This window comes from Donghicola eburneus, from assembly GCF_900115865.1.
Classification (GTDB): domain Bacteria; phylum Pseudomonadota; class Alphaproteobacteria; order Rhodobacterales; family Rhodobacteraceae; genus Donghicola; species Donghicola eburneus.
Genome location: NZ_FOXY01000006.1, coordinates 1 through 57,671 on the forward strand (window position 1 = coordinate 1; position 57,671 = coordinate 57,671).

Genomic DNA, 57,671 nt, shown 5'->3' on the forward strand with positions numbered 1-57,671 from the left:
CTGCATTAGCCTTTGTTGCGTTTCGTCTGGTTCAGGCTGTTGGAGCATCGGCCATGCTGGTGGCCACCTTCGCGACCGTGCGCGACGTATATGCCAATCGTCCCGAAGGTGCCGTCATCTACGGCCTTTTCAGTTCGATGCTGGCGTTCGTGCCTGCGCTCGGCCCTATAGCCGGTGCGCTGATCGGCGAGTTTTGGGGATGGCAGGCGATCTTCATCACACTGGCTGCACTGGCTTCGCTCGCACTCTTAAACGCCAGTTTCAGGTGGCATGAAACCCGACCGTTGGATCAGGCCAGAACGCAACGATCTGTTTTGCCGATCTTCGCGAGTCCGGCCTTTTGGGTTTACACGGTCGGATTTAGTGCCGGCATGGGCACATTCTTCGTTTTCTTCTCGACAGCCCCCCGTGTTCTCATAGGCCAAGCCGGCTATTCCGAGATCGGATTTAGCTTGGCCTTCGCGACTGTCGCGCTGGTCATGGTCACGACAACCCGCTTCGCAAAGTCCTTCGTTGCCAAATGGGGTATCGCGGGTATACACTTGAGCGCGAGAACGGAGATTACAAGATTGTTGCTGAGGTAAATATGTAATCGCACGATGCAAAAAAATACCGCAGACGGAGCTTATCACATATTAAGTTGTCTTTCCTGAGCATTGTCGACTTTGGCTTGTCAAAAATGCTGCGTACGGCATCGAAACCCGGTCTGGTGAAGCTGCACCGCGGCGACGAGCCGCCGAGCAATTGGCAGCTCAGAGCCGGAAATTGCAGCCGCCTGACTGCGACAAACAGCTTTTCCAAGACGGAAGAATGTGAAAGCCTCAGCTGAATGATTGGAGAGCGAGCTATTTGGCGGACAGCCGGTCACTCATAACGTACAATGGAGAAGAAGCATGGCGTTTGATACAAAAACAATCGTACTGCACCAAAACGAGTTAGACTTTTTAGGAGGCAACGAGTTTGGTTGGTCTTTCGCGGATGTTGAAGCAGTTGTGAAAAAAGCGTTCGATCAAACGGCTGTTGGCGAACAAACAAATTTCAGAGCTTTTGGCGTGTCTGAAATTGTCGCTGGCAACTCTTATTCTAAGGTTGGATTCGTGGAGACGGATTCTGGCTACTTCACAATCTCTGCGAGCATGCTGGAGCATATCATCGTGACGTTCGCTCGATGGGACTGACCATCTGCTAACCTGCACAGAACGCTCTCATGACGGAAGCTTGGGGACACTATATTCGTCGCCTTCTCGGGCTTGCAATTGAGCGCAGATGGGGCAGTTGCACTGACTGTGTTTGCTATATTGATGACCAACATCATCATAGGGAGCGGCGCAGTCCCCGCCCTTCTCCTGAGGATGACCCGGAAATGTGCCCGGATATCGCGCTTGTAACGAATGTCAGGTCTGACGGTATGCACTGCAGCATCCGACGCCACGAATAGATGTCTCCTTTGGGCCGAGAGTGACATCTGCCGACTGTGAGCACAAGCTTCTGGTGCTGCGCCGCCGCAAGTCCGCTCTCAGCCACAAACGGACTCCTCCCGCTCCACTCATACGACCGCCCCGGTGCTCGCCCGCTTAGTCGAGTCGTCGCCCGTGCGCTTCATCGAGGGCATTCGTCCAGCGCGGTCGGATCAGGACCGTCAGGCCTTTCTCAGCAAGCGCGGGAATTCGAAGGTCGAGACGGGCGGATTGTGTAGACGGTGCAGACCAAGCAAGGCCGCCTGTCAGAGAGCGTCTGTGACTTCGTGCCGCGCATCACGGCAGATGCTCGGTCGAAGCCGCAGCAGGATGCGCGGCTGGTAATAGTGAGGAAGGCAAAGGCGTTGCTGGCGTGTTATTAGCCTTGATCACATCACCTCGATCATGTCTCTGCGCCCGTTTGGAGCCAGTTTGCGTTGGCGACCACGGTGCCACGGCCGCCAACTTAGTTTGCTCACCTTCCCAACACGGCGCTGAATTAGGTCTGAAGACCTCACCTTTTACCTTGATCGTCGGGACCCAAGGAGAAGGTTCTCGGCAGTTCGATGAGAGGGCCCGAAAAACGACGATTCTTGAAGTCGAAATCGCGGCTCCCGGGATTTCAGCATCCCGCTAAGGCGCTCAATATCGAAACTATCAACATCGCTAGCGACAGGATCAGCATTGTCCATTCATACGGGGTCATAATCGTTAGCCTTCAACCTTGTTTCACTGTAGGTTAAATCTCGCTATTGAGGCGTCCGGCATCGAGGCTCTGAGCGTCTGGATTGCTTAATAACGGTCCGGATGTGCGAAGGCAGCGTCCGAAGTTCATGCGCGAGGGCTATGAGACAATGACTGGAAATCAGAAGCTTGTATCTGTAAACCCTATCCGCGCGGCCGAAGCATTCGATAAATGGAAACAGCGTCATAGGCAGATCGAGAACGACGCCGCGAAGGCGTTCTATGATCAAATTGTGTCTCGTGCTTTTGGTTCAAAAAGATCAGGCTTGGGTTTGCCGAGATCTCGCAAGACTTGGAGTGACTGGCGAACTGGGAAGATAAAGACAACAAAAAGTCTTAGCATTGAAGTTTGTTCAGCAATTCATGAAATGACAGGCTGTGATCCTACGGAAGATGGCTTATTCAAGGATCAGACCAGGAATACAACTCAAGCTATTCATTTTCGATCCCTAGCATTAAAAATACTTTCCAACGCCCCATTCGACGGAATGGAGCGCTACGAGGTTTCAGCAACAAGTATCCATTTTAGACTGAGCGAAACCATCGAAGTAGATACAGAGATGACTGGTCGCCGAGGAACTGAGAAGTTTACTCTTGGCAGAGCAAAAGTTGGATTTCGAGAAGCACGTATTACTCTGCAAACAGACGGACAAGTTGTCCAGTCTCTCACCAATTTAGTGCCAAGCAGTCCTCCTGAAAACGGCTCGGTTGATGGTGTTTTTCTTCAGGAACTGCCAGGTGAGCAGAGGCAATGGGTGGTGCAGCCGTTGGATGCGGGATACTTGATTGGATTGATCGCCAATGCGAAACTTGCAATGATTGACTGTAGAAAAGGTGCGAACATAAGAATTTCGATCGGAGCATTTCAGGACGACATGGATGTGAGTTTCCACCCAAATTTTAATAATGAATTGGATCCGATACAGCAATCCCGCGCCAGGAAGCGCATAATCGCTAAAATGGTTCACGATCGGTTAAAGGGCGGCGATGACTTCATCGAGCTAAGCATTGGTGAGGCAATCGCATGAGGAGAAAGGTAAGCTTTGACAAAGAAGGCTCCAATGCCGCCATTGAGATTGTCAACGGAGACATGACGGACCCAGTTGCTGCAGTAGAACGAGTTGGATTAAATCCGCAGGAATTCTTCGAGGGATTTGATTGGTCCGATATGGATTTTCGAAAAAGCGATTTGTCAAATGTTTCCTTTCTTGGTGCCATTCTTGACGGTGTATATCTTTATGAAGATCAACTTCAGACTGTCCTTGATACAAACCCAAAGTCAGTAAAAAATCTGAAGATATTTAGTCGGCCGCCCCCTTTGAGCGCGACGACTGATGGGATTACCGAAGAAAGGTCGTTGAAAGAGAAGCTAGACCCAATTGACAGGGTAATTTTACGTCTTCTGCAAGAAGATGGTCGGCTAACAGCGCAAGAAATGTCTAAATCAATGGGTGTTTCGTCATCTTTCGTGACTCAGAGGGTGAAGCTTCTTGAAGATCACGGCTTGATAAAAGGTTATTGGGCAGATGTAGATGCGGAGAGAGTTGGCATTTCATCGATACTCTTTGCAATGGTGACTTTGAAAGACACATCGGAAAAAGCGCTGTCAGACTTTGAAGCTAGTTCTGCAAGAATTGAGCAAGTGCGTGCCTGCAGCCTGCTTAACGGTGAGATCGATTTTTTGCTGAAATGTATGGTCTTCGACGAGGAGGATGGTCAAAATATAATTGATAGGATTTCAAGAATTGACAACGTCATCAATGTTAAGACTCACTTGGCAATTGGAATGGGAATTAAAAAGCCGGGAATACCACTAGACGTATTGGAAGAGGCACTCGGCCAGCGCAAAACATCAGCGTAGAAAAAAGCCGAGCATGGATAACAGCAAGACACCGCGTCGAAAATGAATGTAAGCGAACTCTTAGCATTTTTACATTCAAAGCACTTTGACCGCCAAAGCAAGATGTGCAACGCGTTTTCCGTTGCGGGGTTGGAAATCGAGAGAGAGGTTCCCAGCTGGCCTGACGCCGAGATATCCTGATGACCAAGCAATAAAATTCACCCTCAGCGCCTCGCGTGACATTTCCTTCGACAAGCTGATTTTGAGCCAGTCGCACGTGTTCCAAGTCAAGGCGGGCGTGTCAATCGAAGTACTGGCGGATGACATCGCTCGGCCGACGCTGCTCAGCTTCACTACCGTGCGGCCCGTACTTGACTAGAGCAACGCCGAGACTGGTATGTACACGATCTCTGCCGATGGGCGGCGGTTCCCGACGCTCGAGCTACTTTTGAAAACAAAGCGCATCAACAAGACCGTGATGGCATCCTGCATTGTGCGTACCCATGGGCTCGCCGAGTAGGACAGCCTGACGAAGGATGTCCAGCGCGCGCTGGTGTATCCGCTCGACCAGTTCTGGTCTAAACAATGCGCTGTGCGACTTTGTTCGGGCACCGCGCAGACACGTGACAATCGTCGACTTCCTGCGCATTGCAGACTTAGGCCTGTAAAAAGTGCTGCGGGATGCCTCGAAAGTCCGGTTTGGTGAAGTTGCACTGCGTCGTTGTGCGATCAGCACAATGTCGGTTTAGGGCCGAAATCACCTTGGCAACCTTCTTCCGATATATTTGACGCAGCTCAGACGCGGGCGCTTGCCCAAGCCTTGGTTCGGCTCGCAAGGGCTTGGAGATGGTCCTCCAAGCTTTTGCCCGTGACGCGCTTACGAGGCTTGAGGTCGTGATCTCCATCTTCGAGCCAGTGCAGTGTGACCGCATCTGACAGGGCGTAGGTCTCGACGACTTCCCGCGTGCCGAAGGGATCTCGGGTTCCTTGGCAGATGAGGGTGGGACAGGTGATGTCCGATAGGTTTTCGCCGCGGCGATTGTCGGGCTTCTTCGGTAGATGGAAAGGAAAGCCGAGGCACAGCAGGCCGTTGATCCGCCCCGCGTCGTAGAGGTCTTCGGCGATCAGGCTTGCTACGCGGCCGCCCATGCTTTTGCCGCCAATGATCAAGGGGCCGTCGCAGGAGAGCGCGTCTATGGCAGACAGGAATTCAGGGGCATAGGTGTCGGCTTTTGCGGGCGGACGCTTGGAGCCGCCCGTGCGACGAGCCGCCATGTAGCTGAATTCGAAACGGGCGACTCGGAAGCCTTGGTCGGCCAGCCCCTCGGCAATCATGCTCATCCAAGGGGTGTCCATCGGGGCGCCGGAGCCGTGGGCGAGGAGGATTGTCGTCCTCCCCTCCTCATCCCCGTTCAGCAGGAACTCCATGGCGCCCTCCAGGCAGGTTAGGCAGCGCTGGTGGCGCGCTCGGCTTCTTTGACAGCCAGTTCCGCCATCTTCAGGGCCGCCTCGCGGCTGCTGGCGACAGCGATGAACAGGCCGTTGTGGCAGAACTTGGCGCCTTTGACGCCGCTGGCTTCTTCGAGCGCTTCGTCGGTCAGGCCGGCCCACGCCGCAGGTAGATCCGCGCGCTGCTCAAAGCTGTCGCCGCTGATGCGGATGCCGCCGATGGACCAATCGTTATCACGGGGATTGATCACGAACAGCAAGTGGTCGGCGCCCGCTGCGTCGATGGCCGAGCGGAATGGCATGCCCATGGGCAGCTCCAGAATGCGCGAGGCGCCTGCGTCTGCGATCGCTTTGGCAACAATGGCCTCTGCGCGGCGCTTGGCGGCTTTCTTGGCGATCGAGGCTTCGACGAAGGCCCCTGCGATCGGCAGCGCCTTGGCAAAGGCCTGATCGTCCGCATCGGGGCTGCGGTTGTCGAACACCGGCTTCAGGCTTTCGAGCAGAACAGAAATCGTCAGCGAGGTCAGAGGGCCCGCCACCGACGGGTTCATGGCGCCGTTGTCCATCAGGTCGATGGGCAGCACAAAGCTCTTCTCGAAGCTGGCGTGGATGTCTTCCAGATGCGCCTCGGGGATGTCGAGCGCACGGAGATAGTCGAGCCCGTAATGCTTCCAGATCAGACCGAAGGAGCTGTAGGGCTGCTCATCTTCGCGGGTGGGCACGGGGCGCTGGTGGTGGTCGAAGATGCGCGCCTCCGCGTCGTAGTCACGGCCCACGTCATAGATGATCTTGCCCTCGCCCGGGGTGATCCATGCGGTGTCGCGGGTGCGGACCAGTTCGGCCTCGGGGAAGAGGCGGGTCAGGATGACCGAGGACAGCAGTTCGTCCGCGTGAAAGCCGCCACTGTGGGTTACGAGGTGGGTAATGGTCATCTGGGTCACTCTGACAGGTCAGGAAATGCAAGGGGCGACCGGTGGGGTCGCCCTGAGGAAGTCATGTTCTGGGGTGTTTCAACGGCGTCAAAACTAAAATCAAGATATTGTGGCCGGCGGGCGGTTTCGCCTAAATCTGGGGATTCCACTCAGTTCAAACGATACTTCGCGAGATCTTTGCCCCGATTTCGCGACAACTTTACCCCGATTTACAAAGTTAGTGGGTCCACGCACCGCGGCGGTTGGTGGCGAAGTTTTCTCCATAGCCGCCCTTGCGGATGTTTGCTTTGCGGGGCTTGGGCTCGATCACTTGGGCGTCGATGCCATGCTCTTCGGCGTATTCCATCGCGGCTTCTTTGGTCGAGAAGCGCAGCTTGACCTGGCTCTGGGTGTCTGCCGAAGAGGTCCAGCCCATCAAAGGGTCGACTTCGCGAGCGCTGGCCTGAACGAATTCCAGAATCCATTCTTTGCTTTTCGCGGTGCCCGAGGACATGGCCGTTTTGGCCGGACGATAGATGCGTGCGCGCATGGGATGCCTCCTTAGAGTTCGGTTTCTTATCCAGAAATCGGGCGCCTTGCGCAAGTCCTGAACGGCGATTCAGCGCGCGCATTGACCGTCTTCTTGGCTTTTCTGTACCGGTGCCTCTGAAAACCGACCGGAGCCGTTGCAAGAGAGGGCAGAAATCGCGATCAATTCGGCCTCTGCCCTTGAAAGGGAACAAAAAGAGGACAAGATATGCCCTGACCAAACGGAGACCTCCATGCACAACAATCGCCCCGATACTTTCTCGATGCAGAATGCTGCTCCACAGCGCCGCGAGAAGCTGGAAGGGGGTAAGCGTTTCGAGATGCATACGGAATTTGCGCCAGCAGGGGACCAGCCCACAGCGATCAAGGAGTTGGCGGGCGGCGTGCTGGATGGCGAACGGGATCAGGTTCTGCTGGGGGCCACTGGTACGGGTAAGACCTTTACCATGGCTAAGGTGATCGAGGAGACCCAGCGCCCTGCCATTATCTTGGCTCCGAACAAAACACTGGCCGCGCAGCTCTATGGCGAGTTCAAAGGATTTTTTCCCGAGAACGCAGTCGAGTATTTCGTGTCCTACTACGACTATTACCAGCCCGAGGCCTATGTGCCGCGCTCGGACACCTATATCGAAAAAGAGAGCCAGATTAACGAGCAGATCGACCGGATGCGCCACTCGGCCACGCGGGCTCTGCTAGAGCGGGACGATGTGATCATCGTGGCCTCGGTCTCTTGTATTTACGGTATCGGTTCGGTCGAAACCTATAACGCGATGACGCAAGACATGCATGTTGGTCAAGAATATGATCAAAGGCAGGTGATTTCCGATCTGGTGGCGCAGCAGTACCGCCGGAATGACCACGGGTTCCAACGCGGAAGCTTTCGCGTGCGTGGCGACGTACTGGAAGTTTGGCCAGCACACCTTGAGGACCGCGCATGGCGCATGAGCTTTTTTGGTGAAGAGCTTGAAGCTTTGACGGAATTTGACCCGCTGACTGGTGAAAAGACGGACACGTTCGAGCGTATCAGGATTTACGCGAACTCTCACTATGTGACCCCGCGTCCGACGATGAAGCAGGCGATCATCGGGATTAAGGACGAGCTGCGCAAACGGCTCGATCAATTGGTTGGTGACGGCAAGCTGCTTGAGGCACAGCGTCTGGAGCAACGCACCAATTTTGATTTGGAGATGCTGGAAGCCACTGGGGTCTGCAACGGGATCGAAAACTATTCTCGCTATCTCACCGGCCGTGCACCAGGCGAGCCGCCGCCGACCCTGTTCGAATTCATCCCCGACAACGCAATTGTTTTCGCGGACGAAAGTCACGTCTCTGTGCCCCAGATCGGCGCGATGTACAAAGGTGACTTTAGGCGCAAAATGACGCTCGCGGAACACGGGTTCCGCTTGCCCTCCTGCATGGATAACCGCCCACTGAAGTTCGAGGAATGGGACGCCATGCGTCCGCAGTCCGTGTTCGTCAGCGCGACCCCCGCCGCGTGGGAGATGGAGCAATCCGGCGGCGTCTTTGCTGAGCAGGTGATCCGTCCGACGGGCCTGCTGGACCCGCTGGTCGAAATCCGTCCTGTCGACACGCAAGTTGATGATTTGCTGGATGAAATTCGGAGAGTCTCGCAGGAGGGGTATCGGACGCTCGCGACCGTTCTAACCAAGCGCATGGCCGAAGACTTGACCGAGTATCTTCACGAGCAGGGCATTCGTGTACGCTATATGCACAGCGATATCGACACGATCGAGCGGATCGAAATTCTGCGAGATCTGCGTCTTGGGGCGTTTGATGTGCTGGTCGGGATCAACCTGTTGCGAGAGGGTCTCGATATCCCAGAATGTGGATTGGTCGCGATCTTGGATGCCGACAAAGAGGGCTTCTTGCGATCCGAAACCTCATTGATCCAGACCATCGGTCGTGCCGCGCGAAACGCCGAAGGCAAGGTGATCATGTACGCTGACCGGATGACCGGCAGCATGGAGCGTGCACTCGCGGAAACCAACCGACGCCGTGAAAAGCAAATTGCTTATAACGAAGAGCATGGGATTACACCCGAGACGGTCAAGAAGAACGTCGATGACGTGCTTGCTGGCCTATACCAAGGCGACACCGATATGTCGCGCGTGACGGCGACCATCGACAAAAAGCAGCAGGGCAGCAACATGCAGGCTGTCATGGAAGGCTTGCGGAACGACATGCGCAAGGCAGCCGAAAATCTCGAATTCGAAGAAGCTGCCCGTCTGCGCGATGAGCTGAAGCGATTGGAAGCTGTCGATCTGGTAATTGCGGACGATCCGATGGCGCGCCAATCTGCGATCGACGCTGCGCAAGACGAAGCAGTAAAAGCCCGCGGGCGCAGCACCGCAGGCCGACCGGGTCAACGAGGTGGCAACGTGAAGCGCCGCAAAAGATAGGGACTTTGGTTCCTACCTCAGATCAGCGGGACAAATGGGACGCCGCACCCCGCCAAGGCCAAAAGTCCCGCGATCAAAATTAGTTTTTGCATGATGCCTGCCTTTTCTTGTGAGTTTGCCGCACACTGGCAGCAGAAAAGTCGCGGTTCAATGTGATCTTGTGATAGCGTGCCCCCGCCATTAGGCGTCTGTTAACCAAGAGCGCGCACCCTGCCCTTATGTGGCGGTGTGCGGTTTTCTTATTTGCTCTTTGGACAGGCCCGTGTCTCGCGGGCCCTTGGCCGCGCGAGGCCGGCACATTCTTCCTGTCGACTGGACTGAACTCTGAGCCTGCTGCATCGCTGTATCTGGAATACGGTTTGGGCAACGACTGGACGGTCGGTGTCGACGCCTATGGCACCTGGAGCTACACGGGCCATGCTGCGGCCTTTGCCAGCCGCTCCTTTGCCCTGCCGCGCGGCCTGCAATTTGCCACCGAAGCCGCTGTGGTTATGCGCTCTGACGGGATGGTTCCTTTGGATCCATGGGGGCAAAACTATGGTTTGGATGTTTCAGGTCCCGATTTACGGATTGGCGCGTCATTGGGGCGCGGGATTGATATCATGTCGGGCGGATGGGCGACGGCGGCGTCCTCGATGACCTTTGGGGATGTCCAGAGCCAGAAGTTTGAGCTAACCCTCGGCGTCTCGCCGTCGAAGTGGTCCAAAGTCTACGGACAACTGCAGGGCACCCAAAACACTTGGGGGCAGATTTGGCGCGCGGAGACCGTCGCAGGGTTAAAAATCTCGGATTCTCACGAATTTTTACTTAGCTTTAACGCCCCGTTCGGAGAGGGCGAGACTAGGATCGGTTTGCAACTATGGCAAACCTTTTGAATGTTAGCGGCACAGCGACGGTAAGCTGCTTTGACCTAATGCCGTTTTGCAATAGAGTAGAAGCAAAAGCAGAACGGGCACCGCATGCGCAAACAACCTACGGTTTTGATCGGTCTGGGGGCCACCAAGTCGGGCACGACGTGGCTCTACCATTATCTTGCTGATCATCCTCAATGCCATGTGCGGTCGCGAAAAGAGTTGCATTACTTTGACAATCTTGACCCCGAAGGCTTGGAGAAAGAGCGCCAAAAGGTCGCCCGCAAAGCCGAAGAGCTTGGGCGCCGTGCGGAGACAGCCAAAGGCGGGATGCGAGCGCGGGTCCGCGAGCGTTTCGATGATGCGTTGGATTGGTTGCTGGTTCTAAACGAAGACGACGAAGATCGCGACTACGCCTATCTGTGTTTTCTCAAGGCTGGCCGTCAGGGTAAGCCGGTTGTGGCTGACATCACCCCGTCCTACGGAATTCAGTCCGAAGAAGTGTATCGCCGGATGATCGGCCTGACTGACGATGTCCGCTTTCTCTACCTAATGCGGGATCCGGTGGCGCGGCTATGGAGTCACGTGCGAATGAACGCCGAAAAGGCAAAGAAAAAGAAGCCGTTTGATGTGCACTGCGCAGAGATGCTGCAGTCGGCTTTGGCTGGAGATTTGCCCGAAATGCGAGCGCGGGGTGACTATGCCACGGCCCTAGAGCGCGCGAGCACCTTGCCCGAGGGTAAATTTCTGGCGGTGTTCTATGAGGACATTTTTGAGAAGGAGGGGCTGGAGCGGATTTGTGCGTTCGCTGGTCTGGACTTTGTGCCAGCTGATCTGTCGGTCAAGCACCATGAAGGCAAGTCTCTGAGAATGACAGCGGAACAGGAACGCGCTGCGTTTGAAATCCTGCGCCCGCAATACGAGGCCGTCCGCGAGAAAATGGGCACCCTGCCCCGCAAGTGGCAGGACAGGGTTAAGCAATTTTCGAGTTGATTAGATCGGCGCATCGACGCGCGTGGTCAATGTCACGCGCCCTTTCAGCGCTGTGGGCCAGACCAGCTTGATCTTGTCTCCGTCGGCACCTTGCTCGGTTTGGCTGTAGGGCGTGGCCCACGACACCGTACCTTCCGAAGTCTTTAGGGGTCCCTCAGCGATCACTCCTTCGACAGAACGCGCACGCCCTTTGAACGGCAGGTTCTCCCCGCAGTCGACGGTCCACGTTTCTGCAGCCGTATTTTGATCGGCCTTGATAACGAGTGGGTTGCGGATCTGCGCGGTCACAGCGTTGAAGGCGTTTCCTTGGACCATCACGTTGTAGGTGCGGTCGAGTTCAAGCGTGGAAAAGGTCGTGTCAATTTCCTCGACCCGGTCAATGTTGCCATTCAGCGCGCGAAAGACGTTGTTGCCCATGGTCAGACCATTCAGGAAATGCCCGATCCCATGTGGCCGCAGGATCAGAAAACGGAACGCAGAGGACACGTCATTGACGGTAAAGATGTTGCCGTTGATGGTCAGGCCACCAAAGGAAAACTCGTCGCTTTGTTCAGGCGCTTGATCGTGCTCGTTGGCCCATAGGATGTAGTTGTTGTCGATATAGTTGCCTGTGATCGTGGTTTTGCAGTTGGTCTTACTCAGGATCAGTCCGGCAGAGCGGATGCCGTTCGACGCGCTGTCCCCTTGGAACCAGTGATTACCAGAGATCATGTTGCCAGCGCCCGCCAATACAATGCTGTGCTTGAAATGCACGAAGCGATTGTCGCGAACCTTCACATCGTTGCCAGTTGCGTTCATCGCGATGCTGATGCGTTCAGGCACGGTCAGAGGGCTTTCGTCCGACAGAAATTGGCAACGGTCCACCATCATGCCCTGACATCCCTCGCCGGGCGAGGTTAACGCGCGGTTCTTCGGACGGGTAAACACACAATCCCTTATGTGCAATCCAATGCCCGCAGGCGCGATCATCAATCCGCTCGCACGCCCGTTACAGCGAAACTCAATATCCGACAGGCTGAACTTTGCCAGATTGCCAAAACCGCTGAAGTCGAGCAGGTATTTATACCGCCGGAATGTGAAATTCTGTGTGCCCTCAGCATCGTAGAGCGGGCAGTTGAGCCGAACGGTGTTTGTCGCCACATCAACCGAGCGGACATAGACCTCGCGTCCGACACCGACACCTTCGACCAACGCCCCGACGGGAATATTCGCAACATTCTCAACGCTTTCTAGAAAATATGCGTTATCAGGATCATAGGTGGCGATTGAGGTCAGAACCTCATCGTCCCAATCCGGGGAATTGGCGGCTTCAATCTGTCCGTTCTTGATAACTCGGCGCGTCGCATAGCTGTCGCGATTGGGCACGGCTGCTTGCATATCGAGCGGCTCTGTCAATTGAACGCTTCGGCCGCCAAGGTCCAAGCTGTCGTGAGAGCCACTGTTCAGAAGTGCTTGAAAAGCTTTGGCAAAGCCCTGTGCTTCGGAACCAAAAGCGTCAGCGTAGGTCGGAAGGTCCAGATCGCGCTGTAGGATCAGAATTGCGTCGGTGGGCATAGCGATCTGGCCCGCAATGCGGACAGGGCTTTTGATCGTCACGCTATCGCCGAGCCAATATGTACCCGGTGAAACGTAAACCGCTCGGCCCTCGGCTGCATCATCAGCCGCCAGAAACGCGGGGCTATCGTCTGTCGTGCCATCGCCGACAGCACCAAAATCACGGACATCAACTGCGCCGACAAGCTGTGGGAGGAACAGAGCCGTCGCGTCTTCTATGATAACGTCGTCAATCCGTACAACACCACCGTTCCCGCCAGTTAGGTCGAAGCCAAAGTGACCTTTGACAGCCCCCATGCCCCAAACCATGTCGACTCCAGCGCGGCTGCCCGTTCCGACAATCCCACTGATCTCTGTGATTTGGCCGTACTCGCTCAGTGCTTTCGAAGGGCCGATAGCGGTGAGCCCTGCAATGGCGGTGCCAGCGCTGTCCACAGGAGTGCCCGCTACACGCACTTCGGGCAAGGTGCCAGAAATCGCTTTGACCCGGATGCGGATGCGCAGATACCGGCCAGCGGCCATGTCGGTAGGAACCAGACAACGAACACGCTGCGTGCTTGAAGTCTTCACAATTTCGAGACAGCTGCCGAAGTCCCCATCACCGGGCACAAGTGCGATGCCTCCGACGCTTTCGAGCGTATCATTGCTGCTTAGGCCATCACCAGAAGACCAGTTGAAAAGACCGTCCGAAAAAGCAACGGGCTTCAACTCGTCGGGCGTCATGTAAGCAATCGTCATGTATTTTCCCTTTTTCCGCAGGGCGCGCAACTCGCGCGCTTTGGTCAAAGGGAAGTATCAACAGCGCTTTAACCGGAACTTGCGGCAGCGTACGCTTAGCGGTTCAGGCGATCGCGCCGTCAGAGTCCAGCAGGCGAACGCCGTCGATTTGCCATTCGTTTTCAATCTGGATCATCTTGTATTCCAGCACGTGCACCTTACCAGACTTGTCTTCGATCATGACGGGTTGGAAAATGCGGCCGTCCCGCTCTTCGATATCCAGGAAAACAACGGCTCCGGGGCGCCAAACCATGGGATAGCCATGCTGCACCATGTGCCCGAACATCTCGGGATTGCGGAACACATTCTTGATGGTGGGGCTGGCATAATCATACGCCGTCGCAAAATCGTCAGACTTGAACGCGTCCAACTGGCTGCGGATGGTTTGACGGATGTCGTCTGATTGCGCGACCGCACCCATGGCCAGTCCTAGCCAGAGTGCTGCCGCAAGCGTGAGTGTTTTCATGGCACGCCTCCTCTCCTCTAATAGACGAGGTAGCGCGCCATTTGGTTTCAGCCAGTACTAGCCGAGGTTGCCCGCGAGGCCCTGTTCGATCAAAGAAGCGGTCTCGTTCAGGCCATACAGAGCGATAAAGCCGCCGAAACGGGGGCCTTGGCTTTGACCCAGCAGCACTTCGTAGATCGCTTTGAACCAGTCGCGCAGGTTCTCGAAGTTGTGGTCTTTGCCAACCGCGAACACAAGGCTTTGCAGCTCTTCAGCGTCGTTCGCACCTTCATAGGACTTCAGACGACCCAGCAGATCCTCAAGCGCTGCACGTTCCTGATCGTCGGGCGCGCGGAAGGTCTTCGTGGGCTTCACGAAATCATTGTAGTAGCGCACGGCAAAACCGGCAGCGGCGTCCAGATCAGGGTGGGTTTTCGCAGTCGCTTCAGGCGCATAGCGGCGGATAAAGCCCCACATGGTCTCTTTGTCTTGGGCACCAGCTGCCGACGCGAGATTCAACAGCATCGAGAACGGAACGACCATTTTGGACTCGGGAACATTTCCGCCGTGAATATGGAAAACAGGGTTGTTCACTCGCTTGTCTGCGTCCTGATCGACATAGGCGCGCAGCTGCTGGTGATACTCGTCCATCGCCTTGGGGATCACGTCGAAGTGCATACGCTTCGCGGTTTTGGGCTTCTGGTACATGAAGTACGACAGGCTCTCGGTCGAGGCATAGGTCAGCCATTCGTCGATCGACAGACCGTTGCCTTTGGACTTCGAAATTTTTTCGCCGTTCTGGTCAAGAAACAGTTCGTAGGTGAAGTGCTCGGGCGGACGCACGCCAAGGGTCCGGCAGATGCCGTCATAGATCGGCGTATTGGTGCTGTGGTCCTTGCCGTACATCTCGAAGTCAACGGATAGAGCCGCCCAACGGGCGCCGAAGTCGGGCTTCCACTGCAGCTTCACGTTGCCGCCAGTCACTGGCAGGGTCCACTCTTTCCCATCTTCGTCATCGAACGTCACGGTGCCATTTGCGGCGTCAACGTTCTTCATCGGCACGTACAGCACGCGGCCGGTTTCAGGGTGGATCGGCAAGAAGATCGAGTATGTCGCCGCACGCTCTTCGCGCAGAGACTTCAGCATGATCTTCATCAGGTCATCGTACTTCTCAGCGGCGCGCAGTAGGATCTCGTCGAACTGGCCAGACCTGTAAAACTCGGTCGCCGAATAGAATTCGTAGTCAAAACCAAACGTGTCGAGGAAACGGCGTAGCATCGCGTTGTTGTGTGCGCCAAAGCTATCGAATTCCTCGAACGGGTCGGGGACGGCAGTTAACGGCTTCTGGATGTTCGCGTGCAGTAGCTCTTGGTTCGGAACGTTCTCTGGCACTTTGCGCATGCCGTCCATGTCGTCAGAGAAACAGATCAGACGGGTCGGGATATCGCTGATGAGCTCAAACGCGCGGCGGATCATCGTGGTACGTGCGACCTCGCCAAAAGTGCCGATGTGCGGCAGACCCGACGGGCCGTAGCCGGTTTCGAATAGAACATAGCCCTTTTCCGGCGGCGCCTTTTCATAGCGTTTCAGCAGCCGGCGCGCTTCTTCAAAGGGCCAGGCTTTCGAACGCATCGCGGCTTCGCGCAGATCAGACATTTTCCATTACTCCATCAATAGCGCGTCATTGTCGCGCGCAATTGTGCCCTCCCTATTGCGAGGTGGATCATGCGTCAATATTCTCTGGTGACAAGGCCGAATTTGAAAGGACAGACCGTGACCGAAGACGTGCAACACATTATCAGCCCTCAGGACGCCCTCGTGGCGACGATGGTTGCGATTTCGGCCTCGGACGAGAATATGCGCACCGCTGAGTTGGTGGAAATTCAAAATGCGGTCAACATGTTACCTGTGTTCGCGGAATACGACACTGATCGCATTCCGCGCATCACTCAGTTGGTATTCGAGCTTTTTGAGCAGGAGGACGGACTGGATGCACTCTTTGGTCTGATCCGCGAGGCGTTGCCGAATAAGTTGAACGAAACAGCTTATGCTCTGGCCTGTGATGTGGCTGCTGCGGACGGCCATCTGTATGAGACGGAACTTCGCCTGCTAGAGGAAATGCGCTACGAGTTGAACATTGACCGCCTTCATGCCGCAGCGATTGAGCGCGGCGCGCGTGCGCGCCACATGACCGAGTAGTCAGCTGTCGTAGACGACGCCCCAGCGGCGGATCAGGCTCTTTTGCAATGCTCGCGCCCGCCGGTTCCAAGCTCTACCACCCGGCGGGTTTTCTTTTTGGTATTCGGCCAGGCTGTTGCGGCGTGGCAGATCGGCGGCAAATATCGCAAAGGTCAGATCGCGTCCGCTGGCCGTTGTTATGTAACCACCAAGACCACTTGCAAAGTTCAGGGTGCCTGTCTTGGCATGGACTTTCAGTAGATGGGTTGGAATTGGTTTTCCGTTCTTGTCCGGGATCGCGACCGGCTTCATCAAATCCGGCAGCAACCCTTGCTGAACGGGCCCCGCATAAGCCTGTGCGAGGCTTGATGCCGTCACTCGCGAAGCGTCGCCGAGCCCGGAGTGATCCACAAACTTGCAGCCCTTCATCCCTAGACGCGCTTCGGCCCAAGCTGACATCAACCGTGCCGATGCGCGCAAACTTCTCACTTGGCCATTGCGCTTTAGGCTAGCCGTCAGACCCACCACCTCTGCGGTGATGTTCGTTGAGTATTTTAGGCAATCCTTCACCACGTCGCGCAGTGGGGCACTGCTGAGCTGCGCCAGAACGCTGCCACTTGGTGCACTACGTGCGATCTTCGGTGCGGGCAGTTTGATCCCCTGACTGCGGGCAAACGTCTGGAAGACTTCGCCTGCGTAGAGTTCTGGCTTGCGCACAGGCAGCCAGCGCGCCCCACCGTTACCTAAGGCACCGCTCGCGACCGTCCAAGCATCCGCGCCGCCCAAATCCGTGTAGCCAAAAACAGGAAGGTCGCGTTGGACGACACTGATTTTCGCCATGCTCACATCAGGGCGATACGCGTTTGACCGGGCATCCATCGTCAACGCGTAGCCACTTTTTCCACGACGCCACTCGAAATGGACGCGGTTATAATTCAGGTTTAGCCCCGATACGGTCGGGTTGTATCCCGCGTGATCCGGTTGATCGTCGTCGATCTGCAACTCGAAGGGGAGCGCGCCTCCGTAAACCAGAAAACGGCCAGTGACCTCTCGGATACCTGCGGCCTTCAGCTGTTGGGCAAGATCCGCCAACCCGTCGGTATCCAATGTTGGATCGCCGCCTCCTGCCAGAACCAGATCGCCTTGGACAACGCCGCCCGATACCGCGCCTACGGCAATGACGCGCGTATGAAAGCGATAACCCGCGCCCAATGTTTCGAGTGCGTAGATCGCGGTCACAGATTTCGCCACGCTAGCAGGGGGTAAACCGCCAGCCACATCGCGCGCTTCTAGGATCTGACCGGTCTTGGCATCCGCGACGGCGTAAATCACCTGCCCCGAAACACCAGACTCTGTCAGCAGAGCGTCGGCTGCGGGCATCGCCACTTTGGTTCCGCCGGCCGGACGCATTTGCGGGCGCAAAGACTGGACCAGCCCTGCGGCATTTGCCGTTCCGGTCTGAAGCGCGGTAGCCCCAAGGGCACCAACAAAGAAGCGACGGGAAATTGTCTGTACCATGCGCACACTAAAAACGCAGGGTTTTGCGGCGACAAGCTGAAAGTGACACTTGCCGGCCAGTTTTGCGGACACCGACGAAAAAGTGAAGCGGCCTAGTGCGGCCACCTGCCGGATTTGCGTAGCTCGGTCGAGGATTCGCCGCGCATCGGGATGTTCACAAAACACCAACGCGGCGCGGGCCCCTGCCCCAGTAGACGGCTGTCGCTCATGTCGAGCCTTGCCTTTTCGAACACCCGTGCCGTTTTGCTGAAACGGGCGGACATACGATCGCCGGGACGGGCCAGAACGCCGACAGGAACCATCTTCACGATGTCTTGCCAGCGATCCCAACGATGGAAGCCCGCCAGATTATCTGCACCCATGAGCCAGACAAACCGCGCTTGGGGCAGCAGCATTTGCAGGCGCTTCAAAGTTTCGGCGGTATAACGGGTGCCGATCTGCGCCTCGAAGTCCGATATCTGGACCCGTGGGTGGTCCATTAGGCTCCGGGCCGCTGCAACGCGGTCCGCTATGGGCGCAGGCCCTTTTGCTTTCAACGGGTTGCCTGGACTCACCAGCCACCAGACCTGATCCAGCCCGAAGCGTTTCAGGGCCTCTCTGGTGATTTGTGCATGCCCCTGATGCGGGGGGTCAAAGGACCCGCCAAGCAATCCGATCACCTGACCGGGTGCAACATAAGGCAATTTGTAAGGCATGCAGGCTTCCGTAAAAAACCGGGTCATAAACCCGAGCATAGCTCCGAGTGTCAAGCCAAGCTGGGCCACCGTGTTCAACCATCACAGATTGGCGCTGTAGAAATGCTGTTGAATAGCTTTCTTTGATTGCCCCTGCGCGGCCCCTTGGATATGACTCCGCCCCAAACCCAGATTACCTGCAAGGAGCGGAAGCCCATGGCATCCTATCAATACGTCTACCACATGGACGGCGTGTCCAAGTCCTATCCCGGTGGCAAGAAGTGCTTTGAAAACATCCGCCTCTCGTTCCTGCCCGGCGTGAAAATCGGTGTTGTCGGCGTCAACGGTGCCGGTAAATCGACGCTGCTGCGCATTATGGCTGGCATCGACAAGGATTTCTCCGGCGAGGCATGGGCGGCCGAAGGCGCGCGCGTTGGCTACCTGCCGCAGGAGCCACAGCTAGACGAGTCGCTGACGGTTCGCGAGAACGTTATGCTCGCCGTCGCTGAGAAGAAGGGCAAGATCGACCGCTTCAACGAAATCGCCATGCAGATCGCCGAGGATTACACCGACGAGCTGATGGAAGAGATGACCGTCTTGCAGGACCAGATCGACGCAGAAAACCTGTGGGAACTGGACAGCCAGATTGACGTCGCGATGGAAGCGCTGCGCTGCCCGCCTGATGATGCGGACGTGTCGAAACTGTCCGGCGGTGAAAAGCGCCGCGTTGCCCTGTGCAAACTGCTGCTCGAAGCGCCCGACATGCTGCTGCTCGACGAACCGACCAACCACCTTGATGCGGAAACCATCGCGTGGCTGCAGCAGCACTTGATCGACTACAAAGGCACCATCCTCTGCGTCACTCACGACCGTTACTTCCTAGATGACATCACAGGCTGGATTCTGGAACTAGACCGTGGTCGTGGCATCCCCTACGAGGGCAACTACTCGGCATGGCTGGAGCAGAAAGCCAAGCGTCTCGAGCACGAAGCGCGCGAAGACAAAGCCAAGCAGAAAACCCTTGAGCGCGAACTTGAGTGGATGCGTCAGGGCCAAAAAGCCCGTCAGGCGAAGTCCAAAGCGCGTATCGCGGCCTATAACGAAATGGCCAGCCAGTCCGAGCGTGAAAAGGTCGGCAAAGCACAGATCGTTATCCCGAACGGTCCTCGTCTGGGTTCCAAGGTTATCGAGGTCGAGAACATCCAGAAGGCCTACGGCGATAAGCTGCTGGTCGAAGGTCTGAACTTCTCGCTGCCGCCGGGCGGTATCGTCGGCGTGATTGGTCCCAACGGCGCCGGTAAATCGACCCTGTTCAAGATGCTGACCGGTCAGGAACAGCCCGACAGCGGTTCGGTGAGCTATGGTGACACGGTCAAACTGTCCTACGTAGACCAGTCGCGCGACGATCTGAACGCCGATGACACCGTGTGGGAAGCTATCTCGGGTGGCGCAGAGCTGATCGAACTGGGGGATGCCTCGGTGAACAGCCGCGCGTACTGCTCCTCCTTCAACTTCAAGGGCGGTGATCAGCAGAAGAAAGTTGGCCTGCTGTCGGGTGGTGAACGCAACCGTGTCCACATGGCTCGCCTGTTGAAAGAAGGCGGCAACGTGCTGTTGCTTGACGAACCTACCAACGACTTGGACGTGGAAACCCTGCGTGCTCTGGAAGACGCTCTGGTGGATTTCGCGGGCTGCGCGGTTGTCATCTCGCACGACCGTTTCTTCCTCGACCGTATTTGTACCCACATCCTCGCATTCGAGGGTGAGGCGCACGTTGAATGGTTCGAAGGCAACTTCGAAGATTACGAAGAGGACAAGAAGCGCCGTCTCGGTCCCGACGCGCTGGAGCCCAAGCGCATCAAGCACAAGAAGTTCTCGCGCTAATCCGCGACAATTTCGGCGAAATCATGCGAACCGGAGGTGCTGCGAAGTATCTCCGGTTTTGCATGGGTTGAACAGAGCGCCCGTCTGAAGCAATCTGTTTCTGTATTGTTATCAGTTTTCCGGAGTTTGCGATGCTTGCGTCGTCCAGATTTGTTCAGCAAATCACGATGATTCCTGGCGCGTTCCAGGCCATCTCTGCCCAAGATGAGTTATTTAACCACTGCGACACCAATGAATATATGTGGAGCGGTGAAGGCGCCCGTCAGGTGCGTTGGGATTTTACGTTTGATCAGCCCTTCGCCGCGCCACCGGTTGTGTCGGCGGGCCTGTCTGGGATGGACAGTTCCCAGTCAGAAAACCTGCGATTTAATATCCGCTGCACCGAGATTACCGCCGAAGGCTTCACCCTTCTGTTTGACACATGGGACAACACGCGGATCGCGCGTGCTGGCGTATCGTGGTCAGCGCACGGCATTGCGGTGGGCAAAGCGCGGGGTCCAATCGCCGCTAAAGCCAAGGATTAATTAACGGGATTTGTTCGCTAATTCAACCACATAGGGACCAAGATCGGCGACGATCTTGGCCACGCCTTCGGCATTGGGGTGGATGCCGTCTGGCTGCATATAGGTGCGGATGTTTTCTTCGGTGATGCCATCTTCGGTCAGCGCGTCGAAAAAACTATGATAATAGAGGGTGTCGTGCGCTTCGGCCAGCTCTGGGTACATGGACTCGAAAGCCTCTTTGTAGGCAGTGCCGTAATTAGAAGTGGCTGTCATGCCGACCAGCAGGACGTCCACGCCCCTTTCCTCGGCGGCCAATAGAATTCCCTCTAGGTTTGCGCGACTGACCGCAGGGTCGATCCCGCGCAGCAGATCGTTGCCGCCCAATGCCACGATCATTGCGTCGACGTTATCGGTCAGCGTCCAGTCCACGCGCGAGAGCCCTCCTGCAGTGGTGTCGCCCGACACTCCAGCGTTCAAAACCTCGACGTCCTCGCCGCGCGCGGTCAGCCAGTCCTGCAATTGTGGGACAAAGCCCTCGCCCTGCGGCAGACCATAGCCTTGGGTTAGGCTGTCACCCAGAGCGGCAATAGTGACTTCGGCGGCAAGCGCGGACGTGGTTGTGCAGACGCAAACAGCTAAAGCTGCGACCAAACTCTTGCTGCCGTTGCGAAAGGCCCCATATCCAACCGATATGCCTGAAAGGATTTGCGCTGACATGAGTACCTCCGTTCTTTCCCTCAAAGATGTGAGTTTGACGCTGGATGGCAATGCTGGTCCGGTCACAATCCTGCAAGACATCTCTCTTGAGGTCGAAAAAGGTGAGTCTCTAGCGTTGGTCGGACCATCGGGCTCGGGCAAGTCGTCGTTGCTGATGCTTCTTGGTGGTCTGGAGCGGGCAACGGAGGGCAAGATAACCTGTTTGGGCGAAGATCTGACCGCTGTGAATGAAGATCGCCTTGCACGGTTTCGGCGCGATCACATGGGCGTTGTGTTCCAATCCTTTCACCTCATCCCAACCATGACAGCGCTAGAGAATGTTGCGACCCCGCTAGAGTTGGCTGGGGTTGCTGACGCAATGGCTCGCGCCGCTGCAGAACTCGAGGCCGTCGGACTTGGCCACCGCTCTGGCCACTATCCTGGTCAAATGTCAGGCGGAGAGCAGCAGCGTGTCGCGCTTGCCCGCGCTGTCGCAACCCGCCCGAAAATTCTATTGGCCGATGAGCCAACAGGCAATCTGGATGGCGCCAACGGTGATGCCGTGATCAAACTGCTCTTCGACTTGCGCGATCGTCATGGCGCGACCCTGATCCTTGTGACCCATGCGCCGGAATTGGCAGGGCGGTGTGACCGTCAGCTTCGCCTCACCGATGGCAAAATTGTTCGTACGGAGCAGGCTGCATGAGCCTCCCCTTACCTCTTCGTTTCGCGTTTCGAGAACTGCGCGGCGGCTTGCGCGGTTTTTACATTTTTCTAGCATGTTTGGCGCTTGGGGTCGCAGCAATCTCTGCGGTTGGCACCGTTCGCAGTGCCATCGACCAAGGGATTTCCTCCGAAGGCGCGGCACTTTTGGGCGGTGACGCTGAGATTGAACTGACCTACCGCTCTGCCAGTGCAGATGAACTGGCGTGGATGGAGAGTGTGTCTGAAGCCCTATCCGCGATCGTCGATTTCAGATCGATGGCTGTTGCGGGCGAAGAACGCGGCCTGACGCAGGTGAAGGCCGTCGACAGCGCTTATCCGCTGGTTGGTGCGGTCCAGCTCTCACCCTCCATGCCGCTTGAAGTTGCCTTGGCTGGCAATGGCTCTCTACCAGGCGGAATCATGGCGCCTGCTCTGGTTGATCGACTTGGCCTGCAGGTCGGAGACAATTTTTTATTGGGCGATCAAGAATTTGTCTTGATGGCAGAATTGGTCAGAGAGCCTGATGACGCGGGGGCTGGCTTTGGCCTTGGCCCGCGCACCATCGTCAGGACACAGGATTTGGCTGCGTCGGGGCTACTGACCCCCGGTTCGATTTACGAAACCGACTACCGGCTGCTGCTCCCAGAGGGCACCGATTTGGACGCCACACGCGAAATGGCCGAAGATACATTTTCTGGCGCAGGCATTCGTTGGCGAGACTCCCGCGATGGTGCGCCCGGCGTCTCGCGATTTGTAGACCGACTCAGTTCATTTTTGGTAATCGTCGGCCTGTCGGGGCTCGCGGTTGGTGGGGTCGGTGTCTCGGCTGCGGTCAGGGCCTACTTGGCGGGGAAAACCGGTGTCATAGCCACGCTCAGGACTCTCGGGGCGAGCCGCCGGACGATCTTCCTAACCTACTTTCTGCAAATTGCGATCCTGAGCGCAGTTGGCATTACGCTTGGCCTAATTCTAGGGGCGGGCTTGCCACTTTTGCTCGCGCCGCTGATTGCAGAGAGCCTTCCTATTCCGGCCGTTTTCTCAATCTATTGGCTACCTTTGATTGAGGCTGCTCTTTACGGCACCCTCGCTGCGCTTCTGTTTACGCTCTGGCCCCTCGCCCGAACCGAAGAGGTCCGACCCGCAACCCTTTTCCGTGACGCGATGGCGAGTGCGAAATTATTGCCGCGCCTCCCATATGTCATTGCTGCTGCACTTCTTCTGGCCGCATTGGTTGGCGCAGCGGTCGCCTTTTCTGCAGCGGCGGCACTTACTTTGTGGACCGCTGCCGGTATCGCGGGCGCTCTGTTTGTGCTGGCTTTGGCTGCGGCTGGAACGCGAAAATTAGCACGTGGGGCCAGCCACCGCCGACGTCAAACTGGTCCATTACGCTGGGCTCTCGCTGCGGTTGGTGGCCCACAGCAAGAGACCGGAGCTGTCATTCTGTCTTTGGGTTTGGGATTGTCAGTGCTGGCTGCCGTTGGGCAAATCGACGGAAACCTGCGTAACGCGATTTCACGAGATCTACCGGATGTGGCCCCGAGCTACTTTTTCGTCGATATCCAGCCCGATCAGCTTGATGGGTTCATGGAGCGCGTCACGAATGATCCGGCTGTAAGCCGTGTGGATACTGCGCCGATGCTGCGCGGCGTGATTACGCAAATCAATGGCATCCCTGCCCGCGAAGTCGCCCCTGACCACTGGGTGGTGCGTGGGGATCGCGGGATCACATATGCAGCGAAGCCGGACAGCCGCACGACAGTCACCCAAGGCAGCTTTTGGCCCGAAGATTACACCGGCGATCCACAAATTTCGTTCGCAGCCGAAGAGGCCGAGGAATTGGGGCTATCCCTTGGCGATACCCTGACTGTGAACGTTCTTGGTCGTGACATCGCAGGCACGATCACCAGTTTTCGCGACGTCGACTTTTCGACGGCGGGAATCGGCTTTGTCCTAACGATGAACCCGGCAGCGCTTTCAGGCGCGCCGCATACCCACATTGCGACGGTCTATGCGACCCAAGAAGCCGAGGGCGCGATTCTGCGCGATGTTTCGACCGCCTATCCGAATGTGACTGCCATCGGCGTCAGGGACGCGATCAACCGGGTTGCAGAGGTCATGTCTGGCATTGCTGCGGCCACGTCGTACGGCGCCGGCATGACCCTGCTCACGGGTTTCTTGGTGCTCATTGGCGCGTCCGCAGCGGGTGAGCGGGGTCGAACCTATGAGGCGGCAATCCTGAAAACGATTGGCGCGACCCGTGGGCAAATTCTTAATAGCTTTGCCTTGCGCGCCATGCTGATGGGCGCTGCCGCGGGCGTGGTCGGCCTGATTGCTGGGATCGCAGCTGGTTGGAGCGTTAGCCATTTCGTAATGGAAACCGATTTCTCGGTAATTTGGTCCTCTGCCGTAATTATTATCGCTGGTGGGATCGGTGCGAACCTTATTGCGGGGCTTGCCTTTGCGTGGCGGCCATTGGCCGCGCGCCCCGCAGGCGTTCTGAGGGCGCGCGACTAAAGTCAGCGCGCCTTGACCGAGGTGAGGCCGCTTGCGAATTGAACAATGCCGGCCATTTGAAGGGCGCCGACATGTCGCCCCACCTCGCGTCCGTTTCGAAATCCGATCATCGCGGGAATGCCGCGGATGTTGTAGCGTCCGTTGACGGTCTGATGCTGCTCCGTATTCAGCTTGGCCAAGCGCACCGATCCCTTGAGGCGTTCTGCCGCCATGCTAAATTGGGGCGCCATCGCGCGGCAGGGACCGCACCACGGTGCCCAAAAGTCGACGACCAAGGGTAGCGCAGTGTCCTGAGCCGCTTTTTGCAAGGTAGACGGGGAGATTTCGGCGACCTTGCCGGTAATCAGCCAGCCGCCGCACTTTCCGCATTTCGGGTTGTCACCCAATTTTTCTGGCGGGACGCGGTTGGGCGTTCCGCAATCCAGGCAGGTCAGTCTATCGTTCTGTGCCATGCCATCCTCCGATATATACATTCATGTAATGATATGTATTTCGCACTGATTAGCTTCAACCCCTCTTGCGTGAGAACGGCCGCCATCGCAACCAAGGCCGCATCGGGAGTTGACGTTTCTGTGCCAAAGCCCCACTTCTCGGGCCATGGCAGATCCATTCTTTTTCGGCTACGGCAGCCTAGTGAACCGAACCACCCACGTCTACGAGGACGCCCACCGCGCCAAAGCCTCTGGCTGGCGTCGGACTTGGCGGCACACGGCATTGCATCCGGCCCCATTTCTAACCGCGATCCCCTGCGAGAAAACGGAAATTGATGGACTTATTGCTCATGTGCCTGGGGGCGATTGGGCGGCTCTGGATGCGCGCGAAACTGGCTATGACCGTTTGCCTGCGACCCATCAGGTCACCCACCCCGTTGAGCGCAACATTGAAGTGGCAATCTATTCGGTTCCTGAGAAACTCGAGATACCTGACCTGCGGCATCCCATTCTGCTGAGCTATCTGGATGTGGTTATTCAGGGCTACCTACGCGAGTTCGGCGAGGCTGGTGCACTTCGGTTTTTCGAGACCACCGATGGTTGGGATGCCCCGATCAAGGATGATCGCGACACGCCCGAGTATCCGCGACATAGAGTTCTAAGCCCCCAAGAGACCGATTTCGTTGATGCGCAACTTCGCGCTCTTGGCGTTGCTCCGATTTAAAAATAGGCGGAACCAAATCACGTCCAGAGCGTTCTCTAAACATCAGTTATTTAAGGAGTTTGAGAGATGAACTGGGATATTGTCGAAGGTAAATGGGACCAATTCAAAGGTAGCGCCAAAGAGAAGTGGGGCGACATGACCGATGATGACGTCACCGAGATGGAAGGCAAGCGCGACAAAGTCGTGGGCAAGCTTCAGGAGAAGTACGGCTGGACCAAAGAGAAGGCCGAGCAGGAAGCGGATGCTTTCCTGAGCGAGAACGCCTAAGCCTCAGATCAATGTAATTCGCAAAGGGCGGGCCAGATGATTGGCCCGCCCTTTGTGCGCGAGCAGCCCCTTGACGGGGCCTGTGCAACGCGAAACAACGAGAGAAGTCTTTTCCAAGGCTATCGATTCAGCGGGCCCCGCCCCCACCCTATGCAAGGCACAAAGTGCGCCGGTAGGAGACTTCCATGAAATTCCGTTTTCCCATTGTTATCATTGACGAAGATTTCCGGTCAGAGAATTCGTCCGGATCTGCGATCCGCGCCTTAGCCAATGCGATAGAGGAAGAGGGTTTCGAAGTTCTTGGGGCTACCAGCTATGGCGACCTGTCGCAGTTCGCGCAGCAACAGTCCCGTGCGAGCGCTTTTGTTCTGTCAATCGATGACGAGGAATTCACGCCCGGCCCCGATCTGGATCCAGCCGTTCTGAATATCCGAACCTTCATTGAAGAGGTGCGTTGGAAAAACGCGGACGTGCCGATCTATATCTATGGCGAGACAAAGACGTCGCGCCATCTGCCGAACGACATCCTGCGCGAATTGCATGGCTTCATCCACATGTACGAAGACACGCCTGAATTCGTGGCGCGCCACATCATCCGAGAGGCCAAAAGCTACCTCGAAGGGATCCAACCACCATTCTTCCGCGAATTGCTCGACTATGCAGAAGACGGATCGTACTCTTGGCATTGTCCGGGACACTCTGGCGGTGTGGCCTTCCTCAAGTCACCGATCGGTCAAATGTATCATCAGTTCTACGGCGAAAATATGCTGCGGGCTGATGTCTGCAACGCGGTCGAAGAACTTGGGCAGCTTTTGGATCACAACGGCGCTATTGGCGCATCAGAGCGCAATGCTGCGCGGATTTTCAATGCGGATCACTGCTTTTTTGTGACAAACGGGACCTCGACGAGCAACAAAATGGTCTGGCACCACACCGTCGCGCCAGGCGATGTTGTCGTAGTAGACCGCAACTGCCACAAGTCTATCCTGCATTCGATTATCATGACTGGCGCTATCCCGGTCTTCATGAAGCCGACACGGAACCATTGGGGTATTATTGGACCCATCCAGAAATCCGAGTTCCATCCGGACACGATCAAAGCCAAAATCCGTGCGAACCCATTGCTTGAGGGGGTAGACCCCGAGAGCGTGAAACCGCGCGTGATGACATTGACCCAGTCGACCTATGACGGCGTCCTATATAACACCGAAACGATCAAAAGCATGCTTGATGGATACGTCGAGAACCTACACTTCGACGAGGCATGGCTGCCCCACGCGGCTTTCCATCCGTTTTATGGGACGTACCATGCGATGGGCCGCAAGCGTGGTCGCACCAAGAAATCGGTGACGTATGCGACCCAGTCGGTTCACAAGCTGCTGGCTGGTATCAGTCAAGCAAGCCACGTGCTTGTTCAGGATGCCGAAGAAACAAAGCTTGATCGGCATCTCTTTAACGAAGCCTACTTGATGCACACGTCGACCTCGCCCCAGTACTCGATCATCGCAAGTTGCGATGTGGCCGCCGCGATGATGGAGCCTCCGGGTGGAACCGCGCTGGTCGAAGAAAGCATCGACGAAGCGCTCGATTTCCGCCGTGCGATGCGCAAAGTGGACGAGGAATTCGGTGCGGACGAATGGTGGTTCGAGGTTTGGGGCCCCGAGGAACTGGCCGACGAAGGCATGGGCCGCGCTAAGGATTGGGAACTGAAAAAGACCGATGCCGAGGGCGTGAACGCATCTGATGGCGAGGACAGCTGGCATGGCTTTGGGGACATGGCGCCAGGGTTCAACATGCTCGACCCGATCAAAGCGACCATTATTACCCCCGGCCTGAACATTGACGGCCGTTTCGAAGAGACCGGAATTCCCGCATCCATTGTGTCGAAATATCTGGCTGAGCACGGAGTCGTTGTTGAGAAAACAGGGCTTTATAGCTTCTTTATCATGTTCACGATCGGCATAACCAAAGGTCGCTGGAACACGCTGGTTGCGGCGCTGCAGCAGTTCAAGGACGATTTCGACAAGAACCAGCCCATGTGGCGCGTCATGCCTGAATTCTCTGCCAAACAACCGCGGTGGGAGCAGATGGGTCTACGCGATATGTGCCAACACGTACACGCAATGTACTCGAAATACGATGTCGCGAGGCTGTCGACTGAAATGTACCTAAGCGATCTGCAGCCAGCGATGAAGCCGTCGGATGCTTATTCTCATATTGCGCGCCGAACAACCGAGCGCGTGTCGATTGATGATCTCGAAGGGCGCATTACCACTTCACTGGTAACCCCCTACCCGCCGGGCATCCCATTGCTGATCCCGGGGGAAGTCTTCAACCGCAAAATTGTCGAATATTTAAAGTTCAACCGTGAGTTTGCGCGTGAATGTCCAGGGTTTGAAACGGATATCCACGGCCTTGTACAAGAACGGGATGCAGACGGCAAAATGCAATATTTTGCGGATTGCGTTCGTCAGGAATAGCCGACGTTGGGAAAAGCGCTCTCTGGGTCGACTAATGCACCAATTCACGAGCTTGAGAGTCGGAAAAACAATCAAAATTTTAACACCCGCCATCAATGTGGAGGCGGGTTGGCGCCTTTTAGCGCCGATCAGAACTCCAGGTTAGAGATCAGGGCGGTACGTGTGCCGCTTTATAATGAGCGCTGCGTACCTTCGTGTAGCGGAGCCTTTAGGTGAAATTTATCTTTTGCTTCGTTTTCAATCAAGCATCGCTTCGTGGACAGCAATCGCCTCGTCCAGATCGTCAAAGTACCTTGCACGACCATGCTCCAGCACGACGCCAGCGTTACAGAAATTTCTGACGTCTTTCATGTTGTGATTCACCATGATGGCGCTGGATGTTTGCATACGCTCCGCAAAAATACGTTTGCTTTTTTTCTTAAACGCGCGGTCGCCGACAGCGGTGACCTCATCGACGAGGTAGGTATCGAACTTAATGCCCATCGAGCAGCCGAAAGTCAGTCGCGAACGCATTCCGCTTGAATAACTGCGCATGGGCATGTGGTAGGATTTTCCGAGCTCAGCGAAATCTTCAACAAATGCGACAAGATCATCTGTATCCACGCCATAGATACGAGCCACAAAGCGGACGTTCTCAGCGCCGGTCAGGTCTCGGTGGAACGATCCACCGAGTCCAACGGGCCACGAAATGGACCCGTCACTGACAATGCGGCCACTGTCGGGGCGTAAAATCCCAGCAATAATCTCGAGCAGGGTGGATTTACCGGCACCGTTCCGACCCAGAAGTGCCAATGAGCGGTCCGAGGGAATGGTGAGGTTGAGATTGTTGATCACGACCTTCTTCTCGCCCTTTAGTCTGAAGCTCTTGGTTAGATTTTCGAGCCGTATCATGCTCTATACACCTGCTTAGCTTCGGTCTCTGATCGAATAGTAGATGAGGACACCGATCGACCAAATGAACAGCAGGAACAAGGAAGCGAGTCCACCAATCATCACTCTCTGGGGGGCCTCTGCTTCTTGTGCCAAGCTTGGGCTGATGTAAGTGGCAAGATATCGGCTTTGGCGCGAGGCATTGTCGCGCGCCGCATCAAGAGCGGTGAGAGCGGCACGATACGTCTCTTCGGCAAACTGCAGGTCGACGTTAAGCCGTTCGTATTCCGACAAGAGCGCAGGATAATCTTGCGAAGATGCGACATCTTCGCCTGAGGAGGTTAGGTTTGCCCGCTCCAACTGGATCCGCTCTTTGATCACGGCAATGCGCTGTTCGGACTTTTGAACACGGGGATCGTTTGCGCCGACCGAACCGAGCAAGACGTCGTAGTCAATCAGAGCCTGGGCCAGCTGCTGTTGCAGGTTATTCATCACGCCCATGCGCCCCTGAATGTCCGCTGTGGGATCGACGATCTGGGTGCGTGTCCGGAACTGCGTTAGGGCTTCACGTGCGTCCTTAAGTCGTTCCAAAGCTTCGGCCAAATCGGCCTCCGCATAGCCCATTGCATCAGATCGTGCCTGCTCGTTCAGCGTATTGATGCGCGTCTGGCTTGCGCCGAGAATGGCCTGAGTTATTGCCTGCGAGTATTCCGCGTCGTACGCGCTGGCTTGAACTTCGATAAGACCAGAGCCACTGTCGTAAGAAATTTTGACCACGCGGCTCCAGTACCAAACCAGTTGCTCTATCGAAGCATCAGGCCAAATCGCAAAAGCCCAGTCAGTGGGCCAATGCTGGCTATAATGCTCTCGTAAATCGAGTTGCTGATCTACGACGCGCACCATCTCTTGGCTCTGAATAAACTCAAATAGAATGTCGCTATCAGACGCCGTACTGGCGGACGCGAAGCTCGCCAATCCTCCGAGCAAATCACTGGCACCAGAGTTTTCTTGGCTGCGGACCGTAAAGCCGGTGGTAGATACGTACTGGTCCTCGGCAACCGTCCATAGATAGGTATTGACAGCGACAACCGGCACAAGGACGAACAGGAAAAAGCTAAGAATGACCCCCCAATGGCGGCGCTTCATTCGTGCAGGGCGCGCCAGAGGAAATTCCGCCGCGCTTGCGCGTGCGTCATCAAGTTCTTGTTCGAGCGCCGTGATCTTCGCTCGAAGCTTGCCCTTGAGTTTCTTGTTGTTGCCGCCGTTCCCCTTGTTCTTGCCAGAACGATTGGTATTCCCTCGTTGTCCTGAGGCGGTGTTCTTTGCATGCTTTCGGACTTGGTTCCGAGGTTGCGCCGATGTCTCGTTTTCCACGGAAAGTGAAGGGGACTTGGTTTCCGTCATAGGCTTTTGTTGTCCTCAGGGGCAATCATGTTGCAGCCATGTGGCCTGTCTGCTCTCTTCGACAGTTAGACCTATGGCTCTTGAAATGCAACGCGTTCGCGTTTTGTCTTGAACACTTCTTTGTACAGGTTTTGCCCCTTGTGCGACGAACTACGATTTGTAATTGAGTGAAGACTGCAGCGTGCTGCAGTCCGAGTGAAGGACTTGCGAAACGCTCACCAGTCAGTTCCGCATTAGGCGAAGGATGCTCACATTGGTTGACCAAAACGCAGCAGGACTTGTCGCAAAGCGCCGGGCACAGAGCACGAAGCGCTCTTTTGCCTCTATGCGGACTATCTCTGCGCTTGTCCTGCGAGAGATGTCGACCCGATATGGAAGAACGCCGGGCGGCTACATCTGGAGCCTACTTGAGCCGATCGCAGCAATTTTGTTTTTGTCGTTAGGCTTTTCGCTCGTAATCCGGACCCCCCCACTCGGAACGAGCTTCTTGCTGTTTTACACGACAGGCTTTTTGCCGTTCAATATGTACAACAACATCTCGAACACGACGGCTCGGGCGATTAACTATTCAAAAGCGCTTTTAAAATTCCCAGCAGTGACTTGGTTGGATGCGATTTTTGCGCGGTTATTGTTGAACAGTCTTACGAACGTGCTGATTATGGTGCTGCTCATCGGCAGCGTGTATTTTATTGTTGATGCGCGATCAACTGTCGACGTGCCTTTGGCCCTTTTGGCTGTCGCGCTGTCAATTTTCGTTGGTTTCGCGGTTGGGACTGTAAACTGCGTATTGCTCGGCCTGTTCCCACTGTGGGAACTTGCCTGGTCAATCATCACCCGTCCACTTTTCATTGCTTCTGGCGTGTTATTTCTCTATCGCGACCTTCCTGAAGGGGCGCAGCAGATTCTTTGGTTCAATCCAATCATGCAGATTACTGGCATGATGCGGGCTGCTTTCTACTCCACCTACGACGCGTCCTATGCGAGCGTTTCATATATACTAGGTGTATCTCTTGCTCTTCTGACGCTCGGATTGATTTTGATGGGACGGTACCATCAGGACATTCTGAATCGGTGATGGTCAGGATTTTGCGATCCGTAAAACTTGCTGATGGACGCGTTTCCTACGCCCGAAAATCCCATCAAGCATGGCCAAGGACAGTAGTTTGAGGAAATCGAGGCGCTCACCCTCGTGGCTGCGCGTTTTCAAGAGCCATTTGGGTAAAATCACGAGCATCGTGGGCCAGAACATCAGTCCCGCCGCCATCTTGTAGAGGATAAGCAAGTTTCTGTGGTAGTAGTAGGCCTTCCACAAAGGAACGAACCTGCCCCGTTGGGCGCTCGCGTTGTCGCCGGCTGTAAACGTCCCCATGTCATGTTCGAAAAGAACGGTGGGTTCGAAACCAATCTTCTGTCCCGACTTTGTGAGCTCGAGCGTATAAATCCCGTCGTCTCCGTAAATAAAGAGATCTGGGTCGGGGTAACCAATCTTGCGTATGGCGCGAGCGGAAATGAAAAAGCCCACAAAAGACGTGACGTCGATCTGCATGCTCGGACCATCATAATCTGAAGGCTGTACGTGAAAGCCTGAACGCCCCCCTCCAAATAGCGTGCGAACGAATTCTTTGCGGTGCCAGAATGGATTACGAGAGGGCCGGTTCATCTCACAAATTTCGCCGGTCGGAAAATAAACCGCGGCTGCGATGGCGTCCCATTTGTCTTCGGGGATGGCATGAAACCGTGTCAGAGCGCCTTGGGCAGGGCGTCCATCGTCGTCCATTACAACCAGCCAGTCAGGGGTGTGCGCGCCCATCGCGCGGCGCATGCCGGTGGCAAAGCCCCCTGCCCCACCCGTATTCTCGCCGCTGTGGATGATGTCGAGTCGTGTATCCCCGTCCGAGACCAACTCGCTCTCATAATCATCGAGCCAATCTTTGGTGCCATCTGTCGAGGCATTGTTCACCACGACCACCGCTGACAACTCGTCAGTGCTGCTTTCAAGCAGGCGTTCTAGCGTCACCTTTAACTTTTCCAAGCGATTATACGTTACCACGACAGCCACGAGCCGTCTGTTCAAAGCGGGCGTCAAAGCTTCGCCGATAGGGTCGGAAACGGTGCGTGTCAAAGGCTCGGATCTCAATAGCGTCTTATCGGCGAAAACACATAATCCGCCGATGGTGTCAATCAATTCACCTCAGGGGGAAGTCAGCCACAGTGAATATCGGTGCCCCGGCAGTTCAGTTGGTCGGAATCGACACGCGTAGGTGGACCGTTTCCAAGCCCATGTTGCTGTCATAGATTCCCGCGTTTGATCGGTGGTCGTAACCCAAACCAATTCGCATTCCATTGCGGGCTTCATAGCCAAGCTCAACACCCGAACGGAACTCGATGGGGCCACCTAGGTCCACGCCGTCGCCTTGGACGTAGAGACCCGGCATCGCGTGGAATTCCAGATAGCCCGCGCCGAAGGTTGTGTCCCAAGACTGACCAACGCCGATCCAGCCATCGTTATCGTCTGTCAACGACAGGCCATAGATTACTTGAAACGGGCCATAGGCCAGCGAGGTGTCACGGCGCACGTAAAATTCGGTACCGAATGGGTCATCTTGGAAATAGGTCTCGCCCAAGGAAAAAGACATTCGGCTGTCGACTTCGTTCGGGCCAAGACAGCTGCCTGTCGGGCAGTAATTCGAGCCCATATCCAGCAGTCCCAGCGCTAGGGTGAGAACAGCAAAAGTACCGTCAGCCACGAAAATTCTCCTTGGTTGCCTGTCTGCGCTGGTTCATGTGACAGCACATGCCAAGCGTGTCTTCAAAGTCTTTGGAGAACAGGTAAGGCACACGCTCGCGTTTTGCACGAGAAAACAGTGGACCATGTTGGGAAAGTGATTGGTCGCCCCCGAATTGCAACAGGCCCCGCGTGTTGCAGGGCCTGGATAGTTCTATACCTTGATCTACTGGCTTATTTAAATTTCTTGATCTCGCCAGATTTCAAGCGGCTGACGTAGCTGTCGAGCTCGCGTTTCACGATCGGCATCAAGAAATAGAGACCGATGATGTTCACCACAGCCATGGCAAAGATCGACGCATCGGAGAAGTCGATGACCGGACCTAGGCTCGCGGCCGCGCCGACAATGACAAACAGGCAGAAGATCACCTTGAACGTCAGTTCCTTTGCCTTGCCTTCGCCAAACAGGAAGGTCCAAGCCTTCAGCCCGTAATAGCTCCAGCTGAGCATGGTCGAGAAGGCAAAGAGGATGACCGCCAAAGCCAGCACGTAGCGGAACCAGCCAAAGGTCGCGGAGAACGCAGCAGATGTTAGGGCCACGCCCGTGTTTCCGCTGGCGGTTTGGATCGCTCCATTTTCGCCAACCATATACAGTCCGGTTTCGGGATCGACCATCAACTGGCCCGTGATGATGATCACAAGCGCGGTCATTGTGCAGATCACAACAGTGTCGATGAAGGGTTCGAGCAACGATACGTATCCCTCCGTCACCGGTTCTTTGGTTTTCACAGCAGAGTGCGCGATTGCCGCAGAGCCGACGCCCGCTTCGTTCGAGAAAGCTGCGCGTTTGAAGCCTTGGATCAGCGCGCCAGCAAGGCCGCCGGCGACACCTAGGCCGGTAAAGGCCCCTTCGAAAATCTGGCCAAAAGCCCACCCGATCTGATCAAAGTTGATCAACAGGATGATGAGCGCTGTGATGACATAAAGAACGCCCATGAACGGGACGACTTTTTCTGTCACTTTGGCAATGGACTTCAGGCCGCCCGCGATCACCGCGAACACGATAGCCGCGAAAATGATGCCCGTAATGTAGCCGGGGTAGTCCCCGAGAACGTTGGTCAGCTGCGCGTGGGCTTGGTTCGCTTGGAACATGTTGCCACCGCCGAACGCGCCAAAGATACAGAAGATCGCAAACAAGATGGCCAACGGCTTGCCGCCCTTCAGCCCGCGTTCTTCGAAGCCTTTGGTAATGTAGTACATCGGGCCGCCAGAGACGGTGCCGTTCGGAAATTCGTTCCGGTACTTCACACCCAGCGTACATTCAGTGAATTTCGAAGCCATGCCCATCAGACCGGCCAGAATCATCCAGAAGGTTGCGCCGGGGCCGCCAATGCCGACCGCAACAGCCACCCCTGCGATATTCCCCAGACCCACGGTGCCGGATAGCGCGGTTGCCAGTGCTTGGAAGTGGCTAACCTCGCCAGCGTCATCGGGATCAGAGTAGTCGCCCTTGACCAGCTGGATCGCATGTTTGAACCCACGAGCCTGGATCAGCCCGAAGTAAAAAGTAAAGATGGTCGCCGCGATGACCAGCCAAGCCACAATCCAAGGAAAGCTGGTGCCTGGAAAAGGGCTGAAGATGAAGCTCACAAACCAACCTGTCGAGTTGGCAAAGATCGCGTTCACGGTTTCGTCGACTGTGCTCGCTTGTGCGGGGGCTGTCAGCAATGAGGCCGCCGCCGCCCCGAGCAGGGGCGCTTTGAATTGCGTTTTCATGGCAAATCCCTGTTGGGCTTATTGTTAAGGGACGATCGTCACAGCAACTGGCGCAGCCTGCGCCAGCGTACCCGCAACCGAGCCGAAGAGACGTGTCGAAATGGAAGACTGGCCGGTGCGGCCAATCACTAGCTGTTTGGCACCGCTTTCTTTGACGATGGCCAGCAAGGTTTCTGCAGTGTGGCCGTATTTGACCAGAACCTCGACCTCAACGCCGCTGGTTTGCAGCTCTTTGAGCAAAGGGCTGACTATCGCCTTGTCTGCCCGTTCCAGTTCTTCTTTGCGGCGCATGTGCCGTTCTTCGATTTCTGTCTTTGTAAGGAACGAATAGGGCGACCACTCCAGCACGTGGGCCACGATCAATGTGGCGCCTTTGGCTTTGGCGACGTCCAGCGCGAAGTTCACCGCATTGTGGGCGTTTTCGCTTCCATCGTACGCGACGACGATTTTCTCTGTCATCGGTTTCTCCAGATTTTGTTATGTTTGCCATCAATGGATTTGTTGGAAACTATCGACTCTGCGTCGGGAAGTTCTCTTGAAATGGTGGCAGGTCCTGCGCGTTTCGTCCGAATTTTTGGGGAATTTGAGCCGATCTGCGCAGGTTCTTGCGATCACGTTAAAGGCTTGCTCAAGATTCAGGATCATAAATACCAATCTTGGCCCCGATTTCAGTGCTGGCCGATACCTTGACCTTCGTGCGGCGCGATCACACCTTGAGCCTCGCAAGACATCACGGAGGCACTATGACGACTGATCCCATTTCCCCCGAAGCGCTCGATAAACTGGCTGATGTGGCCGTGAAGGTTGGGCTGAACCTGCAAGAGGGGCAGGATCTGGTTATCACCGCCCCGGTTGAGGCTCTGCCACTGGTTCGTCGGATCACCGCTGCCGCTTACCGCGCCGGTGCAGGTGTCGTGACACCGATTCTATCGGACGCTGGCATTACGCTGGCGCGGTTCGAAAATGCACAGGACGCGTCGTTCGATAAGGCGGCGGACTGGCTTTACGCTGGCATGGCCGAAGCGTTCAAAGGCAACGCTGCGCGATTGGCGATCGTTGGCGAAGATCCGATGTTGCTCGCCGAGCAAGACCCCGAAAAGGTCTCGCGCGCTGGAAAGGCAAATTCGATTGCCTACAAGCCTGCGCTTGAGAAAATCGCGAATTTTGACATCAACTGGACGATTGTCAGCTACCCCACCGTGGCATGGGCCTCGCGGGTGTTTCCTGACCTGCCAGAGGCCGAGGCGGTCGAAAAACTGGCGAACGCGCTCTTCTCTTCTTCGCGCGTACTGGATGCAGACTCGGTTGCGAATTGGACCGATCACAATGCTAACTTGCGCAAGCGCACTGCGTGGCTGAATGAACAGCGCTTCGATGCCCTGCATTTCTCTGGCCCGGGTACGGATCTGACGGTCGGGTTGGCCGAAGATCATGAATGGCATGGTGGCGCCTCCACCGCGACGAACGGGATCACCTGCAATCCGAATATTCCCACCGAAGAAGTTTTCACCACCCCTCATTCAGCGCGCGTGGACGGCGTGGCTCGGTCGACAAAGCCCCTTTCGCATCAAGGTAGCCTGATCGATGACATCCAGGTTCGCTTTGAAGCTGGTAAGATTGTCGAGGCAAAAGCATCGAAAGGCGAAGCGGTGCTGCAAAAGCTTTTGGACAGCGATGAAGGCGCGCGGCGCTTGGGCGAGGTTGCGCTGGTGCCGCATTCATCGCCGATTTCGCAGTCCGGCGTCCTATTCTATAATACTTTGTATGATGAAAACGCCGCCTGCCACATCGCCTTGGGCCAGTGCTATTCGAAGTGTTTCATCAATGGCGGCGATCTGAGCTCAGAGGAAATCGCAGCACGCGGAGGCAACAGCAGTATGATCCACGTGGACTGGATGATCGGTAGTGCTGAGATGGATATCGACGGAATCTTGCATGACGGCACCCGGGTCCCCGTCTTCCGCAAGGGGGAATGGGCCTGATTTGAAGCTGTCGCGTACCGTCAAAAGGTCCGCGACTCATAAAATTTCATCGCTTCTGAAACTTTTTCTGTATTTTTTTCGTTCCAAATGTTGTGCTTGATTACAAGTCAGCACCTATAGGCTGTGATAGACGTGTCAGAAAACCCTTTAATTTCAAGGTTCCCGCGCCTGTCGCGAAACGTGCGTTTAGGCGAATTATACATTCCCATACTTACGGGTATGCCCCCTCCCCTAACGAGATCATTCTAAAATTCGGGGTTCGGCTTTAAATTTGTATGTAGGCGGTCGTTCTTAAAAGGGACGCGCCAATTAACATTTAACCCGTGAGACCGAAATGCTGAACAAATCACTCATTCTGCGTTTTCCCGACCTTCAAGGTGCACAGATGGCGGCCCCGTTCATGGTCGAGGGACTCGCGACCCAACTTGATGAGTTGCAGATCATCGATCTCAAAGTCATCATCGGGAAGGCGGGTGAACTCGTGGTATCCGCTGGTTTCGAGGATGCCAAGACCCTCAAAAAAGCGGACTCCTTTTTCGCCGAGATGATCGAGACGATGAAGAAGTCATTCTTGTTCCGTGTCAACGTGTTTGACGCGGTCGCCGTAATGAACCTGAACGCGGACGCGATTGAAGCCAAGACGGCGGCGCGAGCCGCGGCTTAACGCATCTAACAGAGCTCCGAACCTCGTGTTAAACGCCCCGCCATCGTGTGGGGCGTTTTGCTGTTTGCGATTCTGTTTTTGCGGTTACGTGGGTCCTGGACGGGGCCGCAATCACCCAGAGAGACCTTCCAACTTGGTCCCAAAGGGCTAGGAATCCCCATTACTCTGGTGTCATTTACAAAAAGTGCTTGTCAGACTCGGGATGCGTAGGCCATTAATTACGCTAACTAGAGAATATGACGCCTATAACCGTAACAAACGGCGTCACACCGAGGGCAGACTGAACGAATGGCACAACAGGGCCGCATAGATCTATTGGTTGGGCAGCATGCTGCAAGCTTGTCGGAACGCCTGCAAGCCCACCGCACGCAGCTGTTCCCACCAGATGCGAAACGTGCCCTGCGAAAGTTCACGAGCGGCGAAGTCGCAAACCTACTCGGTGTCAAAGACGCGTATCTGCGCAAACTTCATCTGGATGGTCGCGGACCAGAGCCCGAAATTCGCACTGGTGGCCGCCGCTATTACTCGACCGAAGATGTCCAAGCACTGCGCGATATGCTCGAAAAGGGCGCCAAGGTGCCTGGGACCTACCTGCCCGGCCGGACTGAGGGCGACCACCTGCAGGTGATTACGGTCATCAACTTCAAGGGCGGCTCAGGCAAGACGACGACTTCTGCACATCTGGCGCAGAAGCTCGCGCTTGACGGCTATCGCGTTCTAGCGGTGGATTTGGACCCGCAGGCGAGCCTTTCGGCTTTGCACGGGTTTCAGCCGGAGTTCGACTTGTTGGACGGCGGCACGCTGTATGATGCGATCCGCTATGATGATCCTGTTCCGTTAGCGGATGTGATCCAGAGCACCTATTTTACCAATCTCGACATCATTCCGGGTAATCTGGACTTGATGGAGTTCGAACACGACACCCCCAAAGCTCTGGCAGAGCGGTCTGGCGATTTGTTCTTTACCCGCGTTGGCGAGAAACTTGCCGAAGTGGAGGCCAGCTACGACGTTGTTGTGATAGACTGCCCGCCTCAGCTGGGGTTTCTGACCATGTCCGCGCTCTCCGCGGCGACCGCGGTACTGGTGACGGTTCATCCCCAAATGCTTGATGTCATGTCCATGTGTCAGTTCCTACTGATGACCTCCAATCTGCTTGGGGTCGTTGCAGAGGCCGGCGGGGACATGTCTTACGACTGGTTGCGGTACCTTGTGACGCGTTACGAACCTGGTGATGGTCCGCAGAACCAAATGGTCAGCTTTATGCGGTCCATGTTTGGCGAGCATGTGCTGAACCACACCGCGCTGAAGTCTACTGCGATTAGTGATGCCGGCATCACCAAACAGACCCTGTATGAAGTCGAAAAGAACCAGTTTCATCGCGCCACCTATGAACGGGCTATGGAGAGCCTGAACAATGTGAATGGTGAGATTGAGGATCTGATCCAGAAGGCTTGGGGGCGCTGATGGCACGCAAGAACCTTCTCGGAAATCTCTCAAACCCCGCCGGAGAGGATGCGCCTGCTCCGGCTAAACCGCGTCGGACGACTGGTGCGATTGGAGCTGTGAGCCAGCAGATCGCTGACCTGAAAACGCGCGCTCTTGCCGAAATTCCTCCGGAGCTGATTGACGACGCTGGCCTCAAGGACCGGCTTGACGACGATCCAGACGGTTTGGCGGCGCTCGTCTCGTCTATAAAGGAATATGGCCAGCAGGTGCCCGTCTTGTTGAGGCAGTCGCCAACAGATGGCAACCGCTACGAGATCGTCTATGGCCGACGTCGAGTTGCAGCTCTGCGTGAATTGGGCATGCCGGTCCGTGCAATGGTTCGGGTGCTCAACGATCGGGACCTGATTGTCGCCCAAGGCCAAGAGAACGCAGCGCGCAAAGACCTGACGTTTATCGAGAAGGCGAATTTCGCGCGGCAGATGGTCGAGAACGGTTTTGAGCGCAAAGTCATTTGCGACGCGCTGCATATCGACAAGACCGTTATCAGCCGCATGCTCTCTGTGACGGACGCGGTGCCCTATCCCATTATTATGGCGATTGGTGCGGCCCCCAGCGTGGGACGAGACCGCTGGCTCGCGCTCGCTGCGCGGATGCAGGGGCGCCCCCTTGAGCAAATCATTGACATGGCGCAGGGGCAAACCTCGGACGATCGCTTTCAGGCGGTCTTCGACGGGTTGGCGCCAGAGAAACTACCCAAGCGCAACACACGCAAGGAGCTGCGCACGGGTGCCGGAAAACCGTTGGGGGAAGTCAGCCGCAAAGGCGACAAAACTGTCCTGACGTTAAAAGACAAGGATGGGTTTGACGACTGGTTGATCCAGAACCTTGATCGCATTCACTCAGAGTTTCTGAAGAACTCGGGCGAATAAACAAGAGCAGTTTGAAACAGGAAAAGGAGGCACGACCCCGACACCAGAAAAGAAAAGACCCCCCAGGACATACATCCCGAGAGGCCAATTCGTCTTAGCACTTCGAACCTACCCTTGGGAGTTGACAGCTGTCAACCATCGTTGAGTCCGATGGATGGTTTTTTGTGTCGTCGTGACAAATTATGGAACACATCTCAACGACGCCTTTTGGGCGGCGGCCGGTTTCGGCAGGACAATTGGCAGCTCAGCAAATGCTCGAGGCGCCGATCCCTGACACTGTGCCTGACAAGTGGACAATCATCAAAGAGCTCACGGCGGCGCGCCTGGCCTTTGGTGTGACAGATCGTGACCTCGCGGTGCTGCATGCGCTTGTTAGTTTCCATCCCCATGATAGCTTGGCCGATGGCGAGGGGACTATTGTCTTTCCATCCAACGCGGCTTTGTCTGAACGCGCCCACGGTATGGCAGAGAGCACGCTTAGGCGGCATCTCGCAGCTTTGGTCAATGCGCAACTCATCATCCGACACGACAGCCCGAACGGCAAGCGTTATGCAGCGCGAGGTGTTGATGGGGGGATTGATCGGGCATTTGGTTTCGATTTGCGTCCTCTTCTTGTACGGCTGCCAGAAATTGGGCAGGCGGCCAGAGAGGCACGGGCGGCGGCATTACGTCTAAAGCGCTTGCGCGAGGCTGTGGTGCTCCGTTTACGCGACGCCGCGAAGCTGATTGCTTTTGGTAAAGAAGAGGCTGAAGGTAACTGGGATCAGGTTGAGGATCGACTAAAGCTGGTGCAGCGTTCGCTTCGCCGTAAGCTCTATGCAGATGAGCTGAATGAGTTAAATCTGATCGCTGATCAGCTGCTCACCGACGTCAATGTCATTCTTTCTCATAATAAATCTGACAATATGAGCGGCAATGACGATGTAAATGAGCGGCACTTACAATATTCAAACATAAAACATTCAGATTCTGAACCTTCCTTAAAAAAGGAATGGGCGGCCGAGGTTGAGCCCTCCCCTCAGGCGAAGCCGAAGCTTCCACTCTATCTCGTGGTAAAAGCTTGCCCGGATCTGAACGATTACATTCCAACTGGTATCCATTCTTGGCCCGAACTTGTGACAGCTGCCAATTTCATCCGGCCCATGCTTGGGATTTCGGATGATGCGTGGAGACGTGCAGAAGCTGCGATGGGAAGCGAGGCTGCTGCAATCACTGTCGTCGGCATATTGCAAAGGGCGAGTGAAATTCGCAGCCCGGGTGGATATCTGCGCGCGCTGACCTCGAAGGCTGAATCTGGCGCCTTCTCTCCTGGGCCGATGATTATGGCGTTACTTGCGACCGAAAATCAAAGGGCGATGTGATGTGCAGGAAATGGCAGTTGTCAGAGTTGACAGCTGTCAACCTGCTGAGGTTTCGTGGTTTTTTAGTGAGAGGTTCGGTATTAGCGTTTTGCTCCATGTGTCATGAAGGCGCGCTAATACCTTGCCAATTCAAGGCTTTTGGCGAAAAAGCGTCCAGAGCGCATCTAGTCTTATTCGTGATGCTTGTGCGCTCTGAGAGACTATATGTGGGATAAATGTCGCGATCGCTTTCTCGGCAAGACGTTAATTCCACAGGATTTTTGTTTTGCGTTGAATGCTGTTTCGGCGTAAATTGTAGATGAGCAGAAAATAACGTTGTGAGACAGGCTGTGTACACCTACGAGGAACTGAGCCACCTTCAGGCCCAATCTCTGAAATTGCAGAGCTGGATCCGTCAGCAGACATTCAGTCCAGAGAACATCAAGTATCTTCGCCGGTTTTCGAGCTGGGAGGTGGCTGAGTTGATCCTTGGGATTAATCAGTCGACCTTCCGTGGGCGTTTGGCTTCGGACCCGAATTTGCCGAGCGGCGAGGTTGAACCTGATGGCCGTCAGCGTTGGTTCACATTGGACGAGATCAACGAACTGCGCCGCCGGATCAAGGTGAACAAGAAGTCCCTCTTGCCGCCGCGCCCTGAGGGTAAGCGCGCTTTCCGTGCGGCGATTGCCAACTTCAAAGGTGGTGCGGGTAAATCGACGGTTGCGCTACACTTCGCTCATGCGGCTGCGTTGGATGGGTATCGGGTTCTCCTCGTAGATTTCGATCCGCAGGCGACGCTATCCCACTCGATGGGTCTAACTGATGTGGCCGAAGAGTACACTGTTTGGGGCATCATGGCGCGCGACCTGATCCGCGAAACTGATCGGATGAATGCAGCGGTCGTTGGCGCGGCAAGTGGGACCGCCCTGCCCCAGCGGCAAATTCCAGCTTCTATCCGTGAGATGGGTCTTGATGCTCTCCGCCCTGCGGATTTCATCAAGGCGAGCGCATGGAGCACAATTGATGTGGTTCCAAGCTGCGCCAACGCGGCATTTGTCGAATTTGCCAGCGCGCAGTATCGTCATTTGAACCCGGAATGGAGCTTCTTTGCCTGTGTTTCGCGCTATCTCGATAGCATTCCGCACGACGCCTACGATCTAATAATCTTCGATTGCCCGCCCGCCATTGGCTATCAGTCTATGAACGCGGTTTTCGCGGCGGACATGCTCTACATTCCCTCGGGACCCGGATACTGGGAATACGACTCGACCACGAGCTTTATCGGTCAGCTTGCCGAAGCGTTGGAGGACCTGTCTGCTGGCTATCAGGGCAGTGTTCCGGGATGTCATATGACCCTGCCCAAGGCCTTTGCCGATATCAAATTCCTGATGACCCGTTACGAGCCAGGGAATGAGTTACATCGCGCGATGTACGAAGCCTTTCAGAAGGTTTTTGGCGAACACGTCACAACCAATCCGGTCGAGATGACACGCGCAGTCGAGCAATCTGGTCGGTTTCTCGCATCGGTCTACGAAATCGATTACCGCGATATGACCCGCGAAACATGGCGCCGTGCCCGAGCAAGCTTTGACCGTGCTTACGAAGAATTCCGCGGCAACATCATCACCGCTTGGGACAAGATCTGAGGAGAACGACCATGGCAAAGAAACGCCGGATGTTCGACATCAACATGCCCACAGAGATGCCAACGGATGCGCCGGAAGCGGCCGTTCCCACCAGCGCCCCTGCCCCGCGTCGTGGACCTATGGCCACCGCGATCTCTGAGGCGGCGAACAGCACCCGCCAGCGTCAAGAGATCGAGGAAAAAATCCGCGCCGAGAATGACGCGCTGGCCCATGAGCATGTTCGGCTCAAAGGCTTGGGCCTTGTTATGGAATTGGTCCCGCTGAATGCGATTTCGACCAGCAAACTGACCCGTGACCGCGCCAAAGGATTGGATCTGGAGCTCGCAGAGCTAAAAGGATCGATCGCGGAGATCGGGCTTTCGAACCCGATCCGTCTCGAAACACGGACCGATGGGCTGTATGAGCTGGTCCAAGGGTTTCGTCGCCTCTCGGCCTACCGCGAACTTTTTGATGCGACAGGTGATGAGCAGTTCGCTGCCATTCCGGCTGTTGTGACAGAAGCGGGCGACACACTCGAAGACCTCTACCGCCGTATGGTCGATGAGAACTTGGTGCGCAAAGATATCTCGTTCGGTGAGATGGCCAAGCTTGCGCTTGAATACGCAAATGACCCTGAAACCGACGAAACAGAACCTGATAAGGCGGTTGCGACACTATATAAGTCAGCCGGATATCAAAAGCGCAGCTATATCCGGAATTTCATTCGGTTGGTGCGTGAACTAGATGGGCATCTGCTCTATCTGCCGCAAATTCCGCGTGCTTTGGGGTTGTCGTTGGCGTCTCTGATAGAGGCGGACGGCGCTTTTGGCCAAAAAATCGTCAAATCGTTGGATGCCCTGCCCTCCCGAACTGCTGAAGAAGAGCTAGAAATTCTGCGCAGCTTCGCCAAAGAGGCTCAGCCTACCAAGATGGCAGCTGGCAAGTCTGGTGCAAAGCGCCCTGCCCCATCGAAGACTAGTTTCGCTTTGGCGGTTGGCGACCGGTCGGCGAAATGCACCGCAGCTCAGGGTAAATTAGAGATCAAATTAGATCGCGATTTTTCATCCATGGATCAGGAGCGCTTGGAGCAAGCCATCCGTCAGTTCCTTGAGACTTTGGATTAACGGTTCCCCTTAAGGGAAAACTGCCTCACTCGCCCCCCGTTTTCGGGGGGCTTTTTTATGCGATGTGTTGTGCAGAAGCGTTGCGGAGCGGGATCGCACAGCGAAATTCGGTGCCCTTCGTCGAGGCAGGGTCCGTATGAACCGCGATCTTGCCGCCCAAAGCCTCGACCAGTCGCGCTGTGATCGCTAGAGCCATCCCATTTTGTACGGTGTTACTGACCGCGCCACGGAACGGTTGGAAAATCTTGGGAATGGCGCCCTGACGAATGCTGGGGCCGTTGTTGTAGACGCTGATCATAAGATCGTCGCCTTGAGTATTCCAAGTCAGGTGGATTTCTGGCGCGTCTTGATCTGCATAGATGGCCGCGTTCTCGAGAAGGTTCGAGAGGATGGATGCAAGAGCGCTTTCGTCCGTTTGGATCGTGAGCTCATGGCCATGAAGAGTAATGATCTTCTTGGCGTCGTGCGGCATGGCGTCAACGAGGTTCTCAGCTAATAAGTTTAACGCGACGGTCTGACGCTTCGCGACAAAGCGCCCGAGACGCACGTATTCCACAAACGCATCAAGTCGTTCGTACAGAGCTTCGGCGCGATCGCTGATAATATCGGTGCGCTGTTGGAGCTGTTCGTAGTCTTTGGCCTTTAGGTCCTCGCGCAGCCATTCCGAGGTCTGAACAATGCCTCGAGCGGGTGAGCGGAGGTCATGCGCCAAAGCATAGAGCAGGTCTTGGATGACGTTATTTTGCCGAGTAAGCATCGCGTTTCGCTTATCCGCGCTATCGACCATCGAGAAAAAGACGTCGACCGCGCCTGTCAGGAAACGAGCGCCTGTGATCAGGATCGTGATGATGACGAAATCTAGGAGGAGTCCGGCCGTATCTCCTGTTGCTACATGACGAAACATGCCAGCGAAGATGAAGTAGGAAATGGCAGGCAGAGGTAGCGCGATCCCAAGCATGTTCGGATTGCGACTTTGAGGGAGCTTCGCGAACTCAACGAGCGCAATGATCAGCATCAGGGCTGCGAGGGGGAGATTGATGCCTACGACCGGTTGCCAACTGCTTGCTTGGAGCTCGGCGGCCATGCCTGTGAGTGTCGACAAGATGCCGAAGGCTGGGATGATGACATAGAGTGCGTGCCGAGACAGATTCATGAACGCCGGCTCTCTGTCTGATCGAAGGATGGCGCGCGCGCCTATGGCAACTGCCAACGCGATCTCGGGATCTAGAACCCATGCGTTGAAACGCGCAAGGTCCGCAGTTCGGTCAAGATTGATGCCAAACAGAGCCGCTAATGACGCTGTACACAGAAAAATGACGCCGCTGGCCGCTGCCCGCTTTGTCTGGACGCTCATGAACCCGAGATTTGATGCGCACAGAAGCCCTGAAAGAGTGACAACAGCGACCGCGTCTATCGGTCTGGCAGCGATAGGAATTAAGTGCGACATGTCTGGGAGCGCGACAGACAGAACACTTGCTAGTAAGACGATTGCTGAGGCGAAGAGCGTTGTGGGCTGCAAGACGGCGCGACGCTGACCCAGAATATCAAGGATCTTGGCAAAGAGTTTCATCGTGGGACGGCCGTTCGCGCTAGAGGGAGTGGTTGAGTCGACTATACTGAACCTATCCTAAGGAAGCAGAGCTAATCGGTTCTCTTTATGCAAAGGCTGCTTTGCAATCGCACCAGCAGAAAAATGATTTCCCTGCGGGGAAGGGTTTTTGGAAGCCGAATGTTGTGTCGAAATCTGCAGAGTCGGATCATAATGTCTATATGTAGTAGAATTTCACATCTGCGAGTTACTTGCTGCACTGCCGCAGGGTGCGTTGTTTCAATGTCACAGTCTGCAACCATTCAATCAGCCACTGCTGTGTGAAAATGCAAAATTAGCCGAATTTCTCAGGCAAAAACAAAGGCGAGAGGAAGGGTTAGACCGGAATATCTGACAGTTATCGACTTACAATTATAGAAACATGTTTGTGCGAATTCGCTTGTATGGCAAAACAACTAAAAATTGTGTGAATTATTGCCATGGACGATTTAGAAAATTCCTCTTTTCCCCAAGGTCTTTCGGATCCGGATCTTGTTGAGCTTTACCCACTCGCACTTGCGCGCATGGTCCAAGATGTTGACGCGATGATTGATCTACTTAGTAACAAAGATTTCCAGCGCGCGAGCTTTGTCGCTTATAAGCTACACGGCATTTCAGCACTGTTTTATATGGAAGACTTCTCCGCCGCGCTGAAGAAGATCATTGATCACCTAGAGAACAAGAGCAGTTTGGCGAGCGTGTTGCTGGAAGATTTGGGTGCGAAGGCACGGATGAAGCTCAAAAATTACGAGGCTTAAGGAGCGCGCTTCCAGACCAAATCAAGCGGGATCAGGATGACGAACCTGGCCCCCCTGCCCTCTTTGGCGGGCGACTCCACGACAATTGTTCCGCCCCACTCTTCGATCAGCCGGCGCACCATGGCGAGGCCCATTCCGACACCTGTGTGCTCCTTGTTTCCGGAATAGGTACGGAAAAGCTCAAAAATCATCTCGTGCCGGCCTTCTGGAACGCCGGGACCATCATCTTCGACCTCGATCCGCAGATTGTCGGCCTGATAAGATGTCTTCACCGCGATTGTGATCTCTTCTTGATCGTGATGACTAACAGCGTTTGCCAGTAGATTGTTGAGGACGCGGACCAACCCTTCATATTCGTAATGAATGACCATGTTCGGGGAGCCATAAGTCGTCTCAACGGTGATCTTAGGCGAGCGATACAGGTTTGCGGCCGCCTCAATCGCGTTGTTCACGGGAAGCTGGTCTGTTTTGTTTTCGCGATTGTCCAAGCGTGCGAGGTCTAGAATGCCCTCGATGAGCCGGCTCAGATGCTGGATGCGCGAATTGATCAGAGCCATGTAGCGATTGGGAGACTCCGTTTCCCCGTTCTCCAGATCGTCGCGCGCCCACGCGGATAGCTGCTCAATGCCTCGCAGTGGCGCACGCAGGTCATGAGCCGCTGCGTAAACAAAGCGGCGCGTGTAGAATTGCCGGATCGACAGCTGCCTTGAGGCCTCTTGGAACTGTGTGTGCGTGCGTTGGCTGATCTGCGTCAGGATAAATACCCCGAGTATGGCGCCGAGCAAGAGTATCGACATCAAGATCGTGGCGAACTTGATCCGTTCGCTCCGCAGATCAAATGGCTCCAAGCCAGAGGACCAAAGAAACGCGTCAAAACTTTGCAGTGCTTCATCTTGTGAGATGCCCTGTGGCAGTGACTCAATCCATCGCTTCAGATCGATGAATTCTATCTTGGCTGCGTCGATGACTTGGGTCTTGAGATAGTCCTGAAGGATTAGGCCGAGGTTCACGGTCATGACGTAGATATTACTATCAGAGGGATGAATGCTCGTTGCCGAGCTTACGTAGACACTACATCTGGTATCAGCAATGCAATACGTGATGACTGTTCCGGTCGTTGTTGGATTGGTGTCTTGCCACCCCTGTTGCCAACTGTCGAAGTACTTGTAGACGCTCCCTCCTGGGCTGGGACGTGTCACGCCGTATGTGCAATCCACTTGGTGAATTTCGTTGGGTTGGAGCTCAAAGGTAAAGATCAGGGTTATCCGACTGCTACGACACGCGCGTGTACTGGCATGGTCGTGGTCCCTGCCCTCATGCGGTTCGGTGGTAAGCGCGTGACTTGCGACATAAAACGTGGCTGACGCTTTGGCGACTTCATGCTCAAAATACCGCGCCATGCGATCTGCATTGGTTTGATTTAAAGCGTTTGGTGCCGCCAAAGTCAAAATGCCAAAGAACAGCATGGCGCCAGCGATCACGGCTGTGGCGACGACTTCGGCGATATCCAAGAGCCGCAGTGGTAACCCGTTTTCATCTGTACTCTCTGCAAGCTGCACCAGAAAGAGCAGCATGACACCTAGCGCAGTGATTGGCCCAGTATCTGTCGGGTTGCTGCTCCAGCGGACGGGTGTCGGCAGGTTGCTGAAGATTAGCCCTAGCATTGATATTGTGACGCCGAGCAGAGCGACAATTGCCGCCTGCCCTAGCACCGAAAGCGCCGCCGATGGGCGTGCGACACGGATCAGGCTGCCGTATGTTGCGACCGACAAGAACAGCAGTGCGGAATTTACGGACATTTGTCCTGGAAGCGCGCCCTGTTCTTGGTTCGTCGGTCGAAAGATGTGGTTGATGAAGGTCAGCCCATCAAACCAGTGAGAGGCTAATGAAAGCCCCGCGATCACCGCGATTACCGCAAACGGGAGCAAGGCATGCCAAGCCTGTTTGTAACGCGTTCGGAGTACGGTTGGAAGCGTCGCTAGCCCTAGGCAGAGCGCTGTGGAGAATTGTGTTGGAGAGGCTGTTTGAAGTGGCTTGATCAGAGCTTGTATCTCAAACGCCCATCCGAGCAGCACAGAGATGGAGGTGGCCAAGACGAGGAGAGCCAGCGCCATGGCGATCTTTGGAGCGTTTCTGTAGTTCGCTAGCCTATGTACCATACCGTATCCGTTGGCGGACAACTGGGACAGGTGCACTCGGAAACAGCCGCACGTATTAGAAGTTACTCACAGAAGTATGACCCGCCTTGCGCTCATGTCGCAAGGCGGATTTCAGATTTTCAAATGTGTATTAGAGGAAAGTTCGCTTTTCTTCCCCGTGGGGAAGATTGCAGCGGGGATTTAGGTCCAAGGGCCGTTTTTGTGGCGCTTTCTTCGAGTGTTCGGAATGCTGGACGCCGAAACAGTCGTTTGTCGGGGTGCATGCGGTTCTGAGCCGTTCGCCATCGCGCGCAAGGCAGCAACCCGATTTTCTGTGGCGGGGTGTGTAGCGAACAGATTGTCCATTTTGCGCCCGTGGAGCGGGTTAATAATAAACATATGTGCGGTCGCTGGATTGCGCTCTGCCGCAATGTTGTCGACCTGCGCCGCGCCGTGCTGAATATTCTCAAGCGCCGATGCAAGCCACAAAGGATGGCCGCAGATCTCTGCACCGATCCGGTCTGCTTCGTACTCACGGCTTCTGCTGATCGCCATCTGAACCAGTGCGGCGGCAATGGGAGCAAGGAACATCATAGCAAGTGTGCCAATCAGACCCAGCCCGCCATTGCCTTCTTCGTCACGGTTCCCGCCGCCAAAGAATAGTGCAAAGTTTGCGAGCATGGAAATCGCACCCGCGAAGGTCGCCGTAACCGTCATGATGGCGGTGTCGTGGTTTCTGATATGCGCAAGCTCATGGGCGATCACGCCCGCCAGTTCCTCGCGGCTCAAGACACGGAGGATGCCGCTGGTTACAGCGACGGCTGCATTTTGTGGGTTCCGGCCTGTGGCAAAGGCGTTGGGCTGCGGCGTGTCGATCAGGTAGACTGCGGGCACAGGCATGTCTGCATTGCGCGCCAAGTCAGCTACCATCTGCTGAATGCCAGATCGATCGCCGGGCGATAAGAGCTGCGCGTTGTGCATGCGCAGGACCATCTGGTCAGAATTCCACCATGTGAAGATGTTCATCGCACCGGCAATGACAAGCGCGATGAGCATCCCGCCGGCACCCGCCAGCAGATAGCCTAGCCCCATAAACAGGGCCGTCATGGCAGCCATGAGAAGTGCAGTTTTAAAATAACCCATCGGAACCCTCTGAAGCGACAGATGCCAGTCTGGGTTCGATATAGGAAGGATCAGCCCCTACGCCAACGGGCGCGAGGGCTGATCAAATCGTCATGTCCAACTGCGCGCACATTCGATGGCATCTTGGATGCTGCGGCGCAGGAGTTTTGGGACGGCGCAGGCTTCGGCAAATTCGGGCCAGCGGCTTAGGGCGTCATCGACTTTGGCGATCATGTCCCAAACAGTCTCACGCTCGATTCCTATAGCACGGGCCACGTCGTGGAAGTGGATACGACCGGGCTGGTGCCGGTTGCCCGCCACGGACAGTGAGTGGAGACCGCCGCGGCCATAACTATAGGATAGGTCATAGGCAGGCGCCAAAGACCATCGGCCTGTGTGGTCCATCATGAATGCGTGGTTCTTGAGATGGTCATCGCGGTTCACAGCGCGCACATTAAAAATCATGCGGCGCATCATCTCGTGTACCTGTCGTTCATCCCGAGTGAGGGCGTGCGTCAGCTTGAGCAATTCAATGTAGTCTAGGTTTGCGGTCCGGAAATCGAGTCCGAAGAGGGCCGCGACGGTTTGCACATGCACCCGCGCATTTCCGACGCGGTCGAAACGTTCGGTCGCGAAGTAATGTTCTCGGGCACTAGAACGGAGCATACCCATCCACGTGGTCGTCAGACCTGCCTCGCGGGCCATCATGCCGTAGGCGACCTCGGCCTCGATCGTGCCGTTGCGATCCTCTCGACCGCGGCGCTTGATTAGGACGTGTCGCCAACCTTCGCGCAAGGGTGCGCGGTGATTTCGCAGGTCTTCTCCATCGGGGGACAATTGGGCCAACAGCTTGGGCTTTTGCCCATGAGTGCCACCGGTTGCATTCCTCAGGCGCGTGACTTCCTCAATGTTTGTGCAATCGCCCACATCGGCCGCCAAGGCCGCGAACCAGTCGAGTGAAACCGCACCCGGTTCTGACAGAGGGTAGGCGGGGCGGAAAGTGAGCGCGCCGATTCCATGTAGTCCCACCAAGGACAGACGTGTGAGCGGCCCGGTCTGCGCCGGACTGCCTCCGCTGGCGCGAATTTCATGGTCCGCCAAAAGGCGGCCCCAACCGTCGGGCATGCTATCGCCGAGAAGGGCAGGGGCTCCTTCGAATGCCCATCCTTTGCGCGGTCTCAAACTTCCCGCATGGCGCCTCACGAGGATCGGCGAAAGTGGCAGAGGGTCGGCCACGAAGCGTGCGTCCCACTGTAGAACCGCCTGACGGCGGGTGTCGTCCCATTCAACAGATCCGACGGGACGTGGCGTTCTTCCCGCTCCGAAATCCAACGCAACCTCAAGCGACTGAGGTTCTGAACGCAGGAAGGCCCGAGGGCAGGGAATCGCTTGGTCGAAGTTGTGGTGTATATCGGTCATGTTGATCAGATAGCCAAAAGCGTGCCAACCAACTTGCGTCGGTAGTTTTTTTTCACCCGCTATGCTAAGGGATTAGTCCAAGGCAAAATCGGATAGTCCTTATATCCTTGTTTGACAGAGATGCGTGGGTACGGCCAAACGCGCCAATAGCATACCTTCGATATATGAATAGTTGCCTTTGCAGTAATCGTCGTTTGTTGATCCCCTTGTTTTGCGTATTACTGGTTGCAGATTGAAACAAACGCACAACCCAGCCTCTTAGAGGAAACGAGCAGCCGGATGACGATGGAAAGACAGATCAAGACCGCAACAGCGATCAAGTGCGCTTTGCCTGACTCTGGTGCTGGTCGGACTCCCGACGTGGCAGAGCTAGAGCAGCGCGCAGAGCGTCAGCGTGTCATGGGTGAACTTGCGGCTGACGTTGTGCACGACATCAACAATCTGCTTGCGGCGGTCGAGGCGATTTCGCGTTTGCTGGACATGAATGTCGAGGATGACAACCTGAGTGCGTTGGTGCGGCGCCTATCGCGGTCCGCGCATACGGGACGCGGTATGACCCGTCGCCTGCTTGATTTCGTGCACGACGATGGCAACGGTATGGCCGAGGTTGATCTGGCCGAAATCGTAGAGAACGAGGTTGAACTTCTTGATCACATCGTATCCCGTCAGATTTCCCTTAAAATCGAGACCGAGGAAAGCAGCACGCGCGTGTTCGCCGATCCTGTGCGTGTCCGTTCTGCGTTGTTCAACCTGATCGCCAATGCTCGGGATTCAATCTCTGGTGCGGGTGAGATTGCTGTTCGTCAGTACGTCGTGCCAAGCGTCGGATCCGAGCCTATGTGTCAGGTTTTGACTGTTGCCGACAGTGGCTGCGGTATGGACAAGGATACACTTAAGAAAGTGGGTCAGCGCTATTTCACCACGAAGGGCAAGGGCAAAGGTTCTGGTCTTGGTCTTGCGTCGGTTATCGAGTTGGCCAACGACTGCGGTGGTCGGGTCGAAATCGAAAGCACCGAGGACGTCGGCACGCGTGTCCGGTTGATCCTTCCTTGCGTGTAATCTTCCCCGCGGGGAAGGTAATACCAACGCATATCATTCTGACCTAAAGAGCTGTTCGCTATCCCACAGGCGGGCTCGGATTTCGCCGAGGGCCTCTGTAAAAATCTACGCTAGTCGAATGGGCGTAGAGAGTGGCAGATGGCAGATATTCAGACATGGGGATGGTACGTCCCCAGCTTGTGGCCCGGCTATAGTGCCTCAGATCCCGACAACTTGGATGCAATCGGAAACGGGTTATCCGTTGATCCGGCAGGCTATGTCGAGTTCATTATGCGTGATGCCAACAACGATGGCGTCATACACGATAATGATGGTTTCGATGGCAGCTCGACCGCACCCGGCGAGGTCGTCATTGGGCCGAATGTCACACTCACCCCTCAAGAAATCGCCCTCTACACGGACTCAACGATTGTCGCCAAGGGCGTTGCGTACACGGTAGATATCGAAGTTACTTTGTTCACGAATGGCACCTACGGGGTGCGCATCATGGACTATGATATTCCCGATTTTCACCACAAGCATGTGACCGAAGTCACCTTGGGAACGTGGAACGGTGTCGAGTATGGCGGGATTTACACGTCGGGCGTGGACGAGATGTTCATCTGCTTTGGCCAAGGCACTTTGATTGACACCGCCGGCGGTCCGCGGGCTGTCGAAGATCTGCAGAACGGGGACATGGTTCTCACTTTGGACCATGGTCCGTCTACGGTGCGATGGACATCGCGCCGAACCATCAGCGGACAAGGAAAGAACGCCCCAGTTTTGTTTCGGGCAGGGGCCATGGGCAACGTACGCGATGTATATCTGTCACCGCAGCATCGGGTGCTTGTGACTGGGGTAGACGTTGAGTTGCTCTTTGGCGTGCCCGAGGTGTTGGTTTCGGCGGCTCAACTTGTGAATAGCTCGACGATCGTGCGCGCACCGCAACCGAATGTCACTTATGTACATTTTGCTTGCGATGAACACGAGATTGTCTGCGCCGAGGGAATGCTCTCCGAGACACTCTTGCCTGGCCCGCAGGCGATGCAGACCATCGCACCCAAAGATTTGGCGCGCTTGTTCCAGACTTTTCCTACGCTTCGGCAAGGTTGGAATTCATATGGCTCCGCCGCGCGCATGTGTCTGACCGCTGCAGAGGCTCGGGCATTGCGAGATGTTGCGAGCGGGCTCGCGATGGCGAGCTAGTCTTTTGGCGGAAACCAGACGTCTTTGTGGATCATGACGTCTGTGTGGGGATAGGCCTCTAGGATTTTAGACCGCAAGCCAGCGCTGATCTCGTGCGCGTCGTACAGGGATTGATCCCCGTCCAATTCAATATGCAATGTCACAAAAGTCCGCGAACCAGCCATGCGCGTTTTAAGATCGTGAAATCCCAACACGCCGGGGTAGGCGCCCGCAATTGCCGAGATGCCCTCGATTTCGGTGTCCGGAGCTTGTCGATCCATTAGGGCGTCAATCGCGGTTTTCCCAATCTTGAACGCGCCAAACATCATAAAGAGTGCCGCGCCGATTGCCACCAAACTGTCGATGAGTGTCAGGCCAAGCTGCCGCGCCGCCAATAAAGAAGCGATTGCGCCCATATTTGGGACCAGATCGCCGATGTAGTGCAAACTATCCGCAGACACGACCTTGTTGCCAGTCGTGGATGCAACGCGGCGTTGGTATGCCACGAGAGCGAGGGTCAGCACGATCGAGAGCACCATCACAGCAACACCCGCAGTTTCAGACGTTAGCTTCGTGTGATCAGGTGAGAGCATCCGGCGCGTGGCAGCCCAGAGGATCGCCGCGCCAGACCCTAGGATGAAGGTCGATTGCGCCAGAGCTGCTAAATCTTCGGCCGACGTGTGGCCGTGTGCGTGGTCTTCGTCCGGTGGGCGGGCGGCGTAGGTGATCGCGGCCAAGCCAGCGAGTGACACCATCAGATCGAGTCCGCTGTCCACCAAGGACGCGCCGACCGAGAGTGCGCCCGTCGCAGCCAGAGCCCAGAGTTTCGCCAGCACTAACGTAGTTGCCACCGCGACGGAGGCCAGTCCGGCGCGCTGATTTAGGCGGTCACTTTCTGTCTGTTTTGCGGTTCTGTGAGGCATATCGGACTCGACTTCGGCTTCTGAGCTTTCCTTAGGTCATCTCGATCCGATTGTCACAGGCCTGCCGGAATTTTGGGTTTCACTGTCGGGTGAAGAGCAGCGCCTTCGTCGTCAGCACGTACGATGTTGCGCATGAAACGGTTTCGACGAGGCAAGTTTAGCGCTATCAAGTGCTTGGAAGAGGAGAAACCATGTCAGATTTTGCGATTTACCCAAGCCTCAAGGGGCGCGTGGTCTATGTGAGCGGCGGTGCGTCCGGTATCGGCGCACGTATTGTCAAAGGCTTTGCAGAGCAGGGGGCGAAGGTGGGTTTTCTGGATTTGGATGCTCAGGCCGCAGAACGCCTCAGCGCCGAGTATGACAATGTCACCTACGAGATTTGCGACCTAAGAGACATCAACGCGCTGCGCGATGCCATGGCGAACCTGAAGGCACGGATCGGTGCAGCGGAAGTGCTGGTGAACAACGCCGCCCGTGATGATCGCCACAATTGGCAGGACGTCACGCCCGAATACTGGGACGAACGCCAAGCCACGAACATCCGGCACATGTTCTTTTCAATCCAAGCAGTAGCTCCGGATATGATCGCCGCAGGGGGCGGTGCCATCATCAATATGGGCTCAAACAGTTGGTTCGAGGCGGGTGGCGGGTTCCCTGCCTATACGACTGCCAAAGCCGCCGTACAGGGCCTGACGCGGACAATGGCGCGAGATTTGGGGCAGCACCGCATTCGCGTGAACGCAGTCATCCCTGGCTGGATCATGACCGAACGGCAAAAGGAGCTGTGGGTCACACCAGAGGCGCTGGATGCCCACCTGACGCGCCAGTGTCTGCCGGATCCAATTGATCCTGTTTATGTGGCGAGAATGGTACTTTTCCTAGCGTCTGATGATGCAGCGATGTGCTCGGCCAGCAGTTACATGGTCGAGGGCGGCTCTATCTAAGACGCTGTTACACATCCGTCGTGAACCGGTGCTAGGTACGTCCTGCCGCCGGTTCATTAGTGCTTGATGGATCACGGCATTCGTGACTTGTGCGTGCTCTGGAATTGCGTCCTTATCAGTTCCAAATTGCAACAGGCCTGCGCGGTTCGGTGCGGCAGGTTTAGTGTCGAAAGACCTTAATCATATGTCAAAGAGCACGTCCGCATCCCAAGTCGCTCTACTGTGCTATCGGGGCAAGGAGAAGGATCGCGAGTACTTGCTCGTGACTTCACGGGACTCGGGGCGCTGGGTGCTGCCGAAAGGCTGGATTAAAGACGGAAAATCGCCCGAGGTTTCGGCTTTGGAAGAAGGTTGGGAAGAAGCGGGGATCGTGACTGCGACCAAGGCGCCGATCCTGATCGGTCACTACAATTACATGAAGCGTCTGGATAAGGGCGAGGTTCTGCCCCTGCGCGTGGAGGTGTTCCAAGCGCGTTTGGCGAAGCTTGTTCGCAAGTATCCAGAAGACGGCGAGCGCAAGCGCAAGTGGATGTCTGCGAGCCGCGCGGCCAAGGCCGTAGACGAGCCAAGTCTTTCAAACCTACTGAAAACGCTGCCCTAAGAGCGAGGCAAAATTTGCCTCACTTGCATCTTCGATGCTGGTGCGCCTTAACGGCGGCCAGATGCCACAAGTTTGGCCAGAGCGCGCTTCAGCGCACGCGCATCTCGGACACCCAAAGCGCGGGCGAGCTGGTTCTCGAACTCTTCAGCGTAATTGATCAGAGATGAGTAGGCGGCGATACCGTCCGGCTTCAGGATCAGCGTCTCGCTGCGGCGATCCTCGGGGCGTTGTTCACGGGTCAGGAAGTCTTTCTCTTCCAATCCGGCGACCGCGCGCGAAATTTTGGTTTTATGCAATTTGGATTGCTGACCCAGTTCCTTCGCACTCATGTTGCCATAGCGGCCCAAGTGAAACAGGACGCGCCACTCGGTGCGGGTCATGCCGTAATTTTCACGGTAGTAGCGAGAGAATCCATCGCTGGTGGCTTCGGCGGCCACGTTCAGCATGTAAGGTGTAAACTCGCGAATATCAAAGTCGACGTCGTCAGACTCTTGCATCAACATTTTAAAAAGTTTCCCGACTTGGGTTCTTAACTGGTAACGCCTATGCGTTTAGGCAGCACATCACCGTAACGCAACTCCGCTTTTTCATACAGCGCAGCTTTCAGAACAATTTGTTGCCGCAACGAACCAAAAAGTTTGCAAAAAAGGCATCTTCATTGCTGTGAGACGTTTTTCGGAGCGTTAACGTTTCATTAACAGACCAATTTTTCTCTCACTTGGCTAGTTCTTGTTGCTGATTGTTTACCGAAAGTGACCCGAAATCGGGCGATTTCCGCAGGTGCGAAGAAAAATGAAACATTTTGCACCTGCAGCGGAACCTTTCACGGTTTCGTCGGTTAGGATGGTGAGGTCTGGCGCAAAACGCCGACAACCCGTCGCTTTTTAACCGCACCAAATTGATTAAGGAACATGCCGCAATCATCGAGTGAAGACCCGTCAACACCTCTTATGGCCCGCCGTTACGAGGCCATCACCGTTATTGGATGTGGCGCCTGGGGAACAGCCCTAGCCGCCGTAGCCGCTCGGGCAAGAGCCCACACCACGATTTGGGGAAGAGATCCGCAGGTATTAAATGCGATCCGAGAGCAGGGGATGAACACCCGCTACTTGCCCGACATCCCTCTTCCGAATTCACTACAGGCTGACGCCGACATGGGTTCTGCTCTTGCAGGAGCCGAGGCCGTGATGATCGTTGTGCCCTCGCGCGTGCTTCGCAGCGTCTGCGCGCAAGTGGCAGAACACATCGCACCCGGCGTGCCAGTCGCTGTCTGCGCCAAAGGGATTGAGGCCGAGACCGGGCTCCTCATGACTCAGGTCGCGGCCCAAGAACTGGGAGATCGCCCCGTTGGTGTCATTTCGGGCCCAACGTTCGCGCATGAAACCGCACTGAACAATCCGACCGCAGCAACAGTCGCCTTCCCCTTTACAAAGGCAGACCGCGAAAATCCGAATGAAAGCGTCGCTGCGCGCTTTGCTGTCTCCCTGTCGACCGAGGCTTTCCGCG

General features: G+C 55.7%; 51 protein-coding genes and 1 pseudogene (1 of these 52 running past the window's edge). 30 read left to right on the top strand and 22 right to left on the bottom strand.

The genetic code is table 11. The features are described 5' to 3' along the window. From BM225_RS11695 to BM225_RS22305, 5 genes and pseudogenes are all read left to right on the top strand, one after another. Positions 1-536 (top strand): annotated as a pseudogene (locus tag BM225_RS11695) (MFS transporter); the annotation flags it as partial. A gap of 357 nt (positions 537-893) precedes the next feature. After that, entirely contained in the window at positions 894-1,178 is a 285-nt protein-coding gene (locus BM225_RS11705; protein WP_092464429.1) for a hypothetical protein, read from the top strand. A 1,133-nt stretch (positions 1,179-2,311) separates the two neighbouring features. Further along, positions 2,312-3,229: a hypothetical protein gene (locus BM225_RS11710; protein ID WP_143095374.1), complete on the top strand. Its 918-nt coding sequence runs from the start codon at positions 2,312-2,314 to the stop codon at positions 3,227-3,229. Then, positions 3,226-4,062: an Lrp/AsnC family transcriptional regulator gene (locus tag BM225_RS11715; protein WP_092464433.1), complete on the top strand. Its 837-nt coding sequence runs from the start codon at positions 3,226-3,228 to the stop codon at positions 4,060-4,062. Before BM225_RS11710 ends, BM225_RS11715 begins: the two co-directional genes overlap by 4 nt. Before the next feature lie 376 nt (positions 4,063-4,438). Continuing rightward, the gene (locus BM225_RS22305) at positions 4,439-4,561 is read left to right on the top strand and encodes a ParB N-terminal domain-containing protein (protein WP_276326951.1); all 123 of its coding nucleotides are present in this window, start codon (positions 4,439-4,441) and stop codon (positions 4,559-4,561) included. A 275-nt stretch (positions 4,562-4,836) separates the two neighbouring features. On the opposite strand, the gene BM225_RS11725 is transcribed toward BM225_RS22305, so the two are convergent. The 3 genes from BM225_RS11725 to BM225_RS11735 all read right to left on the bottom strand — a co-directional run bounded on the left by BM225_RS11725 (position 4,837) and on the right by BM225_RS11735 (position 6,951). Then, positions 4,837-5,469, bottom strand: a complete 633-nt coding sequence (locus BM225_RS11725) for an alpha/beta family hydrolase (RefSeq protein WP_092464437.1) — start codon at positions 5,467-5,469, stop codon at positions 4,837-4,839. Between the two features lie 17 nt (positions 5,470-5,486). Continuing rightward, a complete protein-coding gene (locus BM225_RS11730; protein ID WP_092464439.1) occupies positions 5,487-6,422 on the bottom strand; it encodes an MYG1 family protein in 936 nt (311 codons plus the stop codon). A gap of 217 nt (positions 6,423-6,639) precedes the next feature. Beyond that, entirely contained in the window at positions 6,640-6,951 is a 312-nt protein-coding gene (locus BM225_RS11735; protein WP_072702457.1) for an ETC complex I subunit, read from the bottom strand. Between the two features lie 232 nt (positions 6,952-7,183). Between BM225_RS11735 and uvrB the strand changes: the two genes are divergently transcribed. From uvrB to BM225_RS11750, 3 genes are all read left to right on the top strand, one after another. Beyond that, complete coding sequence (gene uvrB / locus BM225_RS11740; protein WP_092464441.1) at positions 7,184-9,370, top strand: excinuclease ABC subunit UvrB; 2,187 nt, start codon at positions 7,184-7,186, stop codon at positions 9,368-9,370. A gap of 359 nt (positions 9,371-9,729) precedes the next feature. Next, positions 9,730-10,245, top strand: a complete 516-nt coding sequence (locus tag BM225_RS11745) for a hypothetical protein (RefSeq protein WP_143095375.1) — start codon at positions 9,730-9,732, stop codon at positions 10,243-10,245. A gap of 84 nt (positions 10,246-10,329) precedes the next feature. Continuing rightward, a complete protein-coding gene (locus BM225_RS11750; RefSeq protein WP_092464445.1) occupies positions 10,330-11,214 on the top strand; it encodes a sulfotransferase in 885 nt (294 codons plus the stop codon). On the opposite strand, the gene BM225_RS11755 is transcribed toward BM225_RS11750, so the two are convergent. From BM225_RS11755 to BM225_RS11765, 3 genes are all read right to left on the bottom strand, one after another. Then, positions 11,215-13,506: a glycosyl hydrolase family 28-related protein gene (locus BM225_RS11755; protein ID WP_092464447.1), complete on the bottom strand. Its 2,292-nt coding sequence runs from the start codon at positions 13,504-13,506 to the stop codon at positions 11,215-11,217. Between the two features lie 103 nt (positions 13,507-13,609). Beyond that, positions 13,610-14,011 (bottom strand): DUF4864 domain-containing protein, encoded by a 402-nt coding sequence (locus tag BM225_RS11760; RefSeq protein ID WP_092464449.1) that lies wholly within the window; start codon positions 14,009-14,011, stop codon positions 13,610-13,612. 57 nt (positions 14,012-14,068) lie between these two features. Further along, complete coding sequence (locus BM225_RS11765) at positions 14,069-15,646, bottom strand: lysine--tRNA ligase (protein ID WP_092464451.1); 1,578 nt, start codon at positions 15,644-15,646, stop codon at positions 14,069-14,071. 171 nt (positions 15,647-15,817) lie between these two features. On the opposite strand from BM225_RS11765, the gene BM225_RS11770 reads away from it, so the two are divergent. After that, complete coding sequence (locus tag BM225_RS11770; protein WP_420809854.1) at positions 15,818-16,189, top strand: tellurite resistance TerB family protein; 372 nt, start codon at positions 15,818-15,820, stop codon at positions 16,187-16,189. Here BM225_RS11770 and dacB read toward each other — a convergent pair whose 3' ends face one another. Then, complete coding sequence (gene dacB / locus BM225_RS11775; protein ID WP_092464777.1) at positions 16,190-17,686, bottom strand: D-alanyl-D-alanine carboxypeptidase/D-alanyl-D-alanine endopeptidase; 1,497 nt, start codon at positions 17,684-17,686, stop codon at positions 16,190-16,192. 92 nt (positions 17,687-17,778) lie between these two features. Continuing rightward, positions 17,779-18,381, bottom strand: coding sequence for a nicotinate-nucleotide adenylyltransferase (locus BM225_RS11780; RefSeq protein WP_092464455.1), 603 nt, complete (start codon positions 18,379-18,381; stop codon positions 17,779-17,781). A gap of 195 nt (positions 18,382-18,576) precedes the next feature. Here BM225_RS11780 and ettA point away from each other — a divergent pair, with 195 nt between their 5' ends. Both ettA and BM225_RS11790 read left to right on the top strand, forming a co-directional pair. Beyond that, positions 18,577-20,244, top strand: a complete 1,668-nt coding sequence (gene ettA / locus BM225_RS11785; protein ID WP_092464457.1) for an energy-dependent translational throttle protein EttA — start codon at positions 18,577-18,579, stop codon at positions 20,242-20,244. Positions 20,245-20,375: 131 nt separating this feature from the next. Continuing rightward, positions 20,376-20,768 (top strand): H-type lectin domain-containing protein, encoded by a 393-nt coding sequence (locus BM225_RS11790; protein WP_092464459.1) that lies wholly within the window; start codon positions 20,376-20,378, stop codon positions 20,766-20,768. Here the strand turns inward: BM225_RS11790 and BM225_RS11795 are convergent, their stop codons facing one another. Beyond that, on the bottom strand, positions 20,769-21,464 hold the full coding sequence (locus BM225_RS11795; protein WP_092464461.1) for an arylesterase: 696 nt from the start codon (positions 21,462-21,464) through the stop codon (positions 20,769-20,771). Between BM225_RS11795 and BM225_RS11800 the strand changes: the two genes are divergently transcribed. Together BM225_RS11800 and BM225_RS11805 are read left to right on the top strand one after the other, a co-directional pair. Next, entirely contained in the window at positions 21,463-22,149 is a 687-nt protein-coding gene (locus BM225_RS11800) for an ABC transporter ATP-binding protein (protein WP_092464463.1), read from the top strand. The genes BM225_RS11795 and BM225_RS11800 overlap by 2 nt on opposite strands. Continuing rightward, positions 22,146-24,662: an ABC transporter permease gene (locus tag BM225_RS11805; protein WP_092464465.1), complete on the top strand. Its 2,517-nt coding sequence runs from the start codon at positions 22,146-22,148 to the stop codon at positions 24,660-24,662. The genes BM225_RS11800 and BM225_RS11805 overlap by 4 nt, the downstream gene beginning before the upstream one ends. A 2-nt stretch (positions 24,663-24,664) precedes the next feature. Here the strand turns inward: BM225_RS11805 and trxC are convergent, their stop codons facing one another. After that, positions 24,665-25,114, bottom strand: a complete 450-nt coding sequence (gene trxC, locus BM225_RS11810) for a thioredoxin TrxC (protein WP_092464467.1) — start codon at positions 25,112-25,114, stop codon at positions 24,665-24,667. Positions 25,115-25,259: 145 nt separating this feature from the next. On the opposite strand from trxC, the gene BM225_RS11815 reads away from it, so the two are divergent. The 3 genes from BM225_RS11815 (at position 25,260) to BM225_RS11825 (ending at position 28,564) form a co-directional block, all read left to right on the top strand. Next, complete coding sequence (locus BM225_RS11815; protein WP_092464469.1) at positions 25,260-25,817, top strand: gamma-glutamylcyclotransferase family protein; 558 nt, start codon at positions 25,260-25,262, stop codon at positions 25,815-25,817. Between the two features lie 66 nt (positions 25,818-25,883). After that, complete coding sequence (locus BM225_RS11820) at positions 25,884-26,084, top strand: CsbD family protein (RefSeq protein ID WP_072702500.1); 201 nt, start codon at positions 25,884-25,886, stop codon at positions 26,082-26,084. Between the two features lie 185 nt (positions 26,085-26,269). Then, positions 26,270-28,564, top strand: coding sequence for an arginine/lysine/ornithine decarboxylase (locus BM225_RS11825; protein ID WP_092464471.1), 2,295 nt, complete (start codon positions 26,270-26,272; stop codon positions 28,562-28,564). A gap of 237 nt (positions 28,565-28,801) precedes the next feature. Here the strand turns inward: BM225_RS11825 and BM225_RS11830 are convergent, their stop codons facing one another. Both BM225_RS11830 and BM225_RS11835 read right to left on the bottom strand, forming a co-directional pair. Beyond that, complete coding sequence (locus BM225_RS11830) at positions 28,802-29,455, bottom strand: ABC transporter ATP-binding protein (RefSeq protein WP_072702534.1); 654 nt, start codon at positions 29,453-29,455, stop codon at positions 28,802-28,804. A gap of 15 nt (positions 29,456-29,470) precedes the next feature. Beyond that, entirely contained in the window at positions 29,471-30,838 is a 1,368-nt protein-coding gene (locus tag BM225_RS11835; RefSeq protein ID WP_092464473.1) for a KpsE/RkpR family capsule polysaccharide export protein, read from the bottom strand. 253 nt (positions 30,839-31,091) lie between these two features. On the opposite strand from BM225_RS11835, the gene BM225_RS11840 reads away from it, so the two are divergent. After that, a complete protein-coding gene (locus BM225_RS11840) occupies positions 31,092-31,913 on the top strand; it encodes an ABC transporter permease (protein WP_245780468.1) in 822 nt (273 codons plus the stop codon). A 3-nt stretch (positions 31,914-31,916) separates the two neighbouring features. Here the strand turns inward: BM225_RS11840 and BM225_RS11845 are convergent, their stop codons facing one another. The 4 genes from BM225_RS11845 to BM225_RS11860 all read right to left on the bottom strand — a co-directional run bounded on the left by BM225_RS11845 (position 31,917) and on the right by BM225_RS11860 (position 35,798). Next, the gene (locus tag BM225_RS11845; protein WP_245780469.1) at positions 31,917-33,023 is read right to left on the bottom strand and encodes a glycosyltransferase; all 1,107 of its coding nucleotides are present in this window, start codon (positions 33,021-33,023) and stop codon (positions 31,917-31,919) included. 49 nt (positions 33,024-33,072) lie between these two features. Beyond that, entirely contained in the window at positions 33,073-33,585 is a 513-nt protein-coding gene (locus BM225_RS11850; RefSeq protein ID WP_072702537.1) for an acyloxyacyl hydrolase, read from the bottom strand. 212 nt (positions 33,586-33,797) lie between these two features. Continuing rightward, positions 33,798-35,339: an alanine/glycine:cation symporter family protein gene (locus BM225_RS11855; protein WP_092464477.1), complete on the bottom strand. Its 1,542-nt coding sequence runs from the start codon at positions 35,337-35,339 to the stop codon at positions 33,798-33,800. A gap of 24 nt (positions 35,340-35,363) precedes the next feature. Continuing rightward, positions 35,364-35,798 (bottom strand): universal stress protein, encoded by a 435-nt coding sequence (locus tag BM225_RS11860; protein ID WP_092464479.1) that lies wholly within the window; start codon positions 35,796-35,798, stop codon positions 35,364-35,366. A gap of 284 nt (positions 35,799-36,082) precedes the next feature. Here BM225_RS11860 and BM225_RS11865 point away from each other — a divergent pair, with 284 nt between their 5' ends. From BM225_RS11865 to BM225_RS11895, 7 genes are all read left to right on the top strand, one after another. After that, on the top strand, positions 36,083-37,321 hold the full coding sequence (locus BM225_RS11865) for an aminopeptidase (RefSeq protein WP_092464481.1): 1,239 nt from the start codon (positions 36,083-36,085) through the stop codon (positions 37,319-37,321). Positions 37,322-37,655: 334 nt separating this feature from the next. After that, complete coding sequence (locus BM225_RS11870; protein ID WP_072702548.1) at positions 37,656-37,985, top strand: hypothetical protein; 330 nt, start codon at positions 37,656-37,658, stop codon at positions 37,983-37,985. Between the two features lie 288 nt (positions 37,986-38,273). After that, entirely contained in the window at positions 38,274-39,449 is a 1,176-nt protein-coding gene (gene repA / locus BM225_RS11875; protein WP_092464483.1) for a plasmid partitioning protein RepA, read from the top strand. Then, positions 39,449-40,360, top strand: a complete 912-nt coding sequence (gene repB, locus BM225_RS11880; RefSeq protein ID WP_072702554.1) for a plasmid partitioning protein RepB — start codon at positions 39,449-39,451, stop codon at positions 40,358-40,360. The genes repA and repB overlap by 1 nt, the downstream gene beginning before the upstream one ends. Before the next feature lie 182 nt (positions 40,361-40,542). Then, positions 40,543-41,721 (top strand): plasmid replication protein RepC, encoded by a 1,179-nt coding sequence (gene repC / locus BM225_RS11885; RefSeq protein WP_092464484.1) that lies wholly within the window; start codon positions 40,543-40,545, stop codon positions 41,719-41,721. A 329-nt stretch (positions 41,722-42,050) separates the two neighbouring features. Then, positions 42,051-43,346, top strand: a complete 1,296-nt coding sequence (locus tag BM225_RS11890; protein ID WP_092464486.1) for an AAA family ATPase — start codon at positions 42,051-42,053, stop codon at positions 43,344-43,346. 11 nt (positions 43,347-43,357) lie between these two features. Beyond that, entirely contained in the window at positions 43,358-44,449 is a 1,092-nt protein-coding gene (locus BM225_RS11895; RefSeq protein WP_092464488.1) for a ParB/RepB/Spo0J family partition protein, read from the top strand. A gap of 55 nt (positions 44,450-44,504) precedes the next feature. Here BM225_RS11895 and BM225_RS11900 read toward each other — a convergent pair whose 3' ends face one another. Further along, positions 44,505-45,968: a sensor histidine kinase gene (locus BM225_RS11900; protein WP_177218610.1), complete on the bottom strand. Its 1,464-nt coding sequence runs from the start codon at positions 45,966-45,968 to the stop codon at positions 44,505-44,507. A 509-nt stretch (positions 45,969-46,477) separates the two neighbouring features. Here BM225_RS11900 and BM225_RS11905 point away from each other — a divergent pair. Next, positions 46,478-46,795 carry a hypothetical protein gene (locus BM225_RS11905; protein WP_092464492.1) on the top strand — a complete coding sequence of 106 codons (318 nt, stop codon included), beginning with the start codon at positions 46,478-46,480 and terminating at the stop codon, positions 46,793-46,795. On the opposite strand, the gene BM225_RS11910 is transcribed toward BM225_RS11905, so the two are convergent. From BM225_RS11910 to BM225_RS11920, 3 genes are all read right to left on the bottom strand, one after another. Then, positions 46,792-48,909: a sensor histidine kinase gene (locus BM225_RS11910; protein WP_177218611.1), complete on the bottom strand. Its 2,118-nt coding sequence runs from the start codon at positions 48,907-48,909 to the stop codon at positions 46,792-46,794. The two genes, BM225_RS11905 and BM225_RS11910, sit on opposite strands and share 4 nt — an antisense overlap. 225 nt (positions 48,910-49,134) lie before the next feature. Further along, positions 49,135-50,076, bottom strand: coding sequence for a zinc metalloprotease HtpX (gene htpX, locus BM225_RS11915; protein WP_092464496.1), 942 nt, complete (start codon positions 50,074-50,076; stop codon positions 49,135-49,137). Positions 50,077-50,166: 90 nt separating this feature from the next. Then, a complete protein-coding gene (locus tag BM225_RS11920; protein WP_092464498.1) occupies positions 50,167-51,474 on the bottom strand; it encodes a type II toxin-antitoxin system HipA family toxin in 1,308 nt (435 codons plus the stop codon). Positions 51,475-51,753: 279 nt separating this feature from the next. On the opposite strand from BM225_RS11920, the gene BM225_RS11925 reads away from it, so the two are divergent. Further along, positions 51,754-52,533, top strand: a complete 780-nt coding sequence (locus BM225_RS11925; protein ID WP_092464499.1) for a sensor histidine kinase — start codon at positions 51,754-51,756, stop codon at positions 52,531-52,533. A gap of 138 nt (positions 52,534-52,671) precedes the next feature. Then, positions 52,672-53,718 carry a Hint domain-containing protein gene (locus BM225_RS11930; protein ID WP_092464501.1) on the top strand — a complete coding sequence of 349 codons (1,047 nt, stop codon included), beginning with the start codon at positions 52,672-52,674 and terminating at the stop codon, positions 53,716-53,718. Here the strand turns inward: BM225_RS11930 and BM225_RS11935 are convergent. Next, positions 53,715-54,620: a cation diffusion facilitator family transporter gene (locus tag BM225_RS11935; protein ID WP_092464503.1), complete on the bottom strand. Its 906-nt coding sequence runs from the start codon at positions 54,618-54,620 to the stop codon at positions 53,715-53,717. The genes BM225_RS11930 and BM225_RS11935 overlap by 4 nt on opposite strands. 191 nt (positions 54,621-54,811) lie before the next feature. On the opposite strand from BM225_RS11935, the gene BM225_RS11940 reads away from it, so the two are divergent. Then, entirely contained in the window at positions 54,812-55,564 is a 753-nt protein-coding gene (locus BM225_RS11940; RefSeq protein WP_092464505.1) for an SDR family NAD(P)-dependent oxidoreductase, read from the top strand. Between the two features lie 184 nt (positions 55,565-55,748). Further along, a complete protein-coding gene (locus BM225_RS11945; protein ID WP_092464507.1) occupies positions 55,749-56,165 on the top strand; it encodes an NUDIX hydrolase in 417 nt (138 codons plus the stop codon). 47 nt (positions 56,166-56,212) lie between these two features. On the opposite strand, the gene BM225_RS11950 is transcribed toward BM225_RS11945, so the two are convergent. Then, positions 56,213-56,668, bottom strand: a complete 456-nt coding sequence (locus BM225_RS11950; RefSeq protein ID WP_245780470.1) for a MarR family winged helix-turn-helix transcriptional regulator — start codon at positions 56,666-56,668, stop codon at positions 56,213-56,215. A 447-nt stretch (positions 56,669-57,115) separates the two neighbouring features. On the opposite strand from BM225_RS11950, the gene BM225_RS11955 reads away from it, so the two are divergent. Then, positions 57,116-57,671, top strand: partial view of an NAD(P)H-dependent glycerol-3-phosphate dehydrogenase gene (locus tag BM225_RS11955; RefSeq protein ID WP_245780471.1) — the 5' portion only. It continues 548 nt past the right edge of the window; 556 of the gene's 1,104 nt are visible here — the first part of the coding sequence; its start codon is at positions 57,116-57,118; the stop codon falls past the right edge of the window.

What these genes read in the sequence shown, in the direction of transcription:
- uvrB (WP_092464441.1), top strand. Translation starts at nt 7,184, where the DNA reads ATGCACAACAATCGCCCCGATACTTTCTCGATGCAGAATGCTGCTCCA.
- BM225_RS11715 (WP_092464433.1), top strand. Translation starts at nt 3,226, where the DNA reads ATGAGGAGAAAGGTAAGCTTTGACAAAGAAGGCTCCAATGCCGCCATT.
- BM225_RS11935 (WP_092464503.1), bottom strand. Translation starts at nt 54,620, where the DNA reads ATGCCTCACAGAACCGCAAAACAGACAGAAAGTGACCGCCTAAATCAG.
- BM225_RS11940 (WP_092464505.1), top strand. Translation starts at nt 54,812, where the DNA reads ATGTCAGATTTTGCGATTTACCCAAGCCTCAAGGGGCGCGTGGTCTAT.
- BM225_RS11765 (WP_092464451.1), bottom strand. Translation starts at nt 15,646, where the DNA reads ATGTCTGATCTGCGCGAAGCCGCGATGCGTTCGAAAGCCTGGCCCTTT.
- BM225_RS11945 (WP_092464507.1), top strand. Translation starts at nt 55,749, where the DNA reads ATGTCAAAGAGCACGTCCGCATCCCAAGTCGCTCTACTGTGCTATCGG.
- BM225_RS11795 (WP_092464461.1), bottom strand. Translation starts at nt 21,464, where the DNA reads ATGTCAGCGCAAATCCTTTCAGGCATATCGGTTGGATATGGGGCCTTT.
- BM225_RS11705 (WP_092464429.1), top strand. Translation starts at nt 894, where the DNA reads ATGGCGTTTGATACAAAAACAATCGTACTGCACCAAAACGAGTTAGAC.
- BM225_RS11930 (WP_092464501.1), top strand. Translation starts at nt 52,672, where the DNA reads ATGGCAGATATTCAGACATGGGGATGGTACGTCCCCAGCTTGTGGCCC.
- htpX (WP_092464496.1), bottom strand. Translation starts at nt 50,076, where the DNA reads ATGGGTTATTTTAAAACTGCACTTCTCATGGCTGCCATGACGGCCCTG.
- BM225_RS11950 (WP_245780470.1), bottom strand. Translation starts at nt 56,668, where the DNA reads ATGTTGATGCAAGAGTCTGACGACGTCGACTTTGATATTCGCGAGTTT.
- BM225_RS11800 (WP_092464463.1), top strand. Translation starts at nt 21,463, where the DNA reads ATGAGTACCTCCGTTCTTTCCCTCAAAGATGTGAGTTTGACGCTGGAT.
- BM225_RS11825 (WP_092464471.1), top strand. Translation starts at nt 26,270, where the DNA reads ATGAAATTCCGTTTTCCCATTGTTATCATTGACGAAGATTTCCGGTCA.
- BM225_RS11710 (WP_143095374.1), top strand. Translation starts at nt 2,312, where the DNA reads ATGACTGGAAATCAGAAGCTTGTATCTGTAAACCCTATCCGCGCGGCC.
- BM225_RS11780 (WP_092464455.1), bottom strand. Translation starts at nt 18,381, where the DNA reads ATGCCTTACAAATTGCCTTATGTTGCACCCGGTCAGGTGATCGGATTG.
- BM225_RS11870 (WP_072702548.1), top strand. Translation starts at nt 37,656, where the DNA reads ATGCTGAACAAATCACTCATTCTGCGTTTTCCCGACCTTCAAGGTGCA.
- BM225_RS11755 (WP_092464447.1), bottom strand. Translation starts at nt 13,506, where the DNA reads ATGACGATTGCTTACATGACGCCCGACGAGTTGAAGCCCGTTGCTTTT.
- BM225_RS11725 (WP_092464437.1), bottom strand. Translation starts at nt 5,469, where the DNA reads ATGGAGTTCCTGCTGAACGGGGATGAGGAGGGGAGGACGACAATCCTC.
- BM225_RS11905 (WP_092464492.1), top strand. Translation starts at nt 46,478, where the DNA reads ATGGACGATTTAGAAAATTCCTCTTTTCCCCAAGGTCTTTCGGATCCG.
- dacB (WP_092464777.1), bottom strand. Translation starts at nt 17,686, where the DNA reads ATGGTACAGACAATTTCCCGTCGCTTCTTTGTTGGTGCCCTTGGGGCT.
- BM225_RS11855 (WP_092464477.1), bottom strand. Translation starts at nt 35,339, where the DNA reads ATGAAAACGCAATTCAAAGCGCCCCTGCTCGGGGCGGCGGCGGCCTCA.
- BM225_RS11860 (WP_092464479.1), bottom strand. Translation starts at nt 35,798, where the DNA reads ATGACAGAGAAAATCGTCGTCGCGTACGATGGAAGCGAAAACGCCCAC.
- trxC (WP_092464467.1), bottom strand. Translation starts at nt 25,114, where the DNA reads ATGGCACAGAACGATAGACTGACCTGCCTGGATTGCGGAACGCCCAAC.
- BM225_RS11865 (WP_092464481.1), top strand. Translation starts at nt 36,083, where the DNA reads ATGACGACTGATCCCATTTCCCCCGAAGCGCTCGATAAACTGGCTGAT.
- repC (WP_092464484.1), top strand. Translation starts at nt 40,543, where the DNA reads ATGGAACACATCTCAACGACGCCTTTTGGGCGGCGGCCGGTTTCGGCA.
- BM225_RS11830 (WP_072702534.1), bottom strand. Translation starts at nt 29,455, where the DNA reads ATGATACGGCTCGAAAATCTAACCAAGAGCTTCAGACTAAAGGGCGAG.
- BM225_RS11815 (WP_092464469.1), top strand. Translation starts at nt 25,260, where the DNA reads ATGGCAGATCCATTCTTTTTCGGCTACGGCAGCCTAGTGAACCGAACC.
- BM225_RS11920 (WP_092464498.1), bottom strand. Translation starts at nt 51,474, where the DNA reads ATGACCGATATACACCACAACTTCGACCAAGCGATTCCCTGCCCTCGG.
- BM225_RS11760 (WP_092464449.1), bottom strand. Translation starts at nt 14,011, where the DNA reads ATGAAAACACTCACGCTTGCGGCAGCACTCTGGCTAGGACTGGCCATG.
- BM225_RS22305 (WP_276326951.1), top strand. Translation starts at nt 4,439, where the DNA reads ATGTACACGATCTCTGCCGATGGGCGGCGGTTCCCGACGCTCGAGCTA.
- ettA (WP_092464457.1), top strand. Translation starts at nt 18,577, where the DNA reads ATGGCATCCTATCAATACGTCTACCACATGGACGGCGTGTCCAAGTCC.
- BM225_RS11750 (WP_092464445.1), top strand. Translation starts at nt 10,330, where the DNA reads ATGCGCAAACAACCTACGGTTTTGATCGGTCTGGGGGCCACCAAGTCG.
- BM225_RS11910 (WP_177218611.1), bottom strand. Translation starts at nt 48,909, where the DNA reads ATGGCGCTGGCTCTCCTCGTCTTGGCCACCTCCATCTCTGTGCTGCTC.
- repA (WP_092464483.1), top strand. Translation starts at nt 38,274, where the DNA reads ATGGCACAACAGGGCCGCATAGATCTATTGGTTGGGCAGCATGCTGCA.
- BM225_RS11925 (WP_092464499.1), top strand. Translation starts at nt 51,754, where the DNA reads ATGACGATGGAAAGACAGATCAAGACCGCAACAGCGATCAAGTGCGCT.
- BM225_RS11790 (WP_092464459.1), top strand. Translation starts at nt 20,376, where the DNA reads ATGCTTGCGTCGTCCAGATTTGTTCAGCAAATCACGATGATTCCTGGC.
- repB (WP_072702554.1), top strand. Translation starts at nt 39,449, where the DNA reads ATGGCACGCAAGAACCTTCTCGGAAATCTCTCAAACCCCGCCGGAGAG.
- BM225_RS11805 (WP_092464465.1), top strand. Translation starts at nt 22,146, where the DNA reads ATGAGCCTCCCCTTACCTCTTCGTTTCGCGTTTCGAGAACTGCGCGGC.
- BM225_RS11735 (WP_072702457.1), bottom strand. Translation starts at nt 6,951, where the DNA reads ATGCGCGCACGCATCTATCGTCCGGCCAAAACGGCCATGTCCTCGGGC.
- BM225_RS11770 (WP_420809854.1), top strand. Translation starts at nt 15,818, where the DNA reads ATGGTTGCGATTTCGGCCTCGGACGAGAATATGCGCACCGCTGAGTTG.
- BM225_RS11835 (WP_092464473.1), bottom strand. Translation starts at nt 30,838, where the DNA reads ATGACGGAAACCAAGTCCCCTTCACTTTCCGTGGAAAACGAGACATCG.
- BM225_RS11730 (WP_092464439.1), bottom strand. Translation starts at nt 6,422, where the DNA reads ATGACCATTACCCACCTCGTAACCCACAGTGGCGGCTTTCACGCGGAC.
- BM225_RS11820 (WP_072702500.1), top strand. Translation starts at nt 25,884, where the DNA reads ATGAACTGGGATATTGTCGAAGGTAAATGGGACCAATTCAAAGGTAGC.
- BM225_RS11895 (WP_092464488.1), top strand. Translation starts at nt 43,358, where the DNA reads ATGGCAAAGAAACGCCGGATGTTCGACATCAACATGCCCACAGAGATG.